Source organism: Streptomyces sp. NPDC031274 (assembly GCF_055570235.1).
The window spans coordinates 57330-112350 of record NZ_JBVIHP010000029.1; the positions used below are offsets into that span (position 1 = coordinate 57330).

The 55021-nt window shown below is 69.7% G+C and carries 54 protein-coding genes, 1 tRNA gene and 1 pseudogene (2 of these 56 only partly in view); 23 read left to right on the top strand and 33 right to left on the bottom strand.

Translation table 11 applies throughout. The annotated features are described in order from the left end of the window. From ACZ5CR_RS35520 to pdhA, 5 genes are all read right to left on the bottom strand, one after another. Positions 1–518, bottom strand: the start of a protein-coding gene (locus ACZ5CR_RS35520) for a molybdopterin molybdotransferase MoeA (protein WP_468865347.1). 1018 nt of this gene lie to the left of the window's left edge; only the first 518 of its 1536 coding nucleotides appear in the window; the start codon lies at positions 516–518; its stop codon lies beyond the left edge, outside the window. Then, the gene (locus ACZ5CR_RS35525; RefSeq protein WP_468865349.1) at positions 515–1585 is read right to left on the bottom strand and encodes an NTP transferase domain-containing protein; all 1071 of its coding nucleotides are present in this window, start codon (positions 1583–1585) and stop codon (positions 515–517) included. Before ACZ5CR_RS35525 ends, ACZ5CR_RS35520 begins: the two co-directional genes overlap by 4 nt. A gap of 106 nt (positions 1586–1691) precedes the next feature. Next, positions 1692–3233 carry a dihydrolipoamide acetyltransferase family protein gene (locus ACZ5CR_RS35530; RefSeq protein WP_468865351.1) on the bottom strand — a complete coding sequence of 514 codons (1542 nt, stop codon included), beginning with the start codon at positions 3231–3233 and terminating at the stop codon, positions 1692–1694. Next, positions 3233–4261: an alpha-ketoacid dehydrogenase subunit beta gene (locus ACZ5CR_RS35535; RefSeq protein ID WP_468865353.1), complete on the bottom strand. Its 1029-nt coding sequence runs from the start codon at positions 4259–4261 to the stop codon at positions 3233–3235. The genes ACZ5CR_RS35530 and ACZ5CR_RS35535 overlap by 1 nt, the downstream gene beginning before the upstream one ends. Then, positions 4258–5415, bottom strand: a complete 1158-nt coding sequence (gene pdhA, locus ACZ5CR_RS35540) for a pyruvate dehydrogenase (acetyl-transferring) E1 component subunit alpha (RefSeq protein WP_468865355.1) — start codon at positions 5413–5415, stop codon at positions 4258–4260. Before pdhA ends, ACZ5CR_RS35535 begins: the two co-directional genes overlap by 4 nt. A 204-nt stretch (positions 5416–5619) precedes the next feature. Between pdhA and ACZ5CR_RS35545 the strand changes: the two genes are divergently transcribed. Then, on the top strand, positions 5620–6129 hold the full coding sequence (locus tag ACZ5CR_RS35545) for an Lrp/AsnC family transcriptional regulator (protein ID WP_468865477.1): 510 nt from the start codon (positions 5620–5622) through the stop codon (positions 6127–6129). Positions 6130–6133: 4 nt separating this feature from the next. Here ACZ5CR_RS35545 and ACZ5CR_RS35550 read toward each other — a convergent pair whose 3' ends face one another. Next, on the bottom strand, positions 6134–6727 hold the full coding sequence (locus ACZ5CR_RS35550) for a TetR/AcrR family transcriptional regulator (RefSeq protein ID WP_468865358.1): 594 nt from the start codon (positions 6725–6727) through the stop codon (positions 6134–6136). Next, positions 6724–8235 carry a 3-hydroxyacyl-CoA dehydrogenase gene (locus tag ACZ5CR_RS35555; RefSeq protein WP_468865360.1) on the bottom strand — a complete coding sequence of 504 codons (1512 nt, stop codon included), beginning with the start codon at positions 8233–8235 and terminating at the stop codon, positions 6724–6726. Before ACZ5CR_RS35555 ends, ACZ5CR_RS35550 begins: the two co-directional genes overlap by 4 nt. 209 nt (positions 8236–8444) lie before the next feature. On the opposite strand from ACZ5CR_RS35555, the gene paaN reads away from it, so the two are divergent. Further along, complete coding sequence (paaN, locus tag ACZ5CR_RS35560; RefSeq protein WP_468865362.1) at positions 8445–10136, top strand: phenylacetic acid degradation protein PaaN; 1692 nt, start codon at positions 8445–8447, stop codon at positions 10134–10136. 15 nt (positions 10137–10151) lie between these two features. Here the strand turns inward: paaN and ACZ5CR_RS35565 are convergent, their stop codons facing one another. From ACZ5CR_RS35565 to ACZ5CR_RS35575, 3 genes are read right to left on the bottom strand one after another with little or no spacing between them, the layout of a single operon-like run. Beyond that, positions 10152–10931 (bottom strand): TrmH family RNA methyltransferase, encoded by a 780-nt coding sequence (locus ACZ5CR_RS35565; protein ID WP_468865365.1) that lies wholly within the window; start codon positions 10929–10931, stop codon positions 10152–10154. A 16-nt stretch (positions 10932–10947) separates the two neighbouring features. Then, on the bottom strand, positions 10948–12246 hold the full coding sequence (locus tag ACZ5CR_RS35570; protein WP_468865367.1) for an HTTM domain-containing protein: 1299 nt from the start codon (positions 12244–12246) through the stop codon (positions 10948–10950). Beyond that, the gene (locus ACZ5CR_RS35575) at positions 12243–13034 is read right to left on the bottom strand and encodes a DUF5819 family protein (protein WP_468865369.1); all 792 of its coding nucleotides are present in this window, start codon (positions 13032–13034) and stop codon (positions 12243–12245) included. Before ACZ5CR_RS35575 ends, ACZ5CR_RS35570 begins: the two co-directional genes overlap by 4 nt. 225 nt (positions 13035–13259) lie before the next feature. Between ACZ5CR_RS35575 and paaA the strand changes: the two genes are divergently transcribed. From paaA to ACZ5CR_RS35605, 6 genes are all read left to right on the top strand, one after another. Continuing rightward, positions 13260–14258, top strand: a complete 999-nt coding sequence (gene paaA / locus ACZ5CR_RS35580) for a 1,2-phenylacetyl-CoA epoxidase subunit PaaA (RefSeq protein ID WP_468865371.1) — start codon at positions 13260–13262, stop codon at positions 14256–14258. Beyond that, entirely contained in the window at positions 14255–14545 is a 291-nt protein-coding gene (gene paaB, locus ACZ5CR_RS35585) for a 1,2-phenylacetyl-CoA epoxidase subunit PaaB (RefSeq protein WP_363210366.1), read from the top strand. The genes paaA and paaB overlap by 4 nt, the downstream gene beginning before the upstream one ends. Continuing rightward, complete coding sequence (paaC, locus tag ACZ5CR_RS35590) at positions 14542–15291, top strand: 1,2-phenylacetyl-CoA epoxidase subunit PaaC (protein ID WP_468865373.1); 750 nt, start codon at positions 14542–14544, stop codon at positions 15289–15291. The genes paaB and paaC overlap by 4 nt, the downstream gene beginning before the upstream one ends. Continuing rightward, complete coding sequence (gene paaD, locus ACZ5CR_RS35595; protein WP_453536819.1) at positions 15285–15776, top strand: 1,2-phenylacetyl-CoA epoxidase subunit PaaD; 492 nt, start codon at positions 15285–15287, stop codon at positions 15774–15776. Before paaC ends, paaD begins: the two co-directional genes overlap by 7 nt. Further along, positions 15776–16867 (top strand): 1,2-phenylacetyl-CoA epoxidase subunit PaaE, encoded by a 1092-nt coding sequence (gene paaE, locus ACZ5CR_RS35600; protein ID WP_468865376.1) that lies wholly within the window; start codon positions 15776–15778, stop codon positions 16865–16867. The genes paaD and paaE overlap by 1 nt, the downstream gene beginning before the upstream one ends. A 211-nt stretch (positions 16868–17078) precedes the next feature. Further along, positions 17079–18212, top strand: coding sequence for an acyl-CoA dehydrogenase family protein (locus tag ACZ5CR_RS35605; protein ID WP_468865378.1), 1134 nt, complete (start codon positions 17079–17081; stop codon positions 18210–18212). 83 nt (positions 18213–18295) lie between these two features. Here ACZ5CR_RS35605 and ACZ5CR_RS35610 read toward each other — a convergent pair whose 3' ends face one another. The 4 genes from ACZ5CR_RS35610 to ACZ5CR_RS35625 all read right to left on the bottom strand — a co-directional run bounded on the left by ACZ5CR_RS35610 (position 18296) and on the right by ACZ5CR_RS35625 (position 21602). After that, complete coding sequence (locus ACZ5CR_RS35610; protein WP_468865479.1) at positions 18296–18625, bottom strand: rhodanese-like domain-containing protein; 330 nt, start codon at positions 18623–18625, stop codon at positions 18296–18298. A gap of 112 nt (positions 18626–18737) precedes the next feature. Beyond that, on the bottom strand, positions 18738–19619 hold the full coding sequence (locus tag ACZ5CR_RS35615) for a J domain-containing protein (protein WP_468865380.1): 882 nt from the start codon (positions 19617–19619) through the stop codon (positions 18738–18740). Between the two features lie 137 nt (positions 19620–19756). Next, complete coding sequence (locus ACZ5CR_RS35620) at positions 19757–21226, bottom strand: DUF2252 domain-containing protein (protein WP_468865382.1); 1470 nt, start codon at positions 21224–21226, stop codon at positions 19757–19759. A gap of 289 nt (positions 21227–21515) precedes the next feature. Continuing rightward, a tRNA-Leu gene (locus ACZ5CR_RS35625) sits at positions 21516–21602 on the bottom strand. A gap of 412 nt (positions 21603–22014) precedes the next feature. Between ACZ5CR_RS35625 and ACZ5CR_RS35630 the strand changes: the two genes are divergently transcribed. From ACZ5CR_RS35630 to pknB, 6 genes are all read left to right on the top strand, one after another. After that, complete coding sequence (locus tag ACZ5CR_RS35630; RefSeq protein WP_468865384.1) at positions 22015–22926, top strand: FhaA domain-containing protein; 912 nt, start codon at positions 22015–22017, stop codon at positions 22924–22926. A 10-nt stretch (positions 22927–22936) separates the two neighbouring features. Then, complete coding sequence (locus ACZ5CR_RS35635; RefSeq protein ID WP_389902531.1) at positions 22937–23464, top strand: FHA domain-containing protein FhaB/FipA; 528 nt, start codon at positions 22937–22939, stop codon at positions 23462–23464. A 131-nt stretch (positions 23465–23595) separates the two neighbouring features. Next, positions 23596–25152 carry a Stp1/IreP family PP2C-type Ser/Thr phosphatase gene (locus ACZ5CR_RS35640; RefSeq protein ID WP_468865386.1) on the top strand — a complete coding sequence of 519 codons (1557 nt, stop codon included), beginning with the start codon at positions 23596–23598 and terminating at the stop codon, positions 25150–25152. 26 nt (positions 25153–25178) lie between these two features. Then, positions 25179–26603: an FtsW/RodA/SpoVE family cell cycle protein gene (locus tag ACZ5CR_RS35645; protein WP_468865389.1), complete on the top strand. Its 1425-nt coding sequence runs from the start codon at positions 25179–25181 to the stop codon at positions 26601–26603. Then, positions 26600–28054 carry a peptidoglycan D,D-transpeptidase FtsI family protein gene (locus ACZ5CR_RS35650; RefSeq protein WP_468865392.1) on the top strand — a complete coding sequence of 485 codons (1455 nt, stop codon included), beginning with the start codon at positions 26600–26602 and terminating at the stop codon, positions 28052–28054. Before ACZ5CR_RS35645 ends, ACZ5CR_RS35650 begins: the two co-directional genes overlap by 4 nt. Positions 28055–28222: 168 nt before the next feature. Continuing rightward, positions 28223–30220, top strand: coding sequence for a Stk1 family PASTA domain-containing Ser/Thr kinase (gene pknB, locus ACZ5CR_RS35655; protein WP_468865394.1), 1998 nt, complete (start codon positions 28223–28225; stop codon positions 30218–30220). Between the two features lie 161 nt (positions 30221–30381). Here pknB and ACZ5CR_RS35660 read toward each other — a convergent pair whose 3' ends face one another. Genes ACZ5CR_RS35660 through ACZ5CR_RS35685 form a run of 6 tightly spaced genes read right to left on the bottom strand, consistent with a single transcriptional unit; the run spans position 30382 to position 34914 of the window. Continuing rightward, positions 30382–31116 (bottom strand): class E sortase, encoded by a 735-nt coding sequence (locus ACZ5CR_RS35660; RefSeq protein ID WP_468865396.1) that lies wholly within the window; start codon positions 31114–31116, stop codon positions 30382–30384. 24 nt (positions 31117–31140) lie between these two features. Further along, positions 31141–32544: a class E sortase gene (locus ACZ5CR_RS35665; protein WP_468865398.1), complete on the bottom strand. Its 1404-nt coding sequence runs from the start codon at positions 32542–32544 to the stop codon at positions 31141–31143. Beyond that, the gene (locus ACZ5CR_RS35670) at positions 32541–33203 is read right to left on the bottom strand and encodes an aminodeoxychorismate/anthranilate synthase component II (RefSeq protein ID WP_468865401.1); all 663 of its coding nucleotides are present in this window, start codon (positions 33201–33203) and stop codon (positions 32541–32543) included. The genes ACZ5CR_RS35665 and ACZ5CR_RS35670 overlap by 4 nt, the downstream gene beginning before the upstream one ends. A gap of 32 nt (positions 33204–33235) precedes the next feature. Then, on the bottom strand, positions 33236–33424 hold the full coding sequence (locus ACZ5CR_RS35675; protein WP_351169259.1) for a hypothetical protein: 189 nt from the start codon (positions 33422–33424) through the stop codon (positions 33236–33238). 4 nt (positions 33425–33428) lie between these two features. Further along, positions 33429–34121 (bottom strand): class E sortase, encoded by a 693-nt coding sequence (locus ACZ5CR_RS35680; protein WP_468865403.1) that lies wholly within the window; start codon positions 34119–34121, stop codon positions 33429–33431. A gap of 22 nt (positions 34122–34143) precedes the next feature. Continuing rightward, a complete protein-coding gene (locus ACZ5CR_RS35685) occupies positions 34144–34914 on the bottom strand; it encodes a DUF881 domain-containing protein (protein ID WP_468865405.1) in 771 nt (256 codons plus the stop codon). 92 nt (positions 34915–35006) lie between these two features. Between ACZ5CR_RS35685 and crgA the strand changes: the two genes are divergently transcribed. After that, positions 35007–35261, top strand: a complete 255-nt coding sequence (gene crgA / locus ACZ5CR_RS35690; protein ID WP_389902554.1) for a cell division protein CrgA — start codon at positions 35007–35009, stop codon at positions 35259–35261. A 311-nt stretch (positions 35262–35572) separates the two neighbouring features. Here crgA and ACZ5CR_RS35695 read toward each other — a convergent pair whose 3' ends face one another. Then, positions 35573–36466 carry a rhomboid family intramembrane serine protease gene (locus tag ACZ5CR_RS35695; RefSeq protein WP_468865407.1) on the bottom strand — a complete coding sequence of 298 codons (894 nt, stop codon included), beginning with the start codon at positions 36464–36466 and terminating at the stop codon, positions 35573–35575. A 155-nt stretch (positions 36467–36621) separates the two neighbouring features. Further along, positions 36622–37155 carry a peptidylprolyl isomerase gene (locus ACZ5CR_RS35700; protein WP_468865409.1) on the bottom strand — a complete coding sequence of 178 codons (534 nt, stop codon included), beginning with the start codon at positions 37153–37155 and terminating at the stop codon, positions 36622–36624. A gap of 250 nt (positions 37156–37405) precedes the next feature. Between ACZ5CR_RS35700 and ACZ5CR_RS35705 the strand changes: the two genes are divergently transcribed. Continuing rightward, on the top strand, positions 37406–38128 hold the full coding sequence (locus tag ACZ5CR_RS35705) for a DUF5324 family protein (RefSeq protein WP_468865411.1): 723 nt from the start codon (positions 37406–37408) through the stop codon (positions 38126–38128). A gap of 116 nt (positions 38129–38244) precedes the next feature. On the opposite strand, the gene ACZ5CR_RS35710 is transcribed toward ACZ5CR_RS35705, so the two are convergent. Beyond that, complete coding sequence (locus tag ACZ5CR_RS35710; RefSeq protein ID WP_468865413.1) at positions 38245–38682, bottom strand: hypothetical protein; 438 nt, start codon at positions 38680–38682, stop codon at positions 38245–38247. An 11-nt stretch (positions 38683–38693) separates the two neighbouring features. Continuing rightward, complete coding sequence (locus ACZ5CR_RS35715; protein WP_468865414.1) at positions 38694–39464, bottom strand: nucleotidyl cyclase domain-containing protein; 771 nt, start codon at positions 39462–39464, stop codon at positions 38694–38696. 254 nt (positions 39465–39718) lie between these two features. Between ACZ5CR_RS35715 and ACZ5CR_RS35720 the strand changes: the two genes are divergently transcribed. From ACZ5CR_RS35720 to ACZ5CR_RS35730, 3 genes are all read left to right on the top strand, one after another. Next, positions 39719–40453, top strand: coding sequence for a Crp/Fnr family transcriptional regulator (locus ACZ5CR_RS35720; RefSeq protein WP_468865417.1), 735 nt, complete (start codon positions 39719–39721; stop codon positions 40451–40453). A 188-nt stretch (positions 40454–40641) separates the two neighbouring features. Next, positions 40642–43053: an ATP-binding protein gene (locus ACZ5CR_RS35725; RefSeq protein ID WP_468865419.1), complete on the top strand. Its 2412-nt coding sequence runs from the start codon at positions 40642–40644 to the stop codon at positions 43051–43053. A 23-nt stretch (positions 43054–43076) separates the two neighbouring features. Further along, complete coding sequence (locus ACZ5CR_RS35730) at positions 43077–43289, top strand: hypothetical protein (protein ID WP_468865422.1); 213 nt, start codon at positions 43077–43079, stop codon at positions 43287–43289. 40 nt (positions 43290–43329) lie between these two features. Here the strand turns inward: ACZ5CR_RS35730 and ACZ5CR_RS35735 are convergent, their stop codons facing one another. Both ACZ5CR_RS35735 and ACZ5CR_RS35740 read right to left on the bottom strand, forming a co-directional pair. Then, positions 43330–44364, bottom strand: a complete 1035-nt coding sequence (locus ACZ5CR_RS35735) for an aldo/keto reductase (protein WP_468865425.1) — start codon at positions 44362–44364, stop codon at positions 43330–43332. A gap of 42 nt (positions 44365–44406) precedes the next feature. Then, positions 44407–45876 (bottom strand): MFS transporter, encoded by a 1470-nt coding sequence (locus tag ACZ5CR_RS35740; RefSeq protein WP_468865427.1) that lies wholly within the window; start codon positions 45874–45876, stop codon positions 44407–44409. Between the two features lie 57 nt (positions 45877–45933). Between ACZ5CR_RS35740 and ACZ5CR_RS35745 the strand changes: the two genes are divergently transcribed. From ACZ5CR_RS35745 to ACZ5CR_RS35755, 3 genes are all read left to right on the top strand, one after another. Beyond that, complete coding sequence (locus tag ACZ5CR_RS35745) at positions 45934–46806, top strand: helix-turn-helix transcriptional regulator (protein ID WP_468865428.1); 873 nt, start codon at positions 45934–45936, stop codon at positions 46804–46806. 152 nt (positions 46807–46958) lie between these two features. Next, a complete protein-coding gene (locus tag ACZ5CR_RS35750) occupies positions 46959–47477 on the top strand; it encodes a cupin domain-containing protein (protein WP_468865429.1) in 519 nt (172 codons plus the stop codon). Beyond that, positions 47477–48520 (top strand): 3-oxoacyl-[acyl-carrier-protein] synthase III C-terminal domain-containing protein, encoded by a 1044-nt coding sequence (locus ACZ5CR_RS35755; RefSeq protein WP_468865431.1) that lies wholly within the window; start codon positions 47477–47479, stop codon positions 48518–48520. The genes ACZ5CR_RS35750 and ACZ5CR_RS35755 overlap by 1 nt, the downstream gene beginning before the upstream one ends. A 125-nt stretch (positions 48521–48645) precedes the next feature. On the opposite strand, the gene ACZ5CR_RS35760 is transcribed toward ACZ5CR_RS35755, so the two are convergent. The 5 genes and pseudogenes from ACZ5CR_RS35760 to ACZ5CR_RS35780 all read right to left on the bottom strand — a co-directional run bounded on the left by ACZ5CR_RS35760 (position 48646) and on the right by ACZ5CR_RS35780 (position 52367). Continuing rightward, positions 48646–49239 carry an AfsR/SARP family transcriptional regulator gene (locus ACZ5CR_RS35760; RefSeq protein WP_468865481.1) on the bottom strand — a complete coding sequence of 198 codons (594 nt, stop codon included), beginning with the start codon at positions 49237–49239 and terminating at the stop codon, positions 48646–48648. Positions 49240–49299: 60 nt separating this feature from the next. After that, positions 49300–49530: pseudogene (locus tag ACZ5CR_RS35765) on the bottom strand (AfsR/SARP family transcriptional regulator); the annotation flags it as partial. Between the two features lie 287 nt (positions 49531–49817). Continuing rightward, a complete protein-coding gene (locus tag ACZ5CR_RS35770) occupies positions 49818–50267 on the bottom strand; it encodes a MarR family winged helix-turn-helix transcriptional regulator (RefSeq protein ID WP_468865433.1) in 450 nt (149 codons plus the stop codon). A 92-nt stretch (positions 50268–50359) separates the two neighbouring features. Beyond that, positions 50360–50791: a hotdog fold thioesterase gene (locus ACZ5CR_RS35775; protein WP_468865435.1), complete on the bottom strand. Its 432-nt coding sequence runs from the start codon at positions 50789–50791 to the stop codon at positions 50360–50362. 10 nt (positions 50792–50801) lie between these two features. After that, complete coding sequence (locus ACZ5CR_RS35780) at positions 50802–52367, bottom strand: MFS transporter (protein ID WP_468865436.1); 1566 nt, start codon at positions 52365–52367, stop codon at positions 50802–50804. Between the two features lie 187 nt (positions 52368–52554). Between ACZ5CR_RS35780 and ACZ5CR_RS35785 the strand changes: the two genes are divergently transcribed. Next, a complete protein-coding gene (locus tag ACZ5CR_RS35785; RefSeq protein ID WP_468865483.1) occupies positions 52555–53511 on the top strand; it encodes an aldo/keto reductase in 957 nt (318 codons plus the stop codon). A gap of 55 nt (positions 53512–53566) precedes the next feature. On the opposite strand, the gene ACZ5CR_RS35790 is transcribed toward ACZ5CR_RS35785, so the two are convergent. After that, entirely contained in the window at positions 53567–54304 is a 738-nt protein-coding gene (locus tag ACZ5CR_RS35790; protein ID WP_468865438.1) for an HAD family hydrolase, read from the bottom strand. Continuing rightward, positions 54301–55021, bottom strand: partial view of an FAD-dependent monooxygenase gene (locus ACZ5CR_RS35795; protein WP_468865441.1) — the final stretch only. The gene runs 911 nt beyond the window's last position; 721 of the gene's 1632 nt are visible here — the last part of the coding sequence; the start codon falls outside the window, past its right edge; the stop codon is at positions 54301–54303. Before ACZ5CR_RS35795 ends, ACZ5CR_RS35790 begins: the two co-directional genes overlap by 4 nt.

Sequence of the window (55021 nt, forward strand, 5' to 3'; positions counted from 1 at the left end):
CCGGCCACGGCCCAGCCGTCCATCGCGGAGGTGTCGAAGGAGGGCAGATCGGTGAGGGCGACGAGGGGCGCGGCAAGAACGAGGCCGAGCGCTTGGTCCAGAGGGACGGTGTTCGGCTCGGAGACGGAGGGGACGGGCCGGGGAGCGCGTCCGGCAGCAGCGCGGGCTGCGAGCCAGGCGGTGACGTCGCGGTGCTTGGCCTGGGTGGTGGGGTTGCTGGGGGTGGGGGTGGCCTGGCCGGGGGTGGGAGTGGTCTGGCCGGGGGTGGGCTGACCGCTGGGTCCACTCGCTGCAGCGGGTGTGGCGGGTGCCGCGGATGTGGCCGGTGCCACGGGGCCGGACTGAGGCTGGGGCACGGCGTCGTTCCCCGGGTCACCCGAGGTGGCCGACGCACTCCGAGGGGCGCCGCCGCCGACGGGCGCACCGCCGGCGCGCCTGCCGGACCTGCGGTCATGGTCGTCGTTCACCAGGGCGAGAGCCTCGTCGAGCTCGGCGTCCGGCGCGGGGCGCCCACTCATCCGGCATCCGGCCGCATGTCGGCCCGCGCGTCCTGCCCCGGGTCGGGGCGGTCCGCCTGCGGCGCCACGTCAGGCGTGGAGCCCGGTGGCGTCACGGCCGGGGCGGAGCCCGGTGGCGTCACGGCCGGGGTGGCAGAGCCGTCGCCCTCCTGCGCCCACCGCGTGGCCAGCGCCACCGCCTTGCGGGTGGCTTCGGCCACGGCCTCGGGTCCGCCGCCCTCGGCCCGCGCCGCCGCGTACCCCACCAGGAAGGTGGTCAGCGGAGCCGCAGGCCTGGCCACGCCGTGTGCGGCGTCGCGGGCGAGGTCGAGCAGCAAGCCGGTGTCGACGTCGAGCTCGATGCCCAGTTCGTCCTTGACTGCGGAAATCCATTCATCCAACACGTGCCCATGCTCCCTGATACGCGCCCGTGCGGCGGCGATGTCATCCCAGGTGTCGCAGTCGAAGGACGCGACCGGGTCAGCGATCCGGGTGAGTTCGAGCCGCGCGGTGAGCGACTTCAGCGGAAGCCCCGTCAGACCATCGTGCTCAGCGGCGAGCAGCGCCGTCTCACGCTTCAGCGAGGCGCTGCGGTAGGCGGCGACCAGCGGCTGGTCCCGGCCTCCGGGGTCCCTCAGCACCGCACCGTCCGCGCCGCTCTCCCGCAGGGCGGCGAGAAGACTCCGAACCGTCGCCTCTTCCAGGAAGGGCAGATCGGCGGAGAGCACCACCACCTGCTCCGCCCCCGTGCGCCGCAACCCCGCGTCGAGAGCGGCGAGCGGCCCCGCACCGGCAGGTTCCTCGCGCGCCCACACCACGGGGCGAGCGGTCGGACGTGGCCCGGCGACGACCACCGTCGTCCCCGCTCCGGAACACGCGCCGAGCACCCGGTCGAGCAGCGACCGGCCGCCCACCCGTACGCCGGGCTTGTCCGCGCCGCCGAGCCGTCTGGCGCCGCCGCCCGCGAGCACCACGGCGTCGTACGGAGCGTCGAGCGGGACATAGGTCGAGACATCGGCCGGGACATCGGCCGGGGCGGCGTGCGCGGCGGCGGATACGGCGCCACCCGGAGCCCTTTGCGCGGTCATCCCCCGAGTATGGGCGCACGAAGGATCAATGCCACCCCTCGGTGCACCCCTCTGTAGGGGGACTCACATCACCGCGCCAGGACTCACGACGCCGCCCCGAGCCTGCTCACACCGCCCGCAGCAACACCGCGGGTTGCTCCACGCAGTCCGCCACGAACCGCAGGAACCCGCCCGCCGTGCCGCCGTCGCACACCCGGTGGTCGAAGGTGAGCGAGAGCTGCACGACGTGACGCACCGCCAACTCTCCCTGGTGCACCCACGGCTTGGGCACGATCCGGCCCACGCCGAGCATGGCCGCCTCGGGGTGATTGATGATCGGCGTGGAGCCGTCGACCCCGAACACCCCGTAGTTGTTCAACGTGAACGTGCCGCCCGTCAGTTCCCCCGGCGTCAGCTTCCCGTCCCGCGCCGCCTGCGTGAGCCGGATCAGCTCGGTGTTGACCGAGTCGGTGGTCCGCTTGTTCGCGTTCCGGACCACGGGGACGACCAGACCGCGGTCGGTCTGCGCGGCGAAGCCGAGATGGACGTCGGCGAGCCGGACCACCTCGCGCGCCTCCATGTCCACGGTGGAGTTGAGCATCGGATAGCGGGCGAGGGCGGCCACGCTGATGCGGGCGAACAGCGCGAGCAGCGAGATCTTCCGTCCGTCGCCCTCCTTCACGGCGGCGTTCATCGCGGCGCGCGCCGCGAGCAGTTCGGTCGCGTCGGCGTCGACCCAGCAGGTGGCTTCCGGTATCTCACGCCTGCTGCGGGACATCTTGTCCGCGACGAGGCCTCTGATGCCGGTCAGCGGATAGCGGACCTCCGCCGTCGGCGCTCCGCGGGACACCTCGCCGGCCGATGCCACCGCCGGGTGCGTGAGCGTGTCCTCGTGCGCGGTCGTCTCGTGCGCGGTCGTCTCGTGCGCGGTCGTCTCGTGCGCGGTGCTCTCGTGCGCGGTCGTCCGGCCTTCCACGATGGCCGTCTCCACGTCGGCCCGCATGATCAGCCCGTCCGGGCCCGTGCCCGTCAACTCCCGCAGCTGCACGCCGTTCTCACGGGCCAGCTTCCGCACGAGGGGCGAGATCACCGGTATCGGCCCTTCCGCGTTCGGGCGGTTGGCCGAACCAGCGGCCTCGGGCGTCTCGGCAGGCTCCCGCAGCCGCGGCGGCTCCTCCTGCCGTGCGGGCTGCCGTGCGAGCTGCTCTGCGGGCTGCCGTACGGACCGCGGGGCGGGCTTCGGGGCGAGCTGTGTGGCGGGCCCCGTCGGCCGCACCCTCCTGCGCCGCGCGGGCGCCGCGGCCGTGCCGTACCCGACCAGGACGTTGCCGGAGGACTCCTCGGCGGCAGCCGCCTGCAGCGCCCGCTCCGCCGGCTCCTGCGGAGCCGGATCCGTGTTCCCGGCCGGAGCGCCGACGGCGACCGTCAACAGTGGTGATCCCACCGGAAGTTCCGTGCCCTCCTCACCGAAGCGGGCCGTCACCACGCCTCCGTACGGGCAGGGCACCTCCACCATCGCCTTGGCCGTCTCCACCTCGACGACGGGCTGGTCCACGGCGACGACATCGCCGACCTGTACGAGCCAGCGGATGATCTCCGCCTCCGTGAGCCCCTCACCGAGGTCGGGCAGCTTGAACTCGAGGCTGTTCACATTCAGACCGGGCGCCATCAGCTGTCCGCCTCCCACTGCAACCGCGCGACCGCGTCCAGGATCCGGTCCACGCCGGGCAGGTGATGCCGTTCGAGCATCGGCGGCGGATAGGGAATGTCGAATCCGGCGACCCGCAGGACCGGCGCCTGAAGGTGGTGGAAGCACCGCTCGGTGACACGTGCGGCGATCTCCCCGCCGGGACCGCCGAACCCGCCCGACTCGTGCACGACGACCGCGCGCCCGGTCCGCCGCACGGAAGCGGCCACCGTCTCGTCGTCGAAGGGCACGAGGGAGCGCAGATCGACCACTTCGAGGTCCCAGCCCTCGGCGACCGCCGCCTCGGCCGCCTCAAGGCAGACGGGCACGGAAGGCCCGTACGTGAGGAGCGTGGCGCTGCGCCCGGTGCGCCTTACCACTGCCTTGCCTATGGGTTCAACGGCCTGCGGCGCGTCGGGGTTCCAGTCGGCCTTGGACCAGTAGAGACGCTTCGGCTCCAGGAAGACGACCGGGTCGTCGGAGGCGATGGAGGCCCGCAGCAGGCCATAGGCGTCGGCGACCGTGGCGGGCGTGACGACGTGGAGCCCCGGAGTCGCCATGTAGTACGCCTCGGAGGAGTCGCTGTGGTGCTCGACGCCTCCGATGCCGCCGCCGTAGGGCACGCGCACCGTGATGGGCAGCGGCATCGCGCCCCGCGTGCGGTTGCGCATCCGCGCCACGTGGGAGATCAGCTGCTCGAAGGCGGGGTAGGCGAACGCGTCGAACTGCATCTCGACGACGGGCCGGAGCCCGTACATCGCCATGCCGACGGCCGTCCCCAGGATGCCCGCCTCGGCGAGCGGAGTGTCCGTACAGCGGTCCTCGCCGAACTCCTTGGTGAGTCCGTCGGTGACCCGGAAGACCCCGCCGAGCGCACCGACGTCCTCTCCGAGGACGTGTACGGCCGGGTCATCGGCCAGGGAGTCGCGCAGCGCGCGCCCGAGCGCCTGCGCCATGGTGGCCGGTTTGGCTGCCTTCTTGGTGGCCCGTTCGGCCGCGATCGTGCTCATCGCGCGTTCCCCTCGCCGTCCGCGTTCTCCGCGCTGTCTTCTGCCTCGAGCTCGGCCCGCAGCTGGGCCGCCTGCTCGCGCAGTTGGGTGGTCTGCTCGGCGTACACATGGCCGAAGAGGTCCATGGGGTTCAGCTCGGAGTCCTGGTTCATGCGTTCACGCAGGTCGGCTGCCATGGCCTCGGCGTCGTCACGGGCCGCCCGGGTCCGGTCCTCGTCGAGGAGACCGCGCTCGGTCAGCTCCCGCTCCAGAAGCAGGATCGGGTCGTGCGCGCGCCAGGCCTCGACCTCGGCGTCCCCGCGGTAGCGCGTGGCGTCATCGGCGTTCGTGTGGGCTTCCATGCGGTACGTCACCGCTTCGACGAGCGTGGGGCCGCCGCCCTGCCGCGCGCGGGACACCGCTTCGCTCAGCACCTCGTGCACCGCCGCCGCGTCGTTGCCGTCCACCAGGCGTCCCGGCATTCCGTACCCGACGGCCTTGTGGGCGAGGGACGGGGCCGCCGTCTGCTTGTCGAGCGGCACGGAGATCGCGAAGCCGTTGTTCTGCACCAGGAAGACGACGGGCGCCTGCCAGACGGCCGCGAAGTTCAATGCCTCGTGGAAATCGCCCTCGCTGGTGCCGCCGTCGCCGACCATGGCGAGCGCCACCACGTCGTCGCCTTTCAGGCGGGCGGCGTGCGCGAGCCCCACGGCGTGCGGGAGCTGAGTGGCGAGGGGGGTGCACAGGGGCGCTATGCGGTACTCACGCGGGTCGTACCCGGTGTGCCAGTCGCCGCGCAGCAGGGTCAGCGCCTGGACGGGGTCGAGGCCACGGGCGACCGCGGCGAGCGTGTCCCGGTAACTGGGGAAGAGCCAGTCCCGCTCCTCGAGGACGAGCGCGGCGGCCACCTCGCACGCCTCCTGGCCGGTGCTCGACGGATAGACGGCGAGCCTGCCCTGCTTCGTGAGGGCGGTCGCCTGCGTGTTGTACCGCCGTCCGCGCACCAGCTGTGCGTACAGACGGCCCAGGAGCTCCTCGTCGGCCTTGCCGGCGGCCTCCGTGCCCAGGACGCGGTACGGCTCCGCGTCGGGCAGCAGCGGCGCGGGATCGGTCCTGAGCTGCCATGCGGGTGGCGGGGTGGGCCGGTAGACGCCCCGTTGCTCCATGACCGTCATGTCGGCACCTCCGTGTGGCAGCGATCTCCTCGTGGGAGCGGCAAAGAGGCGCGACAACGTGAGGCGCCTCACCTACCGATTGTTCGGTCGTCGGCACATTTTGGCTACAGGCACCTCCAGGCTGTGGACAAACGGTTCTCCACAGCCTGGGATGGATGCAGTACGTCCATGGTAGGGAGGCGGGGGGACATGGCATCTGAACGAATGGCCGACGGGCGCGACGGTGATCGTCCCGAAAGCGGGCCCGGCGACCACCAGGAGGGCCTGCCCCGCCCACTGGACCCGATCGATCGCGACATCCTGCACATCCTGCACACCGACGGTCGCGCGTCGATACGGTCCGTGGCCGAGCGCGTCCATGTGTCACGGGCCAACGCGTACGCGCGCATCAACCGGCTCATCGACGACGGTGTGATCCGCGGCTTCGGCGCCCGGATCAACCACGAACGGGCAGGTCAGGGCGCCTCCGCGTACATCACACTCAAGATCGTCCAGAACACCTGGCGCACGGTGCGCGAGCATCTGCGCACGCTGCCGGGCGCCTCTCACATCGCGCTGGTCAGCGGCGACTTCGACGTGCTGCTCCTGGTGCACACACCGGACAACCGCGCGCTGCGCGAACTGGTCCTGACCCGGCTGCAGTCCATCCCCGAAGTGCTCAGCACGCGTACGTTGCTGGTCTTCGAGGAGGACGACCTGGACCCGGAGAGCTGACCCGTCAGCTGCCGCTGCGCAGGCCCGCGAAGGCCAGCTGCACGACGGCGTCGGCGACCTGCTCGCCCGACGAGGCACCACGGGCGTCAGGCTTGTACCACTCCACGATGGAGTTGATCATGCCGAAGAGCAGCCGGGTGGCGAGGCGCAGCTCGACGTCCGAGCGCAGGTCGCCGTCGGCGATGGCCTCCTTGAGCAGATCGGCGACCTGCTGGTCGAACTCCCTGCGCCGCTCCATGGCCCATCGCTCGGTGTCCGTGTTGCCGCGCACGCGAAGCAGCAGCGTCACATAGGGCAGCTCGGCGATCAGCACCTCGACGGTGCGGCGCGTGACGTGCTCCAGGCGCTGCACGGCGGTGCCCACGCGCGCGTGCTCCTCGGCGAGGATCCCGAAGAGCCCGTCGAGCGCCCGGCTCACCGCACGGCGCAGCAGCTCCTCCTTGCCGGACACGTGGTGGTAGATCGAGGACTTGGAGATTCCGGCCGCCTTGGAGAGGTGCTCCATGGACGTGCCGTCGTAACCGCGCTCGTTGAAGACCCGGACCGCCACCGTCAGGAGGGTCTCCGGGGTGTACGTGTCGCGCCGTGCGGTGGTCATGAGTATTCCTCTCGCACGGCCTGACGCCGCAGGGCCTGGGACGGCGCGTAACGCCCGTTCGGGTACTCGTCGTTCAGGAGGTCGAGCGCCTCGGCCACCCGGTAAGCAGTGAGACGACGGCCCCACTCGATCGGACCCAGCGGGTAGTTGACGCCCAGGCGCATGGCGGTGTCGATGTCCTCGGCGTCCGCCACCTCGCGCCCCACGGCGTCGAGGGCGAAGTCGATGAGCATCCACACCGTGCGCGCCACGATCATTCCGGGGGTGCGCCCGATGACGCTGACCTTCTTGCCGAGCGCCTGGAAGAGGCCGGTCGCCTCCTTCAGGGCTTGTTCGTCCACCCTGCTCGACGGGGCGAGGGCGATCCGGGTCGCGGCCCGGTAATCCAGCGCGAGGTCGAAGTGGATCGTGGGTTCCGCCGCCGCGTCGGCCGCGGTTCCGTCGGTCAGGGCGAGCTGCGCGCCACTGGGGAGCTCGATGAAGCCGGGGTAGCTCGGGACGCCCTTCCCACGGCTCACCCGGATGCCCGCCTTCCTGATCAGGTCGACGAGCGCGTCCGCCGGGAAGAGGTCTCCGTGCAGGGCGACGGACTCCGGGGCCTTCGCGGGCGCTGCCGTGTGCGGCTCCGGGCGCGGTGCGTCGTCGCCGTACGCGTACCAGCCCTGCCCCGACTTGCGGCCCAGACGACGAGATTCGACGAGCCGGCGCTGGGCGAGCGACGGCGTGAACTTGGGGTCCTGGAAGAAGGACTCCCACACGGAGCGGGTGACGGCCTCGTTCACGTCCTGGCCGATGAGGTCGGTGAGCTCGAAGGGGCCCATCTTGAAGCCACCTGATTCGCGCAGGACGGCATCGATGGTGGCCGGGTCGGCGGCGCGCTCCTCGTGGAGGCGCAGCGCCTCGGCGTAGAAGGGGCGGGCGATCCGGTTGACGATGAAGCCGGGGGTGTCCGCGCTGCGCACCGGGCTCTTGCCCCAGGACCGCGCCGTCTCGTACGCGCGCGTGGCGGCCGTTTCGTCGGTCGCGGAGCCGCTGACGACCTCGACGAGGGGGAGGAGCGGCGCCGGATTGAAGAAGTGCAGTCCGACGAAGCGGCCGGGCTTCTCGAGCGCGCCCGCGATGGCGGTGACGGAGAGGGAGGACGTGTTGGTGGCGAGGAGACAGTCCTCGTCGACGACCTTTTCCAGCTCCTCGAAGAGGCTCTGCTTGACGGGAAGTTGCTCCAGGATCGCCTCAATGACGAGTCCGCACCCGGCAAGATCGGCGATGCTGTCGACCGGTGTGATCCGGCTCCCGGCGGCGGACCGGTCGTCGGCGGTGAGCCTGCCCTTCTCGACGAGCCGGTCCAGGCGTGCGCCGATCGCGGCTGCCGCGGTCTTCGCCTGGCCCTCCACGGCGTCGTACAGCCGCACGGGGTGGCCGGCCAGCAGGGCGACCTGGGCTATGCCCTGTCCCATGGTGCCGGTGCCGACCACGGCCACGGGGCTGCTGAGCTCGAGTGCTGTCATGCTCGCGATCCTCCCGCACGAGATGTCCGCCGGAGGGCGCGGGGGTGCCCGGCGAGAAGTTGTCCACAGGTTCGGCGGACCCCCTTGTCCCGACCGATCGTTCGGTTACTCTAGCTCTGTCTGTCTGTTGCTGCCCACTGCTCCTGCCCACCGCCCTGCCCAGCTCGCCGGCTCGACGAAGAGCCGGCTCGACGAGGAGTTGGTCCGATATGGCCGCCGAACTCACCGCGCACCAGCTGATCGCCACGCACCGGCCCACGCTCGACCAAGCGCTGGAAACGATCCGCACGCGCGCGTACTGGTCACCGCACCCCGAGCACCCCAAGGCCTATGGAGAGAACGGCAGCCTGAGCCTGCCCGAGGGCAAATCCGCCTTCGACGCCCTCCTGGGCAGCCGCTTCGACCTCGACCAGCCGGGCACGGACGACTGGACAGGCGCGGAAGTCTCGCCGTACGGAACCGAGTTGGGCATCACGTACCCCCACCCGGACATCGACACGCTGCTGCCCGCGATGCGCGCCGGAATGCGCGCCTGGCGCGAGGCGGGCGCGGAAGTGCGCGCGATGGTCTGTCTGGAGATCCTGTCGCGCATCAGCGCCCGCACGCACGAGATGGCGCACGCGGTCATGCACACCAGCGGCCAGGCCTTCATGATGGCCTTCCAGGCAGGCGGACCGCACGCCCAGGACCGCGGCCTCGAAGCGGTGGCGTACGCGTACGTCGAGCAGGCGCGCACCCCTGACGCCGCCGAGTGGTCCAAGCCCCAGGGCAAGCGCGACCCGATCGCCCTGGACAAGCGCTTCACGCCCGTGGCGCGCGGCATCGCGCTCCTGATCGGCTGCAACACGTTCCCGACGTGGAACGGCTACCCGGGCCTTTTCGCCTCCCTGGCCACCGGCAACCCGGTCCTGGTCAAGCCCCACCCGCGTGCGGTGCTGCCGCTCGCGCTGACGGTGCGTGTCGCGCGCGAGGTCCTCGCCGACGCGGGCTTCGACCCGAACCTGGTGTGCCTGGCTGCCGAGCGGCCGGACGAAGGCATCGCCAAGACCCTCGCCGTCCGCCCCGAGATCAAGATCATCGACTACACGGGCTCGACGGCCTTCGGTGACTGGCTGGAGGCCAACGCCCGCCAGGCGCAGGTCTACACGGAGAAGGCCGGCGTGAACACGGTCGTCGTCGACTCGACGGACAACTACAAGGGGATGCTGTCCAACCTGGCCTTCTCCTTGTCGCTGTACAGCGGCCAGATGTGTACGACCCCGCAGAACCTCCTGATCCCCCGGGACGGCATCGCGACCGACGCCGGAGCCAAGTCGTACGACGACGTGGTGTCCGACCTCGCCGCATCGGTGAACGGCCTGCTCGGCGACGACGCCCGGGCGAACGGCATCCTCGGCGCCCTCGTGAACCCGGACGTGAAGGCCCGCCTTGAGGCCGCGGCGGGGCTCGGCGAAGTGGCTCTCTCCTCACGGGAGATCAGCAACCCCGAGTTCCCGGACGCCGTGGTCCGCACCCCGGTGATCGTCAAGCTGGACGGCGCGAAGCCGGACGCCGAGGCGGTCTATCTGAACGAGTGCTTCGGTCCCGTCTCCTTCGCCGTCGCGGTCGACTCCTCCGCGGACGCCGTGGAGTTGCTGCGCCGCACGGTGCGCGACAAGGGCGCGATGACGGTCGGCGCGTACACGACGTCGGACGAGGTGTCCGGCGCCGTTGAGGAGACCTGCCTGGAGGAGTGCGCCCAGCTCTCCTTGAACCTCACGGGCGGCGTCTATGTGAACCAGACAGCCGCGTTCTCGGACTTCCACGGCTCGGGCGGCAACCCGGCGGCGAACGCCGCCCTGTGCGACGGCGCCTTCGTGGCCAACCGCTTCCGGGTGGTGGAGGTGCGCAGGGACGCCTGACGCCTCACGGCGGGTTCAGGCCTCCGCACCCGGAGGCCTGCCCGCCGACCAGTGGAAGAGCGTCATCCCGACGCTGGTGGCCAGGTTGTAGCTGGAGACCTGGGGCCGCATCGGCAGCGAGACCAAGTGGTCGGCGCGCTCCCGCAGCTGCCCGGACAGGCCGCTGCGCTCGGACCCGAAGGCCAGCACGGCGTCGTCCGGCAGCTTGAGGCCGCGGATGTCCTCGCCCTCCGCGTCGAGCGCGAACACCGGCCCCGGCGGCAGCTCGGAGACGTCCGTCCGCTCGACGGCCGTGGCGAAGTGCAGGCCGGCGCCGCCGCGTACGACCGTGGGGTGCCAGGGGTCGACCGTGCCGGTCGTGACGACACCCGTCGCCCCGAACCCCGCCGCGAGCCGGATCACGGCCCCGGCGTTGCCCAGGTTGCGGGGGTCGTCGAGGACGACGACGGGCGCGGTCCTCGGCATGCGGGCCAGCGCGTCGAGATTGGCCGTACGGGAAGGGCGTACCGCGAGAGCGGCCACTTTGGTGGGATGCAGACGCGGCACAAGGGCGCGCAGAGCCGTGTCCGGGACCTGGACCAGGAGCGCGTCGAGTGCTTCCCTCACATCCGGCGCGAGCTCGTCGGCGAGGGCGAGTACAGCGGCCCTGTCGTCGGCCAACGCCGAGGGGATCACCGCTCCGAAGCGCAGCGCGTGCTTGATGGCGTGGAAGCCGTCGAGGAGCACGGAGGTGTCCGCGATCCCCCGCCAGGCGCGCACGGCATCGTCCGGATCACGCTGGTGCGTCCCGCTCATCCCGCGTACGTCCCGTTCATGAGGGGAAGCCTACGCGCGCGTGCTCGGTGGATTCCGGGGCCGGTTCCTCGTCCGCCCCGCGCTGTCCCGGCACCGTGCCACCGCGCGAGAACCGCGAAAACCGTGAGAACAGCGCTCCACGCGCGCGCGTCGTCCATTCCCCGACGCGCCGCAGGAACGACGTCGGCAGGAACACCGCGTCTGCCGCGATCATCGCGAGCGAGAAGAACGGCAGGCCGAGGACGACCGCGATGACCGCGTGCTCGCAGATCATGGCGGCGAGCAGGACGTTCTTGACGCGCCTGTTGAAAAGGGTGAAGGGGAAGGCGACCTGTACGGCGACCGTCCCGTACGTCACCAGCATCACCATGAGGCCGTGCGAGGCGAGCAGGTCGGAGAGCGCGGGCCAGGGGGAGAAGTAGTCGAGGCGCAGCGGGTAGTAGATGGCCGTGCCGTCCTGCCAGCGGCTGCCCTGGATCTTGTACCAGCCGGCCGTCGCGTAGATCAGACACGCCTCGACCATGATCACAAGGAGCGCGGCGTTGTGCGCGAGCTTGACGACGACGTCGAGCAGCTTGTGCGCCTCGCCGTCGGGCGCGCGCCGTCCGACGGCCCACCACAGACCGTGCGCCAGCCACAGTCCCCAGAAGACCAGCGACCATCCCCCGCTGAGCTCCCCCATGAACGTCACCACGCTGAGGCCGAGCCCAAGGACCCACCACAGCACGGGCCCGACCCTGTCGACGGGCGGCTCAGCCGCCTTCCCCTGCTCGACCGGTGTCTTCCCCTGCTCTACCGGCGTCTCCCCGGGTTGCTCCACCGATGCCGCACGCGCGCGTGCACGTGCGGCGCGCCGGGCGTCGAGCGACCAGACCTGGCCGCAGCGCGTGAACACCAGATAGGTCGCCATGAGGTGGATGACGTTGTCGCCGCCGTCGCCCATGAAAATGGAGCGGTTCTGCAGCGAGAGCACCCCGATCATGAAGATCACGGACATCGTGCGGGTGCGCCAGCCGAGCATCAGCAGGGCGCTGCTCAAGATGGCGAGCGCATAGACGGTCTCGAACCAGATGCGCCCGTCGGACCACATCAAGGCCGTGAAGGCGTCGTTCTCCGCGATGAGCTGTTGGGCCATGTCCCAGTTCCACGGGCTGTCGGGCCCGTAGAGCTCGTGGCGGTTGGGGAGTTCGCGCAGCAGGAAGAGCAGCCAGGTGGCGGCGAACCCGATGCGGATCACGGCGGTCTGGCGGGGCCCGAGAGCGGACGAGGTGATCCGCTCGATGCCGCGCCCGAGCTGGGAGCCGAAGCGGTTCATCGGGCGTCCCCCTCGGACTCCTGGGCCTTGCCCAGGGGCATGTCGTCGGGCGTCACGGACCACCACGACAACTGGCGGAGCACCGGTTTGGTGTTGACCTTCTCGTCGCTCCACTCGGGAGCGGTCACGTTCGTGGTCTTGGAGCGGACCTGGACGCGCTCGATGGTGGCGCCGCGCCCCATCGGCTCCTCGCGCTCGACGCGCATCACCACGATGCGGCGGATGTAGCGCTCCGAGAGCTCCCCGCGCAGGCCGCGGGGACGATTCTGCGCGTCGTGCGCCCCCACGTAGAAGTCCCAGGCCCTTCGCAGTTCGTTCTGCTGCGTGTGGCTGGGCAGCAGATTCCCGTCGATGGCGGCGCCGTCGCGCGCGGAGAGGTCGTACCAGCCGGTGGTCCGGGCGGTTCCGTCATCCGTACGGATCTCGGCGCGGGCCTGCACCGCGATGTTCTGCTGCATCGGGTTGGGCGCGAAGAGCTTCCAGTTCTGTTCGAACTCGGGGTAGATCCAGTCGTCGACGACCTGCCCGTGCTGCTTGGTCATGGTGTTCGCGGGGGCGACGTGCAGGAAGAGCATCCCGGCGTGGACGCAGGCCGTGACGGCGATGAGCGCCATCGCGAGCGCGCCCGCGACCTGGTAGCGGGGGGAGAGGGCGGCGAGGCCGGTGCGCTGCGGGGGCACGGCCGCGGTATCGGGGGGCGACGGGGCGTCGAGGGGTGGGGTCGGCGGCCCGTTCGGGTCGGCGGGTGGGATCGGCGGCTCGTTCGCGTTGTTGTCGATCGCGTCCATTCCGCCCCGATTCCCGATCCCGGACGGTGGTGCGCCCATCGGCCCGCCCGTCACACGGCTCTCTACCGCCCGCTTCGCACCGGAACGGTACTCATGCCTGCGCGCCAGGCACAGCGTCCGTGAAGTTATCCACAGGGTTGACACCTTATGGCGCTGAGCCGCACCATTGAATTCCACGAACCGAACGATCGGTCGGTAGCTAGCTAGAGGTCGAGGGGGACCGCGATGGCGACAGCAGCCGAGCATCAGACGGCCCGGTCCGAGCCGGACCGGGCAGCGGCCGACGCCGCACGCACAGCGGCGCACGAATCCGCTTTCGACGCCGCGGTCGCGGCCGACGAGCGCATCGAGCCGCGCGACTGGATGCCCGACGCCTATCGCGCCTCGCTGGTCAGGCAGATAGCGCAGCACGCCCACTCCGAGATCATCGGCATGCAGCCGGAAGCCAACTGGATCACGCGCGCACCGTCCCTGCGGCGCAAGGCGATCCTGATGGCCAAGGTGCAGGACGAGGCCGGCCACGGCCTGTACCTGTACAGCGCGGCCGAGACCCTCGGCGCCAGCCGCGACGAGCTGCTCGACAAGCTGCACTCGGGCCGCCAGAAGTACTCGTCGATCTTCAACTACCCGACGCTGACCTGGGCGGACGTCGGCGCGATCGGCTGGCTGGTGGACGGCGCCGCGATCACGAACCAGGTCCCGCTGTGCCGCTGTTCGTACGGGCCCTATGCCCGCGCGATGGTCCGCGTCTGCAAAGAGGAGTCGTTCCACCAGCGCCAGGGGTATGAATCGCTGCTCGCCCTCAGCCGGGGCACCGAGGCCCAGCACGCGATGGCGCAGGACGCGGTGGACCGCTGGTGGTGGCCGTCCCTGATGATGTTCGGTCCGCCCGACGACGAGTCGTCGCACTCGGAGCAGTCGATGATCTGGAAGATCAAGCGCCACTCGAACGACGAGCTGCGCCAGCGCTTCGTGGACATCTGCGTCCCCCAGGCCGAGTCGCTCGGACTCACCCTCCCCGACCCGGACCTCGTGTGGAACGAGGAGCGGGGACAGCACGACTTCGGAGCGATCGACTGGACGGAGTTCTGGGCGGTCCTCAAGGGCAACGGCCCCTGCAACGACCAGCGGATCACCCAGCGCAGGACCGCGCACGAAGAAGGCGCGTGGGTGCGCGAGGCAGCGGCGGCGTTCGCCGCCAAGCACGGGGAGGCGAAGGCATGAGCAGCTCGACCGAATGGCCGCTGTGGGAGGTGTTCGTGCGCTCCCGCCGCGGGCTCTCCCACACCCACGCGGGCAGCCTGCACGCACCGGACGCCGAGATGGCCTTGCGCAACGCCCGCGATCTGTACACCCGCAGAAGCGAAGGCGTCTCGATCTGGGTCGTGCCGTCCACGCAGATCACCGCCTCCTCGCCCGACGAGAAGGACTCCTTCTTCGAACCGGCGGGCGACAAGCCCTACCGCCACCCGACCTTCTACGACATCCCGGACGGGGTGAAGCACCTGTGACCACGCCACTGACCCTCACGGCCACCGCCACCGCCCTCGCCCTGGGCGATGACGCGCTGGTGCTCTCGCACCGGCTGGGGGAGTGGGCGGGCCACGCACCCGTCCTCGAAGAAGAGGTCGCCCTCGCGAACATCGCCCTCGACCTGCTCGGCCAGGCACGCGTCCTGCTCTCCCTGGCGGGGGACGAGGACGAACTGGCCTATCTGCGCGAGGAGCGCGCCTTCCGCAACCTCCAGCTGGTCGAGCAGCCGAACGGCGACTTCGCCCACACCATCGCCCGCCAGCTCTATTTCTCCACCTACCAGACCCTGTTGTACGGCCAGTTGGCGAGCGGAGACAGCACGTTCGCCCCGCTGGCGGCGAAGGCGGTCAAGGAAGTCGCCTATCACCAGGATCACGCGGAGCAGTGGACGCTGCGGCTCGGTGACGGGACGGCGGAGAGTCATGAGCGGATGCAGAGCGGTCTTGACGCGCTCTGGAGGTTCACCGGGGAGATGTTCCAGCCGGTGGAGGGCCTCGACAGCGCGCACGGCGCCCAAGGCGTCGACTCGCAGGCGCTGCGCGAGAGCTGGACGGCCTCGGTGACCGCCGTCGTGGAGAAGGCGACCCTGACCGTGCCCACCGGTCCGCAGGAAGGCGCCTGGGCCGCGGGCGCGGGCCGCCAGGGCCTGCACACCGAATCCTTCGGGCGGATGATCGCCGAGATGCAGCACCTGCACCGCAGCCACCCGGGGGCGTCATGGTGACCACCGCCCTGGAGGAAGAGCTCCTGGCCCTCGCGGGCTCCGTGCCCGACCCGGAGCTGCCGGTCATCACGCTCGCCGAGCTCGGGGTCCTGCGCGGCGTTCACGTCCGTGGCATCGGCAAGGTCGATGTCGAGCTGACCCCCACGTACACCGGCTGCCCGGCCATAGAGGCCATGACCGCCGACATCGAGCAGGTGCTGCGCGAGCGCGGCATGGCAGAGATCTCCGTGCACACCGTGCTCTCCCCCGCCTGGTCGACGGACGACATCAGCGCCGAGGGCCGCCGCAAACTGGCGGAGTTCGGCATCGCGCCACCGCGCCCGCACAGCACAGGCGAGCCGATACCGCTCACCCTCTCGGTCCGCTGCCCGCACTGCGGCTCGACCGACACCGAACTGCTCAGCCGCTTCTCGTCGACGGCCTGCAAGGCCCTGCGCCGCTGCGTCGCCTGCCGTGAACCGTTCGACCACTTCAAGGAGTTGTGATGGCACGCTTCCACCAGCTCCGGGTAGCGGCGGTCGAGCGGCTCACCGACGATTCCGTGACACTGACCTTCGAGGTGCCGCCCGCCCTGCGCGAGCAGTACGTGTACGCACCGGGCCAGCACCTGGCCGTCCGCCGTTTCGTCGACGGCACCGAGATCCGGCGTACGTACTCGATCTGCGCCCCCGCGCCCCACCCCGATCGCCCGTCGGAGCCGCGGACCCTGCGGGTCGGGGTGCGCTTCGTCGAAGGCGGCGCCTTCTCGACGTACGCCCTGAAGGAAGTCGCCGTCGGCGATGAGCTGGAGGTGATGACCCCGGGCGGGCGCTTCACGCTGGATCCGGCGCCCGGGCACTATGCGGCGGTGGTCGGCGGCAGCGGGATCACGCCGGTGCTCTCCATCGTCACGACGCTCCTGGAGCGCGAACCGAGCGCCACGTTCTGCCTCATCCGCAGCGACCGCACGGCCGCGTCGACGATGTTCCTGGAGGAGGTCGCCGACCTCAAGGACCGCTGGCCGGACCGGTTCCAGCTGGTCACGGTGCTCTCCCGGGAGGAGCAGCAGTCGGGGCTCGACTCCGGACGGCTCGACGAGGAGAGGCTCGGCAAGCTGCTGCCCGCGCTCCTGCCCGTCGAGGAGGTCTCGGGCTGGTTCCTGTGTGGTCCGTTCGGTCTGGTGCAGGGAGCGGAGAAGACACTGCGCCGCCTGGGCGTGACACGTCAGCGCATCCACGAGGAGATATTCCACGTGGACGACGGCCTCACCTCACCGGCGCTCGCCTCACAGTCGACCGCCGCCCTACCGACCGCCCCCGCGCACAGCACCGTGACGGTGACACTCGACGGGCGCTCAGGCACCTGGCCGGTCCAGGAAGGGGAGTCCTTGCTGGACACGGTGCTGCGCAACCGCGCGGACGCGCCGTACGCCTGCAAGGGCGGGGTGTGCGGGACCTGCCGGGCCTTCCGCGTCTCGGGCGAGGTGCGGATGAACCGCAACTTCGCGCTGGAGCCGGAGGAGACGGAGGCGGGGTATGTGCTCGCGTGCCAGTCCCATCCGGCCACGGACACGGTGGAGTTGGACTTCGACCGCTGACACCTGCACGGCTGCCGTCACTGTCCACTTCGCCGCTCCGTTCGCTGCCCCTCCGCCGCTCCGTTCGCTGCCCCTCAGCCGTTCCGTTCGCTGCCCCCTTCGCTGTTCCCTTCCCGTAGAACCTGTTCTATCTTGACGACCCGTCAGGAACGGCGGGCGTACGGGCGTAGTGGAGACAGAGCCGTCGGGCCGGTGCACGGGAGGACAAGCAGTGGACTTCACCTTCACCGAGGAACAGCAGGCGGCCGTCGAGGCGGCGAAGGCGCTCTTCGCGTCCGTAGCACCCGACGGGGTGCCGAGCCCGGCCCTCGTGCCGGGCGCCGTCGCCGAGGACTTCGACCGCGCGCTGTGGGCCAAGCTCGCCGGATCCGACCTGCTGAGCCTGCTCATCGAACCCGAGCACGGCGGTGCGGGCCTGGACGCCATCGCCCTCTGCCTGGTCCTGCGCGAGTCGGCGAAGAAGCTCGCCCGGGTTCCGCTCCTGGAGAGCAGCGCGGCCGTGTATGCCGTGCAGAGGTACGGCGACGAGGCATTGAAGCAGCGGATTCTGCCCGGGGCCGCCCGCGGAGAGCTCGTCCTGACTGTCGCGGCGAACGGCCGCAGCGGACACGACCCCGCCGAACTGTCCGTCACCGCACGGCAGGACGGCGACAGCTGGCTGCTCGACGGCACACAGACCGCCGTGCCCTGGGCACAGAACGCCGACTTCATCGTGGTGCCCGCCCACACATCCGCCGGCCGGACCGTCCTCGCCCTGATCCCCCGCGTGCACGAAGGCCTCACCCTCGCCGAGCAGGTGTCCACGAGCGGTGAGCGCCTCGGCGAGCTCAGTCTGGATTCCGTGCGGATCGGCGGCGGCGACGTCATCGAGGCCGACGGGGCCTGGGACTGGCTGCGCGATCTGCTCGCCACCGGGACCTGCGCGCTCGCGCTCGGCCTCGGCGAGGGTGTGCTGAGCATGACCAGCGAATACACCAGCAAGCGCGAGCAGTTCGGCTTCCCTGTCGCCACCTTCCAGGCCGTGGCGGTTCAGGCGGCCGACCGTTACATCGACCTGCGCGCGATGGAGGTCACCCTCTGGCAGGCCGCCTGGCGCATCAGCTCGGGCGCGAGCGGCGCGCTGCCCGTCACCGGAGACGTGGCCGTCGCCAAGATCTGGGCGTCGGACGGCGTACGCAGAGTCGTGCAGACGGCGCAGCACCTGCACGGCGGCTTCGGTTCCGACACCGACTATCCCCTACACCGCTACCACGCGTGGGCCAAGCAGTTGGAGCTGTCCCTCGGCCCGGCCGCAGCGCACGAGGAGGCCCTGGGCGACCTGCTCGCCGCCCACCCGCTCGGCTGAGACGGCGCCAGGTATCCCCCGGCATCCCCGGACATCCCAGGTATCCCCAGGCGCCCTCGGACATCCCGGATATCACCAGGTATCTAGATCACGGTGCCCGGCTGACCCTTGTCGTCGATCACGGGGCGCCCCGCGGCCTCCCAGCTCTGCATACCGCCGTCGACGTTCACCGCGTCGATACCCTGCTGGAGGAGGTACGTGGCGACCTGCGCCGAGCGTCCACCGACCCGGCAGATGACATTGACCTTGCCGTCCTGCGGGGCGGCCTCGGTCAACTCGCCGTAGCGGGAGACGAACTCGCTCATCGGGATGTGCAGCGCGCCCTCGGCGTGACCCGCCTGCCATTCCTCGTCCTCACGGACGTCGAGCAGAAAGTCGCCGCCAGTGAGGTCGCCGACGCCGACCGTGGGCACGTGAGATCCGAAAGCCATGCCCTGACGCTACCCGACGGTCTGAGAAATCGGCCAAGAGGCTAACGCCGCCGCCAATGACGCCGCCGACGACGTCGACTAAAACCGCGGCCGACTAAGAGGTGGTCAGCCGCGCAAGCTCGGCCTCGCGCTCGGTGACCTGCGCGAGCAACTGCTCGGCGATCTCTTCGAGAAGCTGGTCCGGATCGTCCGGCGCCATCCGCAGCATCGCGCCGATCGCACCCTCCTCCAGCTCCCGGGCGATCACGGTGAGCAGCTCCTTGCGCTGGGCGAGCCACTCCAGGCGTGCGTAGAGCTCTTCGCTCTTGTTCGGCCACTGCCGCTCGGCCACGGGGCCGGCGGCCCACTCTTCGGACAGCTCCCGCAGCAAGGCCTCGTCCCCACGGGCGTACGCGGCGTTCACCCGCGTGATGAACTCGTCGCGGCGGGCGCGCTCCCGGTCGTCCTGGGCCAGGTCGGGGTGGGACTTGCGGACGAGCTCGCGGTAGAGCTTGCGGGCCTCGTCGCTCGGCCGCACCCGCTGCGGCGGCCGCACCGACTGATCGGTCAGCATCGCGGCGGCCTCCGGATAGAGACCCTCGCCGTCCATCCAGCCGTGGAACAGCTCCTCGACACCCGGCATCGGCATGACCCGCGCCCGCGCCTCGTCCGCCTTGCGCCGGTCCTCCGGGTCACCGCTCCGGGCCGCGAGGGCCTCGGCGATCTCCGCGTCCAGCTCGTCCAGGCGCGCGTACATCGGGCCGAGCTTCTGGTGGTGGAGCCGGGAGAAGTTCTCCACCTCGACCCGGAAAGTCTCGACGGCGATCTCGTACTCGATCAGCGCCTGCTCGGCCACCCGGACCGCCTTCTCCAGACGGTCCTCGGGCCGCGCGGCGCCGCCCTGCCCCGCCGCCCCGTCAGGGGCTTCGCGACCAGCGGTCACAGGATCGGGATCAGGCGTCTGGGGCTGCGTCGGCTCGGTTTCCGGGGTCGTCACCCGTCCAGCGTAGGCCACCGTGACACGGCCCCGGCCGCACGGCATCCAGCCCCCGCCCCGCACCGCTCAGCCCCCGGCACACACTCCGCCCCACACCCCGCCTACCCGCTGCCGCTCCCCGCGGCCGCCCCTCGGCCTCATACCCCCGCCTCCGCAGCCACCCGCCCTTCCTTGACCGCACGCACCAGCTCCCCGTGGTCCGCCTCCGTCCGGTTCGCGTACGTCACCGCGAACGCCGCCACCGCCGTGTCCAGCTCGTCGTTCTTCCCGACGTACCCGGCGACGAGCCGCGGATCGGCGCTGTGCGCGTGCGCGCGGGCCAGCAGGGCCCCGGTCATCCGGCCGTAGTCGTCGATCTGGTCGGCTGCGAGCGCCACCGGGTCCACGCTGCCCTTGCGGTTCCTGAACTGCCGTACCTGGAAGGCCCGCCCGGCCACCGTCGTCCATCCAAGGAGGAAGTCGCTGACCACCTGCATCCGCTTCTGCCCGAGCACCACCCGGTGCCCCTCGTGCGCGACCTCCGGCACCGCGAAGCCCGCCATGGGCAGATGCGGAAGCAGTACGGAGGGCCGCGCCTCCTTGACCTGGAGCACCAGCGGCTCGCCCCGGTGGTCGAGCAGCAGCACGACATACGACCGCAGGCCCACACTGCCCGTGCCCACGACGCGGAAGGCCACGTCCTGGATCGCGTACCGCGCGAGCAGCGGCAGCCGGTCCTCGGACAGCGTGCCCACATACTCGCCGAGCGCGGAGGCGACCTCCTCCACCTCCGCGTCCGGTATCCGCCGCAGCACCGGCGGTGCGTCGACGAAGCGCCGACGCCCCGCACGGCCGTCCTCGCCATCGACGCGCTCGGTCGATTTGGCGGCGAACCGGGCGCTCGTGTTCTGCCGGGCCTTCTCGGAGACGCTCTCCAGGGTGCCGAGCAGGTCCCGTGCGTCCGTGTGCGAGACCAACTCCTCGTCCGCGATGGCGTTCCACGCGTCGAGCGCCGGAAGCTTCGCGAGCAGCCGCATCGTGCGGCGGTAGGACCCCACCGCGGCGAACGCCGCTTCCCGGCAGACGTCCTCGCTCGCCCCCGCCTCGCGCCCCGCGAGCACGAGGGATGCCGCGAGCCGCTTCACGTCCCACTCCCAGGGCCCGTGCCCCGTCTCGTCGAAATCGTTCAGATCGATGATCAGGCCGCCCCGCGCGTCCGCGTACAGGCCGAAGTTCCCCGCGTGCGCGTCGCCGCATATCTGGGCGCCTATCCCCGTCACCGGGGTCCGCGCGAGGTCGTACGCCATCAGACCGGCGGATCCGCGCAGGAAGGCGAAGGGCGAAGCGGCCATCCTGCCCATCCGGATCGGCGTGAGCTCGGGGAGCCTGCTGCGGTTGGTTTCTTCCACGGCCTCGACCGGATCGGGCCGCCCTTCGTCCTCGGCGAACCACTCGTGCGAGGCGCGGCTGACCCGCTCGCGCAGCGCCTTGCCCGCCCTCTTCGGCGAAACCCCGGAAACCCCCGAGCCCGCCGAATCCCCCGAACCCGCCGGGTCCGCAGACTCCTGCGAGGCCCACTCCGCGAACCCCTTCACGTACGGCAGCCGCGCACCGTTGATCCCCGCCATGACCACCCCCACCGTCCAGACCGTCACACCGTCACAGGCGGCCCTACATGGGCCTCACCTGGCATGAAGGTACCGCCGGGCGCCAATCGGCGTCAGAGCCTGTGGACAACCCACAACCTGTGGACAACTCGGCACACCGAACAGCCGCTCGTGACATACATCACCAAGCCGGAGCGGCCTGAACAAGCGCAAGCGGAGCGCCCCGGAACACGTAAGGAAACCGGCACCCCGGCACAACGAGAAGCGGGCCCCCACCAGGACTTTCATCCTGGTGGAGACCCGCTCCACATGGTGCGCGAGGGGGGAGTTGAACCCCCACGCCCTTTCGGGCACTGGAACCTGAATCCAGCGCGTCTGCCTATTCCGCCACCCGCGCATGGGTGTTGTCTTGGGTCTCTCACCGCTTCGTGCCGCTTGTTGCGAACACTGTTCGGTGCGAGCGCCTTCCGACATCCAGAAGATTAGCACGCTGCCGGGGGTGGATTCACATCCGTATTCGGGGGCACCTGCCCAGGTGATCCGCCGAGATCCGGGCCCGGCCGACCGACTTCCGCCGTACTCGGCGAAGCTGCACAGCCGGGTGCGGGACACTGGTTTGAGGCCCCCTCTACGATCCCTGTCAGAGGAGCCTGAGAGGAACCCGGAAGGATCCCGGAACCCTGGCGCGGGCATGCCTTGTGAGAGGCGACACTCATCGACTGGGCGGACAGGGGGAACCAGCCGATTTCCCGGTGCGTGGATACGATCAGTAAGCAGTACCAGGATGGCTACGACGGAGGAGGTGCCCCATGGGAGTCATGAAGAAGTTCGAACAGCGACTCGAAGGTCTCGTCAACGGCACCTTCGCCAAGGTGTTCAAGTCCGAGGTCCAGCCCGTCGAGATCGCCGGCGCCCTGCAGCGCGAGTGCGACAACAACGCGACGATCTGGAACCGCGAGCGGACCGTCGTCCCCAATGACTTCATCGTGGAACTCAGCGCGCCCGACTTCGAACGTCTGAGCCCCTACTCGGGACAGCTCGGCGACGAACTCTCCGGGATGGTGCGCGAGTACGCCAAGCAGCAGCGGTACAGCTTCATGGGCCCCATCAAGGTCCACCTGGAGAAGGCCGAGGACCTCGACACGGGTCTGTACCGAGTGCGCAGCCGCACGCTCGCGTCCAGCACGTCGCAGAGCCCGGAGCACGCCCCCGGCGGCCCTACAGGCCCCTCGGGCCCCTCAGGCCCGAGCGCCGGTCAGAGCCCCGCCAGGCCCCCCGCGGGCGGCGCAGGCGGCGGCTACGGCTACCCACAGCCCCCTCAGCCCTCCAGCGCGCCTCCCCCCATGCCCGCCGCGCCGCCCCCAGGCGGCCGTCCCGGCGGGGCCTCACCGGCACCGAGCCGCCCCCAGGGGCCCGGCGCCGGGCCTCTTCCGGGTGCGCAGGTACGGCGCTGGATCGAGATCAACGGCAATCGCCATCAGATCTCCCGCCCGACGCTGGTGCTGGGTCGCAGCACCGACGCCGATGTGCGGATCGACGACCCCGGCGTATCGCGCCGGCACTGTGAGATCCGGACCGGAACGCCCTCGACGATCCAGGATCTCGGGTCTACCAACGGCATCGTGGTAGACGGGCAGCACACCACCCGCGCTACGCTCCGCGACGGCTCGCGGATCGTCGTGGGCCAAACCACCATCGTTTATCGGCAAGCCGAAGGGTGAAGCGGGGGCAATGTCAGAGCTGACCCTGACGGTCATGCGGCTGGGTTTCCTAGCCGTTCTGTGGCTGTTCGTGATCGTGGCCGTCCAGGTCATCCGCAGCGACCTGTTCGGTACGCGCGTCACACAGCGCGGCTCGCGCCGTGAGAACGCGCGACCGCAGCAGGCCGCACGCCAGCAACAACAGCAGGCGGCAACACCACCTCCCCAGCGCCAGCAGCAGGGGGGCGGACGGCAGCGCCGTGGCGCCCCCAGCAAGCTGGTCGTATCCGAAGGGATCCTCGCGGGCACGACGGTCGCCCTGCAGGGCCAGACGATCTCGCTGGGCCGGGCACACGATTCGACGATCGTGCTCGACGACGACTACGCGTCGAGCAGGCATGCCAGGATCTACCCGGACCGTGACGGTCAGTGGATCGTCGAGGATCTCGGGTCCACCAACGGCACGTATCTGGACCGGACCCGACTCACCACCCCGACGCCCGTTCCGCTGGGCGCGCCGATCCGCATCGGCAAGACCGTCATCGAGCTGCGGAAGTAGTACTACGTCATGACAGAGCGCGAGCGGAGCGAGCGAGCCGAAACGGCTGTCCACACACTGGACGCCGGCGCGCTCCCGACCGGAGGGTGGGCACCGTGCGGATGTACCCGGAGCCGACGGGCGAGGTGCGCATGAGTCTGTCTTTGCGCTTCGCCGCCGGATCGCACAAAGGCATGATCCGGGAGGGGAACGAGGACTCCGGTTACGCCGGTCCACGTCTCCTCGCGATCGCCGACGGCATGGGGGGCCAAGCCGCGGGTGAGGTGGCGAGCTCCGAGGTGATCTCGACGCTCGTCACCCTCGACGACGACGTACCGGGATCGGACATCCTCACGTCGCTCGGCACCGCCGTGCAGCGGGCCAACGACCAACTGCGCCTGATGGTCGAGGAGGACCCCCAGCTCGAGGGCATGGGGACGACCCTGACCGCCCTTCTGTGGACGGGCCAGCGTCTGGGCCTCGTACACGTGGGCGACTCACGTGCCTACCTCCTTCGGGACGGCGTCCTCACGCAGATCACCCAGGACCACACCTGGGTGCAGCGCCTCGTCGACGAGGGCCGGATCACCGAGGAAGAAGCCACCACCCACCCGCAGCGCTCCCTGCTCATGCGGGCGCTCGGCAGTGGCGAGCACGTCGAACCGGACCTCTCCATCCGTGAAGTCCGTTCCGGCGACCGCTATTTGATCTGCTCGGACGGTCTCTCCGGCGTCGTGTCGCACCAGACGATGGAAGACACCCTCGCGAGCTACCAAGGCCCGCAGGAGACCGTGCAGGAGCTCATCCAGCTCGCGCTGCGCGGCGGCGGACCCGACAACATCACGGTGATCGTCGCCGATGTCCTGGACATCGACAGCGGCGACACCCTCGCGGGACAGCTCTCCGACACCCCCGTGGTCGTCGGCGCGGTCGCCGAGAACCAGCTCCAGGCGCAGGACGACGGCGCCATGCAGACCCCCGCGGGCCGCGCGTCCGGTCTTGGCCGTCCGGTGCCTCCGCAGCCCTCAGGAGGCGGCTTCGGGCCGCCCGGGAGCGGCGACACGACGGGGTACGTTCCCGAAGGGAACTTCGGCGCGTACAGCGACGAGGACTTCGTGAAGCCCGGCGGCGGCCGCAAGTGGCTCAAGAGATCGCTCTACACCGTGCTCGCCCTTGCGGTCATCGGCGGCGGCCTGTACGGCGGCTACCGCTGGACCCAGACCCAGTACTTCGTAGGCACGAACGAGAAGAACGTCGCCCTGTACCGCGGCATCGACCAGGATCTGGCGTGGGTCAGCCTGTCGAAGGTCGAGGAGAACTACCCGAAGATCGAACTCAAGTACCTGCCGCCGTACCAGCGCAAGCAGGTCGAGGCGAGCATCGAAGAGGGCAACCTCGACGACGCCAAGAGCAAGATCGAGGAGCTCGGCCTGCAGGCCTCGGCCTGTGAGAAGGACGCCAAGCGTCGCGAGGCCGAGCGTGAGAACGCCAAGCCCGGCGAGGGCGAGGCGGGCGGCACCACCGGCCTGTCCGCCAAGGCCCCCACCGACGATCCGACCGATCCGAGCACCCCGTCGGGCACGAACGACAAGAACGACAAGAACAGCACGACCGACAAAAACAAGTCCAAGACCGCACCGACTCCCACACCCGGCCCCAGTCTCTCCCAGGACGAGGAGAAGCTGGTCCCGCTGTGCGGTAAGCAGTAAGCAGCCGTTGGGGGCCTTTGCACGCCATGAGCAGTAGCACTACACATACGTCGACCATCGGCGCGATCGGGGCGCCGAGCAGGCGCAACACCGAGCTCGCGCTCCTCGCGTTCGCCGTCGTCATCTCGCTGTTCGCCTACATCAACGTGGGCCTCGCGATCGACGGCAAGATGCCTGCCGGCATGCTCGGTTACGGCTGCGGTCTCGGGCTGCTCGCGTCCGTGTCCCACATCGTGGTGCGCAAATTCGCACCGTACGCCGACCCGCTGCTGTTGCCCCTGGCGACGCTCCTGAACGGCCTCGGTCTGGCGGTCATCTGGCGCCTCGACCAGTCCGAGCGGCTGCAGAACCTCGCCGACTTCAGCCCGGCCGCGCCGAACCAGCTCAAGTACTCCGCGATCGGCATCGCGCTGTTCATCGGCGTACTGCTCCTGCTCAAGGACCACCGCGTCCTGCAGCGCTATACGTACATCTCGATGGTCGGCTCCCTGATCCTGCTGTTGCTGCCCCTGGTTCCCGGGCTTGGCAAGAACGTGTTCGGCGCCAGGATCTGGATCCACGTCGGCGGATTCTCCATCCAGCCCGGTGAGTTCGCGAAGATCGTCATCGCGATCTTCTTCGCGGGCTATCTCATGGTGAAGCGAGACGCCCTGGCGCTGGCCAGCCGGCGCTTCATGGGCCTGTACCTGCCGCGTGGCCGTGACCTTGGCCCGATCGTCGTCCTCTGGATCCTCTCGATCCTGATCCTGGTCTTCGAGACCGACCTCGGTACCTCGCTGCTGTTCTTCGGCATGTTCATCGTCATGCTGTACGTCGCCACGGAACGCACCAGCTGGATCGTGTTCGGCATTCTGATGTCCGCGGTCGGCGCGGTCGGCGTCGCCTCCTTCGAACCGCACGTCAAACAGCGCGTCGCCGCGTGGCTCGACCCCCTGCACGAGTTCGAGCTGAGCCAGCAGGGCGTGATCGGCCACTCCGAGCAGGCCATGCAGGCCTTGTGGGCCTTCGGTTCCGGCGGCACCCTCGGCACCGGCCTCGGACAGGGCAACTCCGACCTCATCAAGTTCGCCGCCAACTCGGACTTCATCCTCGCCACCTTCGGCGAGGAGCTCGGCCTCGCCGGGATCATGGCGATCATGCTGATCTACGGGCTGATCGTGGAGCGCGGTGTGCGCACGGCCCTCGCCGCGCGCGACCCGTTCGGCAAGCTCCTCGCGATCGGCCTGTCCGGCGCCTTCGCCATCCAGGTCTTCGTGGTCGCGGGCGGCGTCATGGGGCTGATCCCGCTGACGGGTATGACCATGCCCTTCCTCGCGTACGGCGGTTCATCGGTGATCGCCAACTGGGCGCTGATCGGCATCCTGATCCGCATCAGCGACACGGCCCGCCGCCCCGCGCCCGCCCCTGCCCCGAATCCCGACGCCGAGATGACCCAGGTGGTCCGACCGTGAACAAGCCCCTGCGCCGGATCGCGATCTTCTGCGGGCTCCTCATCCTCGCCCTGCTCGCCCGGGACAACTGGCTCCAGTACGTTCAGGCCGACACCCTCGCCAAGGACGAGAAGAACCCTCGCGTCACCATCGAGCGGTATGCCACGCCACGCGGCGACATCATCGTGGACGGCAAGCCGGTCACCGGCTCCAAGGAGACCGGCGGCAGCGACCTCAAGTACAAGCGGACGTACAAAGAGGGCCCCATGTGGTCCCCGGTCACCGGCTTCGCCTCGCAGAGCGTCGGCGCGACGCAGCTGGAGTCCATCGAGGACGGCATCCTGACCGGCAACGACGACCGGCTCTTCTTCCGCCGCAGCCTCGACCTGCTGACCGGTGAGAAGAAAGAGGGCGGCAACGTCGTCACGACGCTCAACTCGGACGCGCAGAAAGCCGCGTACAAGGGTCTGAGCGGCCTCGGCAAGGGCGCGGTCGCCGCGCTCGACCCCTCCACGGGCGCGATCCTGGCCCTCGCCTCCGCTCCGTCGTACGACCCCTCCAGCTTCGCCGGAACGGACGGGTCCGCCTTCCAGAAGCTGGACAAGAACAAAGACCAGCCGATGCTCAACCGCGCCCTGCGCGAGACGTACCCGCCCGGCTCCACCTTCAAGGCGGTCACCGCCGCGGCGGCCCTGGAGCACGGTCTGTACGACGACATCGACGCGCCCACCAAGTCCCCGCTGCCCTGGACGATGCCCGACACCACGCAGCCGCTGCCGAACGAGGGCAACCTCCCCTGCAAGAACGCCTCGCTGCGTGAGGCGCTGCGGGTGTCCTGCAACACCGTCTTCGGCAAGATCGGCTCGGACCTCGGCAAGGACAAGATGACCGAGACGGCCGAGAAGTTCGGCTTCAACGAACAGCAGTTCGTGCCGGTCCGCTCGAACGCCTCCGTCTTCCCCAAGAAGATGGACAGGCCGCAGACCGCGCTCTCCTCCATCGGCCAGTTCGAGACGGCCGCGACGCCGCTGCAGATGGCCATGGTCGCCTCGGCCATCGCCAACGACGGCAAGCTGATGGAGCCGTACATGGTCAGCGAGCTGCAGGCGCCGAACCTCGACGTGATCGAGAAGCACTCGCCCAAGGAGATGAGCCAGCCTCTCTCCGAGGAGAACGCGCAGAAGCTCCAGGACATGATGGAAACGGTCATCAACGACGGCACCGGCACGAACGCCAAGATTCCCAACGTCACCGTCGGCGGCAAGACCGGTACGGCCCAGCACGGCATCGACAACAGCGAGAACCCCTACGCCTGGTTCATCAGCTACGCCAAGACCGACGACGGTTCGCCGGTGGCCGTCGCCGTGGTCGTCGAGGACAGCAAGGCAGGCCGCGACGACATCTCCGGTGGTGGTCTGGCCGCCCCCATCGCCAAGGACGTGATGAAGGCGGTTCTCGACAGCAAGAAGTGACCCCCGTCACGACTCCTCCACATCAGTGCACGTTGCGATACCGGTCCTGTATCGGGTGACGGTGGCGGCCGGGTCACGTAAGGCGAGCCGGGTACGGTATGCCCGGACAGCACACCGCCGGACCACACAAGGGTGCGGTCGGGACTGACGGAGAGGGCTGGAATAGCTATGGAAGAGCCGCGTCGCCTCGGCGGGCGGTACGAGCTGGGCCAGGTGCTCGGCCGAGGCGGGATGGCGGAGGTCTACCTCGCGCACGACACCCGTCTCGGACGCACCGTGGCGGTGAAGACGCTGCGGGTCGACCTCGCGCGCGACCCGTCGTTCCAGGCCCGGTTCCGCCGTGAGGCCCAGTCGGCCGCCTCGCTCAACCATCCTGCGATCGTCGCGGTCTACGACACCGGCGAGGACTACGTGGACGGGGTCTCGATCCCGTACATCGTGATGGAGTACGTCGACGGATCCACCCTGCGCGAGCTGCTGCACTCCGGGCGCAAGCTGCTGCCCGAGCGCGCCATGGAGATGACCATCGGCATCCTCCAGGCCCTGGAGTACTCCCACCGCAACGGCATCGTCCACCGCGACATCAAGCCCGCGAACGTCATGCTGACGCGCAACGGCCAGGTCAAGGTCATGGACTTCGGCATCGCCCGCGCCATGGGCGACTCCGGGATGACGATGACGCAGACGGCGGCGGTCATCGGCACCGCGCAGTACCTCTCGCCGGAGCAGGCCAAGGGCGAGCAGGTGGACGCGCGAAGCGACCTCTACTCCACGGGCTGCCTGCTCTACGAGCTCCTGACCGTTCGCCCGCCGTTCGTGGGCGACTCACCGGTCGCGGTCGCCTACCAGCACGTACGGGAAGAGCCCCAGGCCCCCAGCGTCTTCGACGGCGAGATCACGCCGGAGATGGACGCCATCGTCCTGAAGGCCCTCACCAAGGACCCGGACTACCGCTACCAGTCGGCCGATGACATGCGCGCCGACATCGAGGCCTGCCTCGACGGCCAGCCCGTCCAGGCGACCGCCGCCATGGGCGCGGTCGGATACGGCGGCCACCCGGACGACCAGCAGACGGCGATGCTGCGCCCGCAGAACGGCGGCGGGCAGACGTCGATGATGCCGCCGGTCGGCCCGGACGACGGCTACGACGACCATTCACGCCGCCGCCAGAAGAAGAGCAACACCTCCACGATCCTGCTCGTGCTCGCGGGGATCCTTGTCCTGGTGGGCGCGATCCTGATCGGGAAGTGGGCGTTCACCGGCGGCGGTGGCGACGATTCGATCAAGGCACCGAACTTCGTCGGCGAGAAGCTCGCCGAGGCCAAGAAGTCCGCCAAGAACGTGGACCTTGTGCTCGACGACACCGAGCACAAGCCGTGCGAGAAGTTCCCGAAGGGCGAGATCTGCTCCCAGGACCCGGGCGCGAACGCCTCGGTCAAAAAGGGCGACACGATCAACGTGACGGTCTCCACGGGGGCGCCGAAGGTCGCGGTGCCGAGCGTCATCGGCCTGGACATCGACAAGGCCACCGAGAAACTCGAGGCCGACAAGTACCAGTTCAAGGTCGAGCCCAACCAGGTGGAGTCGCCCGAGACCCCCGGTGAGGTCCTCGAGCAGGACCCGACGTCCGGTACCGAGGTGCAGAAGGGAAGCACCATCACCCTTGACGTCGCCAAGAAGGCCGCGAAGTCCACGGTCCCCGACGTCACCGGCAAGACCTGCGACGAGGCCAAGGCCCAGCTGAAGAGCAACGACCTCGTCGGTACGTGCGAGGAAGAAGAGAACGCGGACGTCGATCCCGGCAAGGTGTTCTCGCAGAGCCTCGCCCCGCAGACCGAGGCCGATCCCAACTCCACGGTCACGCTGAAGGTCGCCAAGGCCGCCGAGAAGGCCACCGTGCCGACCCTCACCGGCCAGAAGCTCAAGGACGCCCGCAAGGCCATCGAGGACGCCGGTCTGACGGTCGGCACCATCACAGGACCGCAGGACGACGACGCCCTTGTGGTCCTCTCCCAGCCCGCCGCCAACGAAGAGGTCGACCCCGGCTCCGGGGTCAACCTGACCACGGCGGGCGGCAACCAGGGGGACAACGGCGGCGGGAACGGCGGGGACGGAGGCGGCTTCCTCGGAGGCAACGCGGGCTTCTCCCGCCACGACGAGGACTGACCGACTGACCCCGCAGCAGTACTTACTGCAGTAAGTACTGCTGCAGTACACGGGAAGAGCCCCGGAGACCGCCGAGCAGGCGGTGTCCGGGGCTCTTCCCGTGTGTGGCCGTGCGTGGCCGTACGTGGTCGTGCGTGCGTGGCCGTGTGTGGTCCAGGTGGTCAGTCCAGCTCCGCCGGCGGCGTCCGCTTGTTGTCGACCTTCTCGACGCGCTCCAGCTCGCCCCACACCACATAGCGGTAGTTGGACGTGTAGACCGGCGTGCACGTCGTCAGGGTGATGTAGCGGCCCGGCTTCTTCACGCCGGATTCCTTCGGGACCGGGTTCAGGACGTTCACGTTGTACTTCGATGTCTCGGGCAGCGTCGAGTACACCTTGTACACGTACCACTTGTCCCGGGACTCGAAGACGATCGCGTCGCCCTTCTTGATCTTGTCGATCTTGTGGAACTTCGCGCCGTGCCCGTCGCGGTGCGCGGCCAGCGTGAAGTTGCCTTCCTTGTCCTCGGGGAGCGCCGACTTGATCGGGTCCTCGTAGTAGCCCGCGACGCCGTGGTTGAGCACCTTGCTGCTGGTGCCCTTGCTGACCAGGACCTCGCCGCCGCCCATCGCGGGGACATGGAGGAAGCCGATGCCGTCCTTGGTGTTCAGGTTCCCCGGGCCGCCCGCCCAGCGGTCGCGCACCTTGTCGCCCTGCTGGTGCGCCTCGCGGTCCGCGACGACGTTGGTCCACCACAGGGAGTAGACGACGAAGAGACCGAGCACCAGGCCCGCGGTGATGAGGAGTTCACCGAAGACACTGACCGCCGTGGCGAGGGGACCGCGGCCCCGGCGTCGCGGTGCGGGCGCCTCGTCCTGCTTCTCGTCGTGGTCGGCGTGGTCGGTCGTCGCTGCCACTGGATCTGCCCCGTTCTCACCGTGCTAGTTGACGAGCGCGCTCGGCTTTCCCTTGCCGCGCGGCCGTTCCTCGACCATCTTGCCCCAGACGATCATTCGATACTTACTCGTGAATTCCGGGGTACAGGTGGTCAGTGTGATGTACCGGCCCTCTTTGGTGAAGCCCGACCCGGGAGGGACAGGACCGATCACCGAGGTGTTGCTGGGCTGGGTCTGCGGCAGGATGCTCGCCATCTTGTAGACGAAGTACTCGTCCTGCGTCTCCACGACGATGGGGTCGCCCGGTTCGAGCTGATTGATGTACCGGAACGGCTCGCCATGGGTGTTGCGATGCCCGGCGACCGCGAAGTTGCCCTTCTTGGCGTCCGGCATGGGCGTCTTGGTGGCGCCCTCGTTGTAGTGGCCGACCATGCCGCGGTCCAGGACCTTCGACTTGTCGATGCCCTCGGCGATCGGCACGACCACGTCGAGGCGGGGGATGTGCAGGAGCGCGAAGCCCTGGCCCGGCGCGAAGACACCCGGTTTGCCCTTGCCCTTCGCCCACGACTCCTGGAGGTCGCTCGCGGCGCCGTCGGCCTGCTGGTGGGCGCGGATGTTCGTCCACCACAGCTGGTAGGTGACGAAGAGCAGCATCAGTACGCCTACGGTGATGAACACCTCGCCGATCCCCCGGCTCACCACAGCGCCGGCGGAGGGCCTGCGGGCGCGCTCGGCGCGACGGGCCTCCACACGCGAGAGAGGGGCCGCGGACTCCGCTGACTCCGCGGTAGAGCGCGGGGCGGCGCGCGATGCACCCTTCTTGGCGGCCTTGCGACGGGCGGCCCGGCCCCCGCCTTCCGGCGGCCTTTCGGTGACCGGCTCCGGGTCGACTGCGGCTTCGACTATTCGGCGCGTGTCCGCCGTCCTCAGCCCTACCGTCTCGTCGTCGAACGGCGGCTGGGGCTGTCGGGATTGCGGCTGAGGCTGGAGCTTGGGCTGTTGAGCCTGCGGCTGCGGCTGGGGCTGTTGGGCTTGCGGCTGCGGCTGCGGCTGCGGCTGCGGGGCCTCGGGTATCGGTTCGTGCGCGGGCGTCGACCGCTGGGGGGCGTACGCGCCGTACAGCTCTTCGTACGTCGGCTCCCGCACCCCGCCCTGCCAGTCACGGGCATACCCCTCGGGGTCGTACCACTCCTGCTCCTCAGGCCGCGGTTCCGGACGCGGCTCAGGCTCCGGCTGCGGTTCCGGACGCGGCTCAGGCTCAGCGGGCCCGCTGCGGAACCACGGCGAAGGATGCTGACCCGGCAGCGGATCGGTCAGCGGATCGGCGAGGTGGTCGACGGCCGCCTCGAACGCCCCGGGCTCCTCAAACGCCCCGGACTCCCCGTGCGACGCGTGCTGCTCGTCGTACGGAAGTCCTGAGGAGTCGCGCTCGGGGCGCAGCGCGGTCACGCCGTGGCCCTGCCCACCACCGGGGCAAGACCGCTCGACCGACCGACCGCCCCCTCGTCCCCGCACTCGACGAGCCAGTTGGCGAGCATGCGGTGGCCGTGCTCGGTGAGCACCGACTCGGGGTGGAACTGCACGCCCTCGACCGGCAGCTCACGGTGGCGCAGGCCCATGATGATGCCGTCCTCCGTGCGCGCGGTCACCTCGAGCTCGGCCGGAACCTTGGTCGGCTCGGCGGCGAGCGAGTGATAGCGCGTCGCGATGAACGGCGACGGCAGCCCGGCGAAGACACCCTTGCCCCCGTGTGTCACCGGGGACGTCTTGCCGTGCAGCAACTCCGGCGCACGGTCCACCACGCCGCCGTACGCCACCGCCATCGACTGCATGCCGAGGCAGACGCCGAAGACGGGCACACCGGTGTCGGCGCAGTGCCGCACCATGTCCACGCAGACGCCGGCCTGCTCGGGCGTGCCCGGCCCCGGCGACAGCAGGACACCGTCGAAGCCGTCCTGCGCGTGACGCAGCTCGACCTCGTCGTTGCGCACGACCTCGCACTCGGCACCCAGCTGGTAGAGGTACTGGACGAGGTTGAAGACAAAGCTGTCGTAGTTGTCGACGACGAGGATGCGGCTGGGACGGCCTTGACGGCCTTCGGTGCTCACCGGGCGCACTGGGCTCGCAGGGCTCACAGGACTCACTGGCCGTCCACCGTCACGTCGTTGAAGGGAAGCAGCGGCTCGGCCCAGGGGAAGACGTACTGGAAGAGCACGTAGACCGCAGCGAAGACGAGCATCAGCGAGAGCAGCGCCCTCACCCATGCGTTTCCCGGCAGATGCCGCCAGATCCAGCCGTACATGCCGTCCCTTCCGTAGCCGTACGGCACCAGACTAACGGCGCAGTGCCTCCGGTTTCCCGGCCTCGACGGGCTGGGTCGCATCGAGGTGCGCCCAGACGATCAACCGGTGGCTGTGGCCCCACTCTGGCTCACAGGTTGTAAGGGTGAGGTAACGGCCAGGACCGTCGAATCCGGACTTGCGCGGAACCGCGTCGATGACGCCGATGTCGCCGGGCAGCGTCTTGTAGGGCCTCTTGTCGATGCGGTACGTGAACCACGTGGCGCCGTCGGTCAGGACCACGGGGTCGTTCGGACGCAGCTTCGGGAAGTCCTTGAACGGGTCTCCATACGTGCGGCGGTGGCCGGCCACGGAGAAGTTGCCCCGCTGGCCGAGCTGCGCGGTGTCCCCGTAGTGACCGAGCCCCTTCTTAAGGATGTCGGTCCCTGTGCCCTGGAGTACCGGTTTGTTCCACGTGAAACCGAACCGCGGGATGTACATGACGGCGAAGGGCTTGCCGTCCTCGTAGGGATCGGGCTTCTTCGGCGACGACGCCTCCGAAGGCTCGTCATCCGTACGCGCGGGCACCGAACCCCGCGCCCACTGGTCCTGGAGCCTGTCGATCTGGCCGTCCATGGCGCTGTCGGCCTTCACGCCGGTCCAGAACAGGACGTACACCACGAAAAGCACGATCAACGTGCCGACGGTGATGCACAGTTCGCTGAACGTCCTGACGAGCACTCGCACCGACACAGGCTCCCCCAGCGGCTTACTCCACGGGCTTCGCGTAGTGGAGATCCACTGTGCCCGAGTAGCCGGGAAGAGTCATCGCCCCGTCGTCATCGACTTTCCACCCGAGGCCGTACGCGTTGACGTACAGCATGTAGTTCTGGATCTGCGGAGACGCGGCGAGCGCCGTCTTGAGCTTCTCCGGGTCGCCGACCGCCGTCACCTTGTACGGCGGCGAGTAGACGCGGCCCTGGAGGATCAGGGTGTTTCCCACACAGCGGACGGCGCTGGTGGAGATGAGCCGCTGGTCCATGACCTTGATGCCCTTGGCGCCGCCCTGCCAGAGCGCGTTGACCACGGCCTGGAGGTCCTGCTGGTGGATGACCAGGTCGTTGGGCTGGGGCTCGGGGTAGCCGGGGAGCTTGGCGGTGGCGTTCGGCGGGGCGTCGGCGAGGGTGACGGAGACGGCCTCACCGCTGAGCTTCTTGGTGCCCGCGTTCTGCTCCAGGGCCTTGAGCCGCGCGTCGTCGGCCTTCGTACCGCCGTTGTCGCGCTCGGCCAGGGACTCGACGTCGTCGCGCAGCGAGCCGTTGGACTCGTCGAGCTTGCCGTTCTTGTGGCTGCGCTCCTCGATGAGGTCGGAGAGCTTCAGCAGAGAGGCGTCGGTGCGGATGTTCGTACCCTTGGCCGTGTTGAAGCTGGTGAAGAAGATGAGGCCCGCGAGCGCGAAAACGGCGGCCGTGAGGAACCGGACCGGCCGCCAGCGAGAACGGCGACCCGGACCTGCGGGGGAGTCGGCAAGATTGCTCAACGTACCCTTATCTCCTTCAGCGCCGCGGAAGCACTACGCTAACGGACGCCCGGGGGAGGGCTCAGCTCCCCGTATCGACAGGAGAGACCCTCGTGCCGAAGTCACGGATCCGCAAGAAGGCCGACGATTACACGCCGCCCGCGAAGAAGGCGACGAACATCAAGCTGACCAGCCGTAGCTGGGTGGCTCCGGTGATGCTAGCGATGTTCCTCATCGGGCTCGCCTGGATCGTCCTCTTCTACGTCACCGACGGCAAACTGCCGATCGACCCGCTGGGCAACTGGAACATCGTGGTCGGCTTCGGCTTCATCGCTGCGGGGTTCGGCGTCTCCACGCAGTGGAAGTAGCGCTGTTCCACCGGCTGCGAACGCGCTCTTCAGAGCGGCGAGAGCAAGCCTTGCCCTGAGTTATCCACAGCGCTATCCACACTGGGGACCAAACTGGGGAAAAGAAAGACGATCTGTGGATAACCCTCGTGATGTTGACGCCGGTATGACTGGTCGATCGTCATCCGAGCCACCGCTGGCCCCTTGTCCTTCCTGGGGAAACCCAGGTCAGTGACAAGGGGCACAGCTGTTCCCCACAACATGCACAAGATCCGGCACACGCTGTGGACAACATGGGGCTGCGGACGGTATCCCAGCCCCGATTGCCGGTTTCAGCCGAGCTGAGCGGTCCTGATGATCACAGTCGCCAGGACCACGACCAGCACCACGGCGCAGGTCCCCCACTGCACGAGCGACCGCCGCTCGCGGGGCGCGTGCACCATCCCGTACGCGATCGCGACACCGGCGACCAGACCGCCGACGTGCGCCTGCCAGGCGATGCCGTTCATGGTGAACGTGAAGAGCATGTTCAGCGCGAGCAGCGCGATGACCGGGCGCATGTCGTAGTTCAGGCGCCGCATCAGGACCGCGGTGGCGCCGAGCAGGCCGAAGATCGCTCCGGATGCCCCGAGCGAGGCGTCGCTCGCGCCGACGAGGACATAGGTGAGCGCGCCGCCCGCCAGGCCGGAGAGCAGATAGAGCGCGATGTAGCGGGCGCGGCCGAGCGCGGCTTCCAGGGGGCCGCCGAGCCACCACAGACCCAGCATGTTGAACGCGATGTGCCAGATCTCCTGGTGCGCGAACATGGACGTGACCAGGCGGTACCACTGGCCCTCGGCGATGCCCTCGGTCGGCGCGTACGGATAGGGCGGCCATTCGCCGACCAGGACGAGATCGCCGAAGAGTCGGTCGTTCGCCTGGATCGCGATGAACACAAGAACGTTGATCGCGATCAGGATCTTGGTGATCAGGCGCGGATCGGCGGCGATCGAGCCGCCCGCGATGGTGCGCGGCTGGTTGGCCGCGGGCGTGTGCCCCGTGCCCGAGCCCTCGCGCACACACTCGGGGCAGTGGAAGCCGACCGAGGCGCTGATCATGCACTCCGGGCAGATGGGGCGCTCGCAGCGGGTGCAGCTGATGCCGGTCTCGCGGTCCGGATGCCGATAGCAGCGGGGCAGGTTCGATGCGTCCTGTGGCCCCTGCGGGCTGCCTGGTGCCTGGTCCATGGGGTCCCCTCAATATCCGTACAAAGGCACAGCTGCACCCACACGTGCGAACGCGCCGCCCCGCCCTTCCTTACGGATGGGCGGGGCGGTTTGGTTCCCTCGCGGGGTGCGCCGGTATCAGCGGGAGGCGCCGGTGTCAGCGGGATGCGCCGGTGTCAGGCGCCGCGGGTCTCGATGACGACGGACTCGATGACCACGTCGTTCACCGGGCGGTCGGTGCGCGGGTTGGTCTGCGTGGCCGCGATCTCGTCGACGACCTTCTGGCTCGCCGGGTCGGTGACCTCACCGAAGATGGTGTGCTTGCGGGTGAGCCAGGCGGTCGAGGAGACCGTCACGAAGAACTGGGAGCCGTTGGTGCCCGGGCCCGCGTTGGCCATGGCGAGCAGGTAGGGCTTGTCGAAGGAGAGGTCGGGGTGGAACTCGTCCTCGAACTCGTAGCCGGGGCCACCCGTGCCGTTGCCCAGCGGGTCGCCACCCTGGATCATGAAGCCGCTGATGACTCGGTGGAAGACCGTGCCGTCGTAGAGCCTGCCCGTGGTCTTCTTGCCCGTCTCCGGGTTGACCCACTCGCGCTCGCCCTGGGCGAGCTCGACGAAGTTCTTGACCGTCTTCGGCGTGTGGTTGGGGTGCAGCAGCACCTCGATGTCGCCTCGGTTGGTCTTCAGGGTGGCGTAAAGCTGCTCGGCCACGGTCCGCCTTCCGTTGTCCTCTATGACGTCCTGATCCTCGCACGGACCCGATTGGGACGAGTAACCACCGAGTGGGCGCGCGGCGCGACGATCCGTGGCATTGTCGGCGAAGAACTCTCCTTGTACCGATTTGATCAAATTGATCACACCCGGATGCCCGCCCTCTCATGCCTTGGAGCCATCCAAAAGGCATGATCCTTGAAAGGGTGGAAAGGTGACATACCTATAAGCCACCGAGGAGGAGGATCCCGTGACCCGCATCGACAGCGTGCGCGCCGCGACCGGTTCCGCGAGGGACAGCGTGCGGCATGCCGCGGAGGCGGTGGCCCCCTACGCCGGCACGGCCAAGGAACAGGCCGTCCAATACGCGCACGAAACCCGCGTACGTCTCGCGCCCAAGGTGTCGCAGGCCGCCGAGCAAGCCCGTGTCCAGTACGGCGCTCACGTCGGCCCGCGCATCGAGCAGGCCCGTACGCATGTGCCGCCGAAGGTCGACCACGCCGCGCACGAAGCCGCCGTCCGCACCCGCAAGGCCGCCGGGCAGACCCGCAAGGCCGCTCAGCAGGCCGCCGACTACTCGAAGCCGCGCATCGAGCACGCCGTTGCCGCGACCGCGCCCGTCCGCGAGGAGGCGGCGTCCCGCGGGTCCGCGGCGCTGTCCGCCCTGCGCGGTGAGGTCTCTCCCAAGGAGATCCAGCGGCTGACCCGTAAGCACAACCGCCGCGCTCGCGCCGGACGTGTGGCCAAGGGCCTCATCGTCCTCGGCGTCCTGGCGGGTGGTGCGGTCGCTGCCTGGAAGTGGTGGGACAAGCAGGCCAACCCGGACTGGCTCGTCGAGCCGCCGGCCGCGACGGAGGTCCCCGACAGCACGCCGCTGACCTCGGTCGACGGCAGCGGTCAGACCTCCCTGGACCCCGAGGTCCAGGCCAAGCAGGCCGAGTCGGAGGCAGCGCAGCGCGACGACCTGCGCTGAGCTGCGACGACCTGAGCTGAGCCGCGCTGAGCTGAGCTGAGCCGCGCTGAATTGAAAACGAACAACGCCGTAGGGCGGGACCACCCTCCGAGGTGGTCCCGCCCTACGGCGTTTCGTCAGGGCGCCCCCGCCCCCGGATCCTTGGGGGCACCCGGGCCATGAGCGTGCTGATTTCCGTGCTGTACAGCGAACACGGTCGCGGAGTCCCGGGCCGTGATCGTCTGTCGGAACGAGGGCTCCCGGCCGCTGCCGCCGACCACCGCCGCGAGGCGGGTCACCGCGTCACGGGCGGCGGGATCGTCCCGCAGCAGCACCGCCAGCTCCAGGGTCCAGTGGGCGAACAGCGTGCGCCGTGCCTCGTCCGGGTCCGCCGCGTCCCGGACGAGTGCGGCTCCCGTGTCCAACTGGGTCGCGAGCTCGGCCCGGCGGCCCCGGCCGAAGCGGCGGAAGAGCCCGACGACCGTGTCCCGTGTCTCCTGCCACGCGTCGGTCGCCATCGCCGCGACCAACGCCGCGGCACCTGCCTCGGCCAGCACCGTCAGTTCGTCGTTCACGACAACTCCCCTCACGGCCTTCCGGTGACGTTGATGTGCTGCGTGCCGCGCTGTACCGCGTAGATGGAGCTGTTCTCGGAGGCCCTGTTGATCATCCTCGCGTCGGCAAGGGGTTCCGGTACGGCGACGGCCTCCGGGGCCGCGTCGGGGATCGCCTCCGGGATTGCCTCCGGGATTGCTTCCGTCGGCTCCGGCGCCATGGGCCGGCCGGGCAGGTGGAGCCAGGCATCGGCGGTGTGTTCCTTCACCGTGAAGGTCACCTTGCGGAAGTCCTCGGCGTACAGGCCGTGGTAGCCGTTGCGCACCGTCTCGTCGTAGAAGTGCCGGGACAGCAGCAACGAGGCGGGCACCGTCTCCGGCGCCTCGGCCAGAGCCGTCCGCGCGGGCGGCGCGTCGAGGAGGCGGGCCAGCACTTCCAGGGGGCTGCCGACGACCTCGCCGTCCGGAGCGATGTGCACGTCGCCCGCGTGCAGCGCAATGCGGACGCGGATCATCCGGCGGGGTGCCGCGCCCCGGTTGTGGGTGCGCAGACGGAGCGCGAATTCGGAGACCAAAGGGTGGATCAGGGCCGTCTTCCGGGTCCCGGCCGGTGCCGTCACGCGCAGACCGTCGCCCAGATCGTGACGCAGGCACGCCTCCCAGTCGACTCCGCTGGCGACGAACGCCTCACGGAGCATCTCCACGAGCTTTCCCCGGATGTCCATCAGGGCCTCGTCGCCGCGCCCCGCCGACCGCGCGATGTCCACGGCCAGGACCGCCCGATACTCCAACTCTGTTTCCATGCGCCCTTCTTCGTCTCGCCGAATGGGACTCGGCTCCAGTGTCCCCGCTGCGCTCGGCGTGGAAATCGTAGAAATACAGGGTTCGTTGGAAACAGTGAGGTGCCTGTGAACCCGGTGCGGCCCGGGTCACACCGCAGCACACTGGGTCCAGGTCTTTCACCTGCGGAGAGGGCGGGACCAGAGGAGGCAGGACCAGAGAGGGCGGGGCCAGAGAGGGCGGGGCCAGAGAGGACGGGACCAGAGAGGACGGGACCATGGATGTCGAACGTTCGTCACAGCGCGGGTCGGCCGGGCGACGGCCGCGGGAGGTGTGGGCCTGGCCGCACACGAGCCTGCTCGGCGGCCTCGGCGCGGACGCCCGCGAACAACTGCTCGCACCCGGGGTGACGGTGCGCTACACCGCCGACCGCATCCTCATGCGGGAGGCGGACCCGACCGACTTCGTACTGATCCTGCTCGACGGGGTGGTGAAGGCCACCGGGCGCACCGAGGACGGCCGCGACGCCCTCCTGGCCGTCCGGATGGGCGGGGACCTGGTGGGTGAACTCGCCGCGCTGGACGCACGCCCCCGCTCGGCCACGGTCACGGCATGCGGGAACGTCACCGCCCGGAGGGTGAGCCGCGCCGACTTCCTCGACCGCTTGCGGCGCTTCCCGCGGATAGGAGAGGCCGTGAACCGGTCCGTCGTGGCCAAGCTGCGCACCGCCAACACCCACCGCATCAACTTCACCGGATGCGACGTCGCCACCCGCCTGGCGCGCATCCTGCACCACCTGGCGCTGGCCTACGGCGAACGGACCACAAGGGGTGCGGTGATCCACTGGCCGATCACCCAGCCCGAACTGGCCACCCTGTGCGGCGCGGCGGAACCCAGCGTGCACAAGTCCCTGCGCCGACTGCGCGAGCAGGGCGTCGTGTCCACCGGCTACCGCACCATCCGCATCGAGGACCTCGGCCGGTTGCACCACATCGCCCACCCCGAGCCCTGAATCCAGACCCCAGACCTCAGACCCCAGACCCCTGAACCCTGAACCCTGAACTCGCTTGTGCAGAAGCTGTGCTGCTTGCACATCAGCATCCCGGAAACCGTACTTTGACGGCAGCCGGGCACGCGCCCGTGGCTAGCGTGACGCTGCACAGCCAACACCACGGCGTGATCAGTACAGCGGGGGTTCCCATGGCACACGAAGACGAGAACGACGAAAGACACGACAACGACGAGACCAGAGCCGTACCCGTAGCCGTAGCCGCGACGGACACGGGAGACGGAACACCGACCGGCGACGGGCACTCCGACCCCGACCGACGGATCGACATCACGGGGGACGCCACGGGCCCGGTGGTCGCGGGCAACCACAACGTTGTCATCGACGCCGACCACGGGTCGACGGTGACCCTGCTCGTCGCGGGCGAACGCCCCCAACCGGTCCGCTGCGCCCAGGTGTCCCTCCTGCCCCGGCGCCAGACCGCGCCCCTCGGCCGGGACTCCGAACTGCGCCGGCTCGCGACCGCCGTCCAAGAGGGCGGCCCGGTACAGGTGTGGGGCGCTTCAGGAGTCGGCAAGAGCACGCTCCTGCGGCACACGGCCCGCTCCCTCGCCCCCGGAGCGGACGGAGTGGTCTTCCTCGACGCCGCCCGGCGGGAGCCGGAGGACCTCGCACAGGACATCTTCGAGGCCTGTTACGAGGCCCGGGGCTACGCCCCGTCCAGCACCGAACTGCGCCGCCTCATGGGCGACATCAAGGTGACGGTGTACGTCGACAACGCCGAGTTCAGCGCCGAAGGGTTACGCCATCTCATGGACGCGGCCCCCGACGCGACCTTCGTCGTCGCCGCCCGGGAGAGAACGCTGCTCGGGGAGGGCATCGCCCTGCGTCTCGAAGGCATCGACAAGCCCGCCGCGCTGGAGCTGCTTGCGCGGGAGCTGGGCCGCCCCGTGGCGCCGGAGGTCGAGTCCGACATCGCGGCCACCCTGTGGGAGACCGCCGTGGGGCACCCCCTGCTGCTGTTGCGCGCGGCGGCCCTCACCTGTCTCGACCCGTCCGGCCGGGCGATGCTTCCCCGGCCCGGTGATGTCGCCGACCTGCTCCCGCTGCTCTTCGACCGGCTGGAGGGGAGCCAGCTGCACGCGCTGCACCTCCTCGCGACTCTCCAGGACGCCGAACTGGATCCGGCCCATGTAGGCGCCCTCACCGACGCGTCCGACGCCTTGGCCCTGTGCGCCCGGCTCACCGAACTCGGCCTGGCCGAGCAGACCGAGGCGGGCTACCGCGTCGTGCCGGACGTCGCACCCGCGTTGCGGGAGCGCGAGCGGGAGCCCTTCCCCGTGGACCGGCTGTGCGACCACTTCGCCGAGTGGATCGCCCTCCCCTCCACGACCGCCGCCCAGGTCGCCCAGCACGCCCGGGCCCTGGAGCAGGTCGCCGAGCTGGCCGAGCAGGCGGGGCGGCCGGAACTTGCGGTGCGGATCGTCCGGGCCGCTTCTCCCGCCCTGGCGCGCTCGCTGCGTTTCGGCGTCTGGGGCCGCCTCCTGGAACGCGGACTGCCCGCGGCCCAGCGCGCGGGCGACCGGCAGGCCGTCGCGTACTTCACCCACGAGCGGGGCATCCGCAACCTTCTGACCGGCCGACGGGTCATGGCGGGGGTGTTGCTGGCGGAGGCGGCCTACCTGTGGCGACAGCTCGGCGACCTCCACGGCGCCGACGCCGCGGCGGGAGCGCAGCAGTATGTGCCGCCGACATCGCCGGTCACGCCGGGAACGCCCGAAACACCTGTCACGGACCCGCACACGGACGGGGCGGCGCAGAGCCTGGACGCCGACGGGGGCCCCGACCCGGCTTCGGGACATGAGGGGACCGCACCCGACGCCGGGTCGCCCGTCGATCCCGGCACGGCAAGCACCCACCCCGGACCACCCACCGACCCCAGCACCGCAAGCACCCACCCCGGACCACCCACCGACCCCAGCACCGCAAGCACCCACCCCGGACCACCCACCGACCCCAGCGCGGCAAGCACCCCCGGCGCGGCCGGAGGGCATAGTGCTGGTGCCGCTCATGCAGGGGCCTCGGCGGGCGCGAGCACCGCGGGGTCGGTCGGGGCGTCCGCCGCATCCGCCGCGTCCTTGACGCTGATGAAGGTGATCGCGGTGATCGTCGCCGTCGTCATCGGCGGGGTCGCCGTCCACCAGTCGCAGGACTCATCGCAGGACTCGGGGGACTCCAGCGACACCTCGTCGTCGGCCGACCCGACCGGTCTCGCCGGGGTGTGGCGGGACAGTGCAGGGACCATGTACGAGTTCAAGGATTCGGGCACCGGGTCCTATACGCAGACCGGCACGGACGTCTGTGGGAAGACGAGCACCGTCGAACTCACCGGAAGCAACGGCACCTACACGACGACCGGCTCCCTGTACGACACCGCCGGCGGTACTTGCGGGGCCGTCATCGGCGAGGTCACTACGACGGTCACCGTCAGCGCGGGCGGTGACGCCGCCCAGCTCAGCATCGAGATGACATCGAGCAGCGACGCGTCCGAGCAGGTGGAGTGCTACTCGTGCGGGACGACCAGCCTGACCCGCGAGCAGTGACAGCCGGAACACGAGGAGAGCGCATGAGCCGAAACACCGTCCGCATCGGCGGCAACGCCTCCGGCCCCGTCGTGGTCGGCGACGACAACCGCGTCGACGTTCGCCAGGCCGCACCCGAGCCCGAGCCCCCGGCGGAGAGCGGGCCGGTCCAGATCAACATCGCCAAGGAGCACGGCACCCTGTTCTCGGTCCAGGACGGCAGCCAGGACATCGACCAGGACAAGTCCGCCGGGTGATCCACCAGCCCGATAGCCCGTTCCGATCACGCCCTCCGTCTCAGTCCTCGTCCGACTCCCGGACACGGTCCGCGTCGCAGTAGTCCTGGTGCCAGTACGGGTAGGGCAGCGGCACGCCGCTGACCTCGTCGAGTGCGGCGTGCTCCTCGGGCGTCAGCGACCAGGTCGTCGCGGCCAGGTTGTCGGCGAGCTGACCTTCGTTACGGGCACCGATGATCACAGAGGTGACGCCCTTTCCGTCCAGCGCCCAGCGCAGCGCCACCTGGGCCGGGCTCACCTCCCGCTCCTGTGCGATCTTGCGCAGCACATCGATGGTGTCGAACGTGAGCTCGGGGTGGACGGGATCGAACCAACCCACTGCGCGCCGCGTACCCGGGGGAGGCGTGGCGCCCCGCTCCTGGTGGCCGCTGAGCAGACCGCCCGCGAGCGGGCTCCACACCATGACGCCCACATCCTCGGCCTCGGCCATGGGCAGCAGTTCCCACTCGACCTCGCGGGCGGCCAGGCTGTACTGGATCTGGTGCGAGGCGAAACGCTCGAGGCCGAGCCGCTCGCTGGTGGCGAGGGCACGGGTGAGCTGCCAGGACGTCAGGTTGGACGCGCCGATGTAGCGGACCTTGCCCGCCCGTACGAGATCGTCCAGGGCCCGCAGGGTCTCCTCCCACGGGGTGCGGCCGTCCCAGCCGTGCGTCTGGTAGAGGTCGATGTGGTCGGTGCCCAGCCGGCGCAGACTGGCCTCCACCGAGCGCACGATGTGGTGCCGGGACAGTCCGCGGTCGTTCGGCCCCCCGCTGCCGTCGGGCATCTGCCAGCGCACCTTCGTCGCGATGATCACGTCGTCGCGGCGGGTGCCGATGGCGGCGCCGAGGACTTCCTCGGACTGTCCTGCGGAGTACATGTCTGCGGTGTCGAAGAAGTTGACGCCCGCGTCCATGCTCGTGTGGACGAGCCGCCGGGCCTCGATGGTGTTGAGCTGGCCCATGTGCTGGAATCCGTGGCGGCCGCCGAGCGTCATGGTGCCCAGGCAGATCTCGGAAACCTGAAGGCCGGTGCGGCCCAGGTAACGCATGCGCATGTGAATCGCTTCCCTCAGTCTCTCGGTGTGTTCCGCAGTCGCTCAGCGCGCCTCGGCGGGGACCTGACGGTCGGCCGCCGGGGCCTCGGCCGACGCGGTCCGGCCGGGTCGCAGGAAGACGATGGCGGCGAGGCCCGCGAGGAGCAGCGCGCCGGCGGCGATCAACAGACCGTTCTGAACGCCGTTCAGGACGGCGGAGGCGCCGCTGCCGCCCGCGGAGTCGATGCCGGCCGCGGTGACGGTGGCGAGGACCGGGGTGCCGACGGTGACGCCGAGCTGCTGACCCGTGTAGGCAAGGCCGGTGGCCAGGCCCTGCTCGTGGTCCGGCAGGCCCGAGGTAGCGGTGATCATGTAGCCGACGACTGCGAGAAGGTGGCCGAACCCGCCGGTGGCGGTGGCGATGAGGAGCAGCGGCATGCCGTCGGCGGTGTCGAGGAAGTAGAGCGCGGCCGTGCTCGCGGCCTGCAGCAGCAGACCGTAGACGAGGGCCCGGTGGACGCCGATCGCGCCGATGATCCGGGCGGCGAAGGCGCCGCCGAGGACGGCCGCGACACCGAGGGCGGCGAAGGCGAAGCCGGCGTTGAGCGGGCTCATTCCGCGCACCTGCTGCATGTACAAGGTCAGCAGGAACACCATGCCGGTCATCATCGCGAAGGTGATCAGGCCGGTGGCGTTGCCCCAGCTGACGGTGCGGCGGCGCAGCACCTTCAGGTCGACGAGGGGTGAGGCAACCCGCGACTCGACGGCGAAGAAGGCGATGAGGAGCACGAGTCCGGCGGCGAGGGAGAGAAGGGTGGTGGTGGAGCTCCAGCCGGTGCGCTCGGCCGATGTGATGCCGAAGATCACCGAAAGAAGGCCGCCTGTGACGGTGACGGCACCGAGGAGGTCCAGCTTCGGGGTCTCCTCATTGCGGCTTTCCTTGATGAGGACAGGGGCGGCGATGGCAGCGATGATGCCGACGGGGACGCTGATGAAGAGCGTCACGCGCCAGCTGGTGAAGTCGGTGATGACTCCGCCGAGGACCACGCCGGACAGGAAGCCGAGCGACAGCAGGGCGCCGTTGATGCCGAGCGCGCGGTCGCGCTGCGAGCCCTCGGCGAAGCTGGTGGTGAGCAGGGACATCGCCGCTGGGGTGAGCATGGCGGCCGCGACGCCCTGGGCGGCGCGAGCCGCGAGCAGGAAGCCGGGGGTGGGGGCGAGACCGCCGGCGAGGGAGGCGATCGTGAAGAGGACCATGCCGGCGATGAACCAGTTGCGGCGGCCGTAGAGGTCGGCGGCGCGGCCGAAGAGCAGCAGCAGGCCGCCGGACGGCAGAGCGAACGCAGTGATCACCCACTGGAGGTCGCTCAGCTCGAAGCCGAGGTCCTCGCCGAGGACGGGGAGCGCGACGCTGAGGATGGAGAAGTCCAGAGCGAGCATGAACTGTGTGCCGCACAGGAGGGCGATGATGAGCCACTGGCGGGTAGTGAAGGGCACTTTTCCGGGCAGCTGAGTGGCGGAGTCGGAAGTCATGCCAGAAGGCTGGCAAATATCGCCATGGGGTGGGGAGTCCGAACGTATCCTGGGTTTATGACCACCCCCAACGCAGTACGGGAGCCCCGTCGGCGCGAAGAGCTCAAGCACTTCCTGCGCTCCCGCCGGGAACGGCTCAGGCCCGAAGACGTGGGTCTCCCTCCTGGCGCACGTCGGCGCACGCCGGGGCTGCGCCGCGAGGAGGTCGCGATGCTGGCCGGCATGGGTTCCTCCTGGTACACGTGGCTCGAACAAGGCCGGGACATCAAGGTGTCGGATCAGGTCGTGGAGTCGGTCAGCCGGACGCTGCGGCTGGACGACGTGGAGCGGGACCACCTGTACCGGCTGGTGGGGATGAATCCGCCGCAGCGCACGGCGGAAAACCTCGCCGACACCTCGCAGTTGAGGGCGCTCGTGGAGGGCTGGATGCCGAGTCCGGCGTACGTGATCGACCGGTGCTGGGACATCGTGGGGCTCAATCGGGCAGCAGAACTGGTCTTCGGGTTCGGCGAGCGGGACACCAACTGCCTGATGTCCTTCTTCACCAATCCGGCGTTCCGGGCGCGCCATCGCTATTGGGCGGAGGTCGCACCCGGCCTGGTGTCCGAGTTCCGCAGGGACGCTGCCCGCTACCCGCAGGAGTCGCGGTTCACGTCGATCTCGAACCGGTTGGCGCAGGAGAGCGAGGAGTTCGCGGAGCTGTGGTCGCGGTACGAAATCACGGCGACCAACCAGGGCGTGAAGGCGATCGACCATCCGCGGGCGGGCTTCCTGATCTTCGACCATTCGGTACTGGAGATCCCGGACCGATCGGGGATCCGACTGATGCTGCACACGGCGCGGACCGGTACGGAGACCCGCGAAAAGGTCGTGGAACTGCTGGGGCGGGACGAGCGCAAGGGCAAGATCTCGCTGGTCGAGGCGGGCTGAGCGGCCCACCGAAGGGTCCGGCCGAAGGGTCCACAAGAGAACGACTCAAGGCCGACTGAAGGTCAGCATAGGAAGTCAAGACAGACCTCATATTAGTGACAATGCTCTGGTACATATGACTGCGATCGGTTCCCGTGAGCAGAGGACATCCCGTGGTCAACAAGAGCAAGTTCGCCGTCGCCGGTGCCGCCGCCGCGGTGGCGCTCGGCGTTGGATTCGCCACCCAGCCCACCGCCCAAGCCGTCGCCGCGGAAGACATCCCCCCGGTCAGCTCAGTGACCCTGAGCCAGGGCGTCACCTCGGCACCCTTCAAGATCAAGGCGACCGGCGACCGCAAGGTGCTCTACCGCAAGGCGGTCGTGCAGCCGGGCGCCTCCACAGGCTGGCACTACCACGTGGGCGAGGAGATCGCCGTCATCAACTCCGGTACGTTCACCCGGATCGACGGCTCGGACTGCTCCGTCGAGAAGTACGACACGGGCGAATCGCTCGTGGAGCCCGTGGGCCCGACCACCGTGCACATGGGAATCAACAAGGGCACCGTACCGGTCGAGTTGTACGTCGTCGACATCATCCCGACCGGCGCGACGTCGCCCAGCACACCCGCTCCCGACCCGGGCTGCGACATCGACGCGATCACCTCGAAGAGCACGAGCGCCGGAGCCAAGTGATGCTGCTGCCGCGCCCGTTGGGCATCTCAGGTCCCTCGCTCTGGCTGCCCCCGGGCCGGCAGAGCACACCCGAGGCGGTCGAGCGTGAGTTGGTCGACGCCGAGACTGCCGCCGAACTCGGCTACACCGGGCTGCCGGTGGCCGATCTGGCCCCGCCCGAGATGGCGGTCGAGGCCGGCCGCGAGGCACTCTCCGCTGCTGGTGTGGACGCGGGCGCCGTGGGCCTCCTGCTGCACGCCTGGATCCACTACCAGGGCCACGACCTGTGGTCCCCCGCTCACTTCGTCGCCGACCGGCTCGGTGCCGACACCGCCGTGCCCATCGGCGTCCAGCAGGTGTGCAACGGCGGCGCGGCGGCCGTGGAACTGGCCGCCGCCCGGCTCTTCGTCGATCCCGGCTCCGGCCACGCTCTCATCACCACCGCCGACGCCTTCGTGGAGCCCGGCTTCGACCGTTGGAGCGGTGACTACGGCATCGCGTACGGCGACGGGGCCACCGCCCTCGTCCTGCACCACCTGCCGGAGAGCGAGGGCGGGCGGCCGGCCGATCTGATCCTGCACTCCGTCGCCACGGTCGCCGCGCCCCGACTTGAGCGCATGCACCGCGGGGACGACCCGTTCGGCCCGGCCGCCCGCTCCCTCGGACCGAAGGTCGACATCCGTCGCACCAAGAAGGCGTTCCTCCGGGCGGGGGGCATGGAGGCGTTCACCGACGCGAGCGCCGCGTCGCTGAGGGCGGCGGTGGAAGCGTGTCTGGCGGGCGCGAGCTTGTCCGCCACGGGCGACGTGCCGCTGCGTTACGTGGTGGCGCCGCGGCTCGGCCACAAGACGATCGACCTGGCCTACGCGCCGCTGCTGACCAAGCTCACCGGGGCGGAGCTGCTGCGGCCCGGCGCCGACACCGGGCACCTGGGAGCTGGCGACGCCGCGGCGAGCCTCGCCGAACTGCGGGCCGGGCGGATGCTCGGCCCCGGTGAGTACGCGCTGGTGGTGAGCGCGGGCGCCGGGTTCACCTGGTCCTGCCTGCTGGTCAGCGGAGCCTGAGGACGTATCCAGGACTCCGCGGACGAAAGGGTCCGCGGGCGCGGTGCCCGCAGACCCTTCATGCTGCCCGCGCGGTGCAGCCGGTCGATGTCGGCCCGGTGCGGCCGGTCACGGAGTACCGGCGGTCAGCCAGTCGCCTGCAGATTCGGCGTCAGACTGTGCACCATGCTGCCCATGGTCCGGCGGTCCTGCTGCCGGATGCCGGTGCCCCCGTCGGCCGACATGGGCCGGGACGCGTCCAGGGACGGTTCGCCACGCAGGATGTCCTGCTCCATCTGGACCAGGAACGGCGAGGGCTCCAGGCCCAGCTCCTCCACCAGCCGGGCCCGCAGCCGCCGCATGACAGCGAGCGACTCGGCCCGTCGGCCGCAGCGGTACAGCGCGAGCATCAGATGCCGGTGGAAGTTCTCATGGAGCGGGTGGCGGGCGGTGAGCCCGGTGAGCTCCGGAACCAGGGTGTGGTGCGCGCCGCGCTGGAGGTCGGCGTAGATCCGGTTCTCCAGTGTGCAGAGGAGGGACTCGTCGAGATGGACGATCCGGGCGGCGAGCAGTTCGCCGGCCTCCACGTTGACGAGCGTGGGACCGCGCCACAGCGCCACGGCCCGGTGGAGGAGATCGGAACCCTCGACGAAAGCACCGCGTTGGACAGCGGCGTTACCGGCGGCGGTCAGCATCTCGTACTCCGCGATGTCGAGCGCGACTCTCCGCGTGGACAGCACGTAACTGCTGCCCTCGGTGATAACGATTTCTTCCGCGACTTCGTTGGCGCTCTTCTTGTGGGCTTCCGCAATGACACGACGGACCTGCCCGATATATGTCTGGATAGTGGCAGTGGCAGTTCGAGGAGGATTATTCCCCCACAACTCCTGCACGAGCGCATTAACCGATATCGCACTGTCGGCATTGACAGCGAGTACCGCAAGGAGACGACGCGGCTTGGGTGCCAGAAGGATCGGCTCCAAGTCATCGCCGAATACGGCCATCGGGCCTAGAACGTGAATCTGCACCATTCCCCCTTATTGGTTCATCCGTCCCGCTCTGCGGCGAAATGGTCGAACCCATAACCCCCCGTACAGACCCCCCGTACAGGTGCGTGCAACTAGCAAGAGTCACCTGGCCAGCCTAGCAGGATTCCGGCCTAAATGAGGTTTCCGCCACCGTCCTACGCATTGTTCACAGGTCAGATACTCGGCTGCAACCTGCATCACAGGTGAGACAAAGAGAAATCGCCTCGAATTCCTCCGGAAGGCGGAATTCGAGGCGATTTTTTTACGCATTCTACATACCCTTGAAGGATTTATTCGAGGTTTCCGAGAACGCCGATCGTCCGCTCCAGGAACTCCTCGAACATGGCCCTTTCCTCTGGCGTGAACTCGGCGCCCAGAGACCCCTCGACGCGAAGGGCGGCCTTGTCGGCCTTCTTCGCGACGGCACGGCCGGCCCGGGTCGCCCGGTTGACCACGACCTTCTGGTGCAGCTCCGAGGGTTCCCGGAACACCAGGTCGGCCTTCTCCAGGTTGGTCAGGACTGTCGCCATGGTCTGCGGCGTGACCATGCACTCGCGCGCCAGTTGCGCAGCGGACATGCCGTCCGAGACCGACAGCAACAGCAGGACCGAGTACTGGGGCACCGTCAGGCCGAACTCCCGCAGCACGTCCGTCTTGCGTCCGATCAGGGCCTGCTCGGCCCTCTTGATCGTGTGCCCGAGTCGACCTGCGGCGACCGTCTCCGTCGTCGTCTTCGCCATATCAATAGTCTTGCATACGACAGAGGACGAAGAGGTAGTCGCGTATTGCCGTCGCCGGGGCGGCCGGCCCTCGTTCCCCGAGGCGCGTTCGGTCACCGGCTCGTCCGGCGCCTGGCCGTCGGGATCGCACATGTCAGCCGGGCGGTGCAGGTGCGCCGGCCACTCGCGTCGCGGATGACGATCTCGTACGTGGCGGTGTGCGTGCCCACGTGCAGCGGCCGGCACTCGCCGGTGACCCGGCCCGATCGCGCCCCGCCGTGATGGGTGCAGGACAGTTCCTGGCCGACGATGATCCGGTCGGCGCCGGCATGCGTCCAGGCCGCGAGGGAACCGAGCGTCTCGGCAAGCACCGCGTTGGCCCCGCCGTGCAGCAGGCCGATGGGCTGACGGTTGCCCGCCACCGGCATGGTGCCGATCACGAGGTCCGGCTCGCACACCTCGATCTCGATCCCGAGGCGCTCCACGAGCTGCTCGTCGACGTAGGGGGACAGGATCTCGACGGGGCCGAGGGCAGTCTGTGTCATGACCCGCCCCTCAACGAGCAGAAGCGGGCTCGGGCGCCACCGCGGCAGATGCCTCGGCCGTGGGAGCGTCGGCCTCCGCGGACGGCTTGCCGCCCTTCAGGAGGCTGCCGACGACGACGGCGGTGACCGCGCAGGCCGCCGCGACGATCCACATGGTGGCGTGCAGGCCGGAGGCATAAGCGTCGGCCATGGCGGTCACCGCCCGGTCCCGGGCCTCGCCCGCGGGCAGCGTCTTGGCTGCTTCGGTCAGACCGCCCTGGAGGGAGCGCGAGGTCAGTGCGTCGGCGCCGCCCTGGTAGGCGGAGACGGCGCCGTTGTCGAGGGAACTCTTGGTGAGCGCGGTGACGAGGGCACCGAGACCGGCCATGGAGACCGCGTCGGAGGTGAGCCGCACGGTGTTGAACATGCCCGCGGCCATACCCATCCGCTCCGGCTCGACGGCCGAGACGGCCGCGCCGTCCAGGATGCCGAGAGAGATGCCGTAACCGATGCCCAGGAAGAGCAACGGGCCGGCCAGCGCGACGTTCGAGGCGCCCGGCTCCACCAGGGTCAGCCAGGCAGCGCCGACACCGGAGAAGGCGAGCAGGACGACGAACAGCGCACGCTGCGAGACCTTCTGTGCGAGTACGCCGGTGATGGCGGGCATCACCAGCGAGGGGCCGGTCAGGAGCAGCAGGACCAGGCCGATCTGAGCGGCCGACAGACCGCTCGTGGAGGTCAGGTACGGCGGCAGGACGATGACGAGGGCGACGAAGCTGAACGCCAGCACAAGCGGCACAAGGCAGACGGCGAGGAACTGCGGGCTGGCGAAGAGGCCCAGGTCGAACATCGGGTGCTCGGAGCGGCGTTCCACCATCACGAAGGTCACGAGCAGGAGCAGGCAGCCGACCGCCGAGGCGAGCACGATCGGGTCGGTCCAGCCGCGGCCCGGCCCCTCCACCAGGGCGAGGACGAACAGGGCGATGCCCAGGCCGAAGGCGAAAGTGCCGGCCCAGTCGAAGCGGGGCCCGCGGTTCGGTTCGGTACGGGGCAGCAGCGGCGTGCTCAGCAGAACGAGCGCGGCGACCCCGGCGAGGATCAGGAACACCGAGCGCCAGCCCCACAGGTTGACCAGGAGACCGCCGAACATCGGGCCGAACGCGAGACCCGCGCCCAGGAAGGTACCGAACAGTCCGAATGCCTTCGCCCGCGCGGGGCCGTCGAAGGCCCGGGCCACGATCGCGGTGATGGAGGCGAGCGCGGCGCCGCTGCCAAAACCGGAGATGGCGCGCGAGACGTCGAGCAGCAGGATGCTGTTGGAGAGGCCGGCGACCGCCATCCAGAACGCGAAGAAGGCCATACCCCAGGTGAACATCCTGCGGTGGCCCACGCGGTCGGCGAGCGAGCCCATCGCCGCGAGGCTGCTGGACGCGGTCAGCATGTAGCCGTCGACCACCCACTGGGCAGCGGCGAGGGAACTGTGCAGGTCGGCGCCTATGTCGGGCACGGCCACGGACGGGCCGGTCACCACCAAGGTCATCAGCGGGCCGACGACGCACGCCGCGGCGAGCGTCGCCCGCGGGTTGCCGGTGGACACGGAGAATCACCCCTGTTCTTGTGTATTCGTTGACAGATGTATGTAAGAACTCTGTCATAGAGTAGAGGCCTGCACATAGCCGATGTCAATGCGGTATGGCAGAGTTCTGTGTGAAGACGAGGGCCTGTCACAAGACTCGAGCGGGCAGGGCCTCATGGGGACAAGGGGAAAGGCGGTGCGCACGAAGATGCGCAGGATCCAACTGGGCGGTTCGCAGCGAACCTTCGCGGCGGTCGGCATCGGCTGCATGGGCATGTCGTGGGGATACGACGAGCTGGGCCGCGACGAGAGCGAGTCCATCGCGGTCATAAGGCACGCTCTCGACCTCGGCGTCGACCTGATCGACACGGCCGACCAGTACGGCCCGTTCACCAACGAACTGCTGGTCGGCAAGGCGCTCTTGGGCCACCGCGAGAAGGCCGTGCTCGCCACCAAGGGCGGACTCGTCGTGGACGACCCCGCCACCTACAGGAGCCACCGGGACGGCCGGCCCGCGTATCTGCGCGCTGCCGTCGACGCGAGCCTGCAGCGGCTCGGCGTGGACCACGTCGACCTCTACCAGCTGCACCGCATCGACCCCGAGGTACCGGTCGAGGAGAGCTGGGGCGCGCTCGCGGAGCTGGTGAAGGAGGGCAAGCTCGGCGCGATCGGGCTCTCCGAGGCGTCGGTGAAGGAGATCGGCCGGGCACACGCGGTCCACCCGGTCGCGTCCGTACAGAGCGAGCTGTCGCTGTGGAGCCGGGAGGCCCTGAAGGCCGGCGTCGTGGAGTACTGCGGGCGGGAGGGCATCGCGTTCATCGCGTTCGCGCCACTCGGCCGGGGCTTCCTCTCCGGCCTGATCGGCAGCCCGAAAGACCTGCCGAAGGTGGACGGTCGGCACCGGATCCCGCGGTTCCAGCCCGAGGCCATCAGCGCCAACCAGGCGATCATCGACCGGGTACGGAGCCTGGCCGACGGCCTCGGCGCGACCGTGGCGCAGGTGGCGATCGCTTGGGTGCTGGCCCAGGGCGAGCACGTGGGCGTCATCCCGGGCACCAAGACCCGCAGCTACCTGGAGGACAACGTGGCGGCCGGCTCCGTGACCCTCCCGCCGGAGGCGTTGGCCGAACTGGCCTCGCTGCCCGAGGCGGTCGGCGCACGCTGAGCCATGGCGACGCCGGAGGGGCGCCTCGTCCGAGGCGCCTCTCCGGCGTGGGCGGTCACACAGGCTGGCGGCGGGTGCCGGCCATCAGGGTGGCCGGGATGACCGGCCAGCCGTACTCGGCCGCGTGGGCCGCCATCCGCGGGTTCTCGCCGACGACGGCCGGGTGTCCCACCATGCTCAGCATGGTCAGGTCCCCTGGGTCGTCGCCGTACGCGTGGCAATCGGCGGGATCGGCACCGAATTTCGCCAGCGCCTCCCGCACCGCGTCCGCCTTCGCCGGCCCGAACATCGCGTGACGGATCGCCCCCGTCATGCACCGGTCCGCGTCCAGCTCCGGCTCCGTGCACAGGACCAGGTCGATGCCCAGGTCGTCGGTGATCGGGTGGAGCGTCGCGGGCCAGGAGCCGGATATGACCACCGTGTGGTGCCCCGCCTCCTGGTGACGGCGGAGCCGGGCGACCGTCGGCTCGATGAACGGTGCCCCGCGCTCCCGCAGATGCGCGTACCACTCCCGTGCCTCGGTGACTACGTCGTCCCAGGGAACGCCGGCGTGCAGTTCGTAGAACTTGGACACCACCTCGACCGGCGTCACGCCCATCGACGCCAGCCGCCGCAGCGGCTCGACGAGCCGCTCGTACGCGGCACCGGTGACGTCTCCCTCCCGCTTCATCCGGTACCGCAGCAGCGAGAACGGCGTCTTCATCGCGATGAGCGTCTCGTCGGCGTCGAAGAAGGCCACCACCGGGCGGGAATGGTCCGTGATGAGGGGAGGGAGGGAGGGGGACGTGGTCAAGGCCGGCTCCTGAGGTGTGCCGCTCGGGTGAGCAGTCGCGTGATGTCCTGGGGGCGCCCGGGGTCGACCCGCGCGAGCAGATGGCCGTCCGGACGGACGACCGCCACAGCGGGCCCCGGGCCGAGCGCCCGGGCCAGGCCCCGGGGAACAGCACGGGTCAGATCGAGTACCGGGGTGCCCCCGGGAAGCTCCTGGCGGACCCGGTCACCGGTCCGCTGCCAGTCCACCGGCGGGGGCCGTGTGCCGGGCCACAGCAGCACGGTGTGCCGGTCCCGATCAATCGTCGGCCAGCCGCCGGTGTCGAGTCGCGGGCCTGCGGACCGGCTGCCGGTGACCGCCCCGCCCGAACCGCCGTCGGCAAGCGAGTCCGACGACACCTTCAGCGGCATGCGGGGATGGCGGTCGCCGTCGTAGCTGACGGCCGTCTGGCTCAGCTGCGGGGCGAGCCTGCGCTGGAAGAGACCGGTCCGGTCGGCCGCCGTGAACGCGGCGTCCCGCAACGTCACCTTCACGGGCGTATTGACCAGACCTGCCTTGGTCAGCAGAGCCGTCGAGCGGGCCACCTCGTGGGAGACGGCCCGGCGTTCGGTGTCGTACGAGTCGAGGATCGGCTCCCCGAACTCGCCCCGCAGGACGCCGGACAGCTTCCACGCCAGGTTGAACGCGTCCTGCATGCCGGTGTTCATGCCCTGGCCGCCGGCCGGGCTGATCACATGG

Excerpts from the sequence above, each read along its gene's own strand:
- ACZ5CR_RS35525 (WP_468865349.1), bottom strand. The coding sequence starts at position 1,585 with ATGACCGCGCAAAGGGCTCCGGGTGGCGCCGTATCCGCCGCCGCGCAC.
- ACZ5CR_RS35530 (WP_468865351.1), bottom strand. The coding sequence starts at position 3,233 with ATGGCGCCCGGTCTGAATGTGAACAGCCTCGAGTTCAAGCTGCCCGAC.
- ACZ5CR_RS35535 (WP_468865353.1), bottom strand. The coding sequence starts at position 4,261 with ATGAGCACGATCGCGGCCGAACGGGCCACCAAGAAGGCAGCCAAACCG.
- pdhA (WP_468865355.1), bottom strand. The coding sequence starts at position 5,415 with ATGACGGTCATGGAGCAACGGGGCGTCTACCGGCCCACCCCGCCACCC.
- ACZ5CR_RS35545 (WP_468865477.1), top strand. The coding sequence starts at position 5,620 with ATGGCCGACGGGCGCGACGGTGATCGTCCCGAAAGCGGGCCCGGCGAC.
- ACZ5CR_RS35550 (WP_468865358.1), bottom strand. The coding sequence starts at position 6,727 with ATGACCACCGCACGGCGCGACACGTACACCCCGGAGACCCTCCTGACG.
- ACZ5CR_RS35555 (WP_468865360.1), bottom strand. The coding sequence starts at position 8,235 with ATGACAGCACTCGAGCTCAGCAGCCCCGTGGCCGTGGTCGGCACCGGC.
- paaN (WP_468865362.1), top strand. The coding sequence starts at position 8,445 with ATGGCCGCCGAACTCACCGCGCACCAGCTGATCGCCACGCACCGGCCC.
- ACZ5CR_RS35565 (WP_468865365.1), bottom strand. The coding sequence starts at position 10,931 with ATGAGCGGGACGCACCAGCGTGATCCGGACGATGCCGTGCGCGCCTGG.
- ACZ5CR_RS35570 (WP_468865367.1), bottom strand. The coding sequence starts at position 12,246 with ATGAACCGCTTCGGCTCCCAGCTCGGGCGCGGCATCGAGCGGATCACC.
- ACZ5CR_RS35575 (WP_468865369.1), bottom strand. The coding sequence starts at position 13,034 with ATGGACGCGATCGACAACAACGCGAACGAGCCGCCGATCCCACCCGCC.
- paaA (WP_468865371.1), top strand. The coding sequence starts at position 13,260 with ATGGCGACAGCAGCCGAGCATCAGACGGCCCGGTCCGAGCCGGACCGG.
- paaB (WP_363210366.1), top strand. The coding sequence starts at position 14,255 with ATGAGCAGCTCGACCGAATGGCCGCTGTGGGAGGTGTTCGTGCGCTCC.
- paaD (WP_453536819.1), top strand. The coding sequence starts at position 15,285 with ATGGTGACCACCGCCCTGGAGGAAGAGCTCCTGGCCCTCGCGGGCTCC.
- paaE (WP_468865376.1), top strand. The coding sequence starts at position 15,776 with ATGGCACGCTTCCACCAGCTCCGGGTAGCGGCGGTCGAGCGGCTCACC.
- ACZ5CR_RS35620 (WP_468865382.1), bottom strand. The coding sequence starts at position 21,226 with ATGGCGGGGATCAACGGTGCGCGGCTGCCGTACGTGAAGGGGTTCGCG.
- ACZ5CR_RS35630 (WP_468865384.1), top strand. The coding sequence starts at position 22,015 with ATGGGAGTCATGAAGAAGTTCGAACAGCGACTCGAAGGTCTCGTCAAC.
- ACZ5CR_RS35635 (WP_389902531.1), top strand. The coding sequence starts at position 22,937 with ATGTCAGAGCTGACCCTGACGGTCATGCGGCTGGGTTTCCTAGCCGTT.
- ACZ5CR_RS35640 (WP_468865386.1), top strand. The coding sequence starts at position 23,596 with ATGAGTCTGTCTTTGCGCTTCGCCGCCGGATCGCACAAAGGCATGATC.
- ACZ5CR_RS35645 (WP_468865389.1), top strand. The coding sequence starts at position 25,179 with ATGAGCAGTAGCACTACACATACGTCGACCATCGGCGCGATCGGGGCG.
- pknB (WP_468865394.1), top strand. The coding sequence starts at position 28,223 with ATGGAAGAGCCGCGTCGCCTCGGCGGGCGGTACGAGCTGGGCCAGGTG.
- ACZ5CR_RS35695 (WP_468865407.1), bottom strand. The coding sequence starts at position 36,466 with ATGGACCAGGCACCAGGCAGCCCGCAGGGGCCACAGGACGCATCGAAC.
- ACZ5CR_RS35715 (WP_468865414.1), bottom strand. The coding sequence starts at position 39,464 with ATGGAAACAGAGTTGGAGTATCGGGCGGTCCTGGCCGTGGACATCGCG.
- ACZ5CR_RS35720 (WP_468865417.1), top strand. The coding sequence starts at position 39,719 with ATGGATGTCGAACGTTCGTCACAGCGCGGGTCGGCCGGGCGACGGCCG.
- ACZ5CR_RS35725 (WP_468865419.1), top strand. The coding sequence starts at position 40,642 with ATGGCACACGAAGACGAGAACGACGAAAGACACGACAACGACGAGACC.
- ACZ5CR_RS35730 (WP_468865422.1), top strand. The coding sequence starts at position 43,077 with ATGAGCCGAAACACCGTCCGCATCGGCGGCAACGCCTCCGGCCCCGTC.
- ACZ5CR_RS35735 (WP_468865425.1), bottom strand. The coding sequence starts at position 44,364 with ATGCGCATGCGTTACCTGGGCCGCACCGGCCTTCAGGTTTCCGAGATC.
- ACZ5CR_RS35740 (WP_468865427.1), bottom strand. The coding sequence starts at position 45,876 with ATGACTTCCGACTCCGCCACTCAGCTGCCCGGAAAAGTGCCCTTCACT.
- ACZ5CR_RS35745 (WP_468865428.1), top strand. The coding sequence starts at position 45,934 with ATGACCACCCCCAACGCAGTACGGGAGCCCCGTCGGCGCGAAGAGCTC.
- ACZ5CR_RS35755 (WP_468865431.1), top strand. The coding sequence starts at position 47,477 with ATGCTGCTGCCGCGCCCGTTGGGCATCTCAGGTCCCTCGCTCTGGCTG.
- ACZ5CR_RS35770 (WP_468865433.1), bottom strand. The coding sequence starts at position 50,267 with ATGGCGAAGACGACGACGGAGACGGTCGCCGCAGGTCGACTCGGGCAC.
- ACZ5CR_RS35775 (WP_468865435.1), bottom strand. The coding sequence starts at position 50,791 with ATGACACAGACTGCCCTCGGCCCCGTCGAGATCCTGTCCCCCTACGTC.
- ACZ5CR_RS35785 (WP_468865483.1), top strand. The coding sequence starts at position 52,555 with ATGCGCAGGATCCAACTGGGCGGTTCGCAGCGAACCTTCGCGGCGGTC.